This window comes from Bacteroides sp. M10 (genome assembly GCF_014334015.1).
Classification (GTDB): Bacteria; Bacteroidota; Bacteroidia; order Bacteroidales; family Bacteroidaceae; genus Bacteroides; species Bacteroides intestinigallinarum.
On sequence record NZ_CP060488.1, the window covers coordinates 1,913,600 to 1,971,270 of the forward strand.

Annotated in this window: 46 protein-coding genes and 2 pseudogenes (2 of these 48 running past the window's edge); 29 read left to right on the forward strand and 19 right to left on the reverse strand. The window is 37.4% G+C overall.

Going from position 1 to position 57,671, the window contains the following annotated elements; genetic code table 11:
• On the reverse strand, window positions 1-396 hold the beginning of the coding sequence (locus tag H8796_RS06830; RefSeq protein WP_117937641.1) for a DEAD/DEAH box helicase. Its footprint begins 2,445 nt before the window's first position; the window shows 396 of its 2,841 coding nt (coding positions 1-396); the start codon lies at window positions 394-396; its stop codon lies off the left edge, out of view.
• A gap of 53 nt (window positions 397-449) precedes the next feature.
• On the opposite strand from H8796_RS06830, the gene mnmA reads away from it, so the two are divergent.
• Window positions 450-1,607, forward strand: coding sequence for a tRNA 2-thiouridine(34) synthase MnmA (mnmA, locus tag H8796_RS06835; RefSeq protein WP_117937643.1), 1,158 nt, complete (start codon window positions 450-452; stop codon window positions 1,605-1,607).
• A gap of 253 nt (window positions 1,608-1,860) precedes the next feature.
• Here the strand turns inward: mnmA and H8796_RS06840 are convergent, their stop codons facing one another.
• Window positions 1,861-3,387: a GH3 auxin-responsive promoter family protein gene (locus H8796_RS06840; protein ID WP_117937645.1), complete on the reverse strand. Its 1,527-nt coding sequence runs from the start codon at window positions 3,385-3,387 to the stop codon at window positions 1,861-1,863.
• A gap of 137 nt (window positions 3,388-3,524) precedes the next feature.
• Between H8796_RS06840 and H8796_RS06845 the strand changes: the two genes are divergently transcribed.
• Window positions 3,525-4,535, forward strand: coding sequence for an ATP-dependent 6-phosphofructokinase (locus H8796_RS06845; protein ID WP_117937647.1), 1,011 nt, complete (start codon window positions 3,525-3,527; stop codon window positions 4,533-4,535).
• Here the strand turns inward: H8796_RS06845 and rnc are convergent.
• From rnc to H8796_RS06860, 3 genes are read right to left on the reverse strand one after another with little or no spacing between them, the layout of a single operon-like run.
• A complete protein-coding gene (rnc, locus tag H8796_RS06850; protein ID WP_117937649.1) occupies window positions 4,477-5,541 on the reverse strand; it encodes a ribonuclease III in 1,065 nt (354 codons plus the stop codon). The two genes, H8796_RS06845 and rnc, sit on opposite strands and share 59 nt — an antisense overlap.
• The gene (gene fabF / locus H8796_RS06855; RefSeq protein WP_117937651.1) at window positions 5,507-6,769 is read right to left on the reverse strand and encodes a beta-ketoacyl-ACP synthase II; all 1,263 of its coding nucleotides are present in this window, start codon (window positions 6,767-6,769) and stop codon (window positions 5,507-5,509) included. The genes rnc and fabF overlap by 35 nt, the downstream gene beginning before the upstream one ends.
• Window positions 6,770-6,784: 15 nt before the next feature.
• Window positions 6,785-7,021, reverse strand: coding sequence for an acyl carrier protein (locus tag H8796_RS06860; protein WP_002558672.1), 237 nt, complete (start codon window positions 7,019-7,021; stop codon window positions 6,785-6,787).
• 98 nt (window positions 7,022-7,119) lie between these two features.
• Between H8796_RS06860 and H8796_RS06865 the strand changes: the two genes are divergently transcribed.
• Complete coding sequence (locus tag H8796_RS06865; protein WP_117937653.1) at window positions 7,120-7,743, forward strand: phosphoribosylglycinamide formyltransferase; 624 nt, start codon at window positions 7,120-7,122, stop codon at window positions 7,741-7,743.
• Window positions 7,744-7,820: 77 nt separating this feature from the next.
• On the opposite strand, the gene pdxB is transcribed toward H8796_RS06865, so the two are convergent.
• Entirely contained in the window at window positions 7,821-8,861 is a 1,041-nt protein-coding gene (gene pdxB, locus H8796_RS06870) for a 4-phosphoerythronate dehydrogenase PdxB (protein WP_117937685.1), read from the reverse strand.
• A 117-nt stretch (window positions 8,862-8,978) separates the two neighbouring features.
• Here pdxB and H8796_RS06875 point away from each other — a divergent pair, with 117 nt between their 5' ends.
• The 3 genes from H8796_RS06875 to H8796_RS06885 are packed head-to-tail and all read left to right on the forward strand — an operon-like array spanning window position 8,979 to window position 11,753.
• Window positions 8,979-9,584 carry a DUF4254 domain-containing protein gene (locus H8796_RS06875; protein ID WP_004324325.1) on the forward strand — a complete coding sequence of 202 codons (606 nt, stop codon included), beginning with the start codon at window positions 8,979-8,981 and terminating at the stop codon, window positions 9,582-9,584.
• A gap of 3 nt (window positions 9,585-9,587) precedes the next feature.
• Entirely contained in the window at window positions 9,588-10,619 is a 1,032-nt protein-coding gene (locus tag H8796_RS06880; RefSeq protein WP_117937655.1) for a glycosyltransferase family 9 protein, read from the forward strand.
• Window positions 10,620-10,676: 57 nt separating this feature from the next.
• Window positions 10,677-11,753, forward strand: a complete 1,077-nt coding sequence (locus H8796_RS06885) for a glycosyltransferase family 1 protein (protein ID WP_117937657.1) — start codon at window positions 10,677-10,679, stop codon at window positions 11,751-11,753.
• On the opposite strand, the gene H8796_RS06890 is transcribed toward H8796_RS06885, so the two are convergent.
• Entirely contained in the window at window positions 11,736-12,794 is a 1,059-nt protein-coding gene (locus H8796_RS06890) for a glycosyltransferase family 9 protein (RefSeq protein ID WP_117937659.1), read from the reverse strand. The two genes, H8796_RS06885 and H8796_RS06890, sit on opposite strands and share 18 nt — an antisense overlap.
• A gap of 232 nt (window positions 12,795-13,026) precedes the next feature.
• Between H8796_RS06890 and H8796_RS06895 the strand changes: the two genes are divergently transcribed.
• Window positions 13,027-13,938, forward strand: coding sequence for a lipopolysaccharide kinase InaA family protein (locus H8796_RS06895; protein ID WP_004324329.1), 912 nt, complete (start codon window positions 13,027-13,029; stop codon window positions 13,936-13,938).
• Window positions 13,939-13,942: 4 nt separating this feature from the next.
• Here the strand turns inward: H8796_RS06895 and H8796_RS06900 are convergent, their stop codons facing one another.
• From H8796_RS06900 to H8796_RS06925, 6 genes are read right to left on the reverse strand one after another with little or no spacing between them, the layout of a single operon-like run.
• Window positions 13,943-14,755 carry an FkbM family methyltransferase gene (locus H8796_RS06900; RefSeq protein ID WP_117937661.1) on the reverse strand — a complete coding sequence of 271 codons (813 nt, stop codon included), beginning with the start codon at window positions 14,753-14,755 and terminating at the stop codon, window positions 13,943-13,945.
• A complete protein-coding gene (locus H8796_RS06905) occupies window positions 14,752-15,885 on the reverse strand; it encodes a glycosyltransferase family 1 protein (protein ID WP_117937663.1) in 1,134 nt (377 codons plus the stop codon). The genes H8796_RS06900 and H8796_RS06905 overlap by 4 nt, the downstream gene beginning before the upstream one ends.
• Window positions 15,886-15,914: 29 nt before the next feature.
• Window positions 15,915-16,727, reverse strand: a complete 813-nt coding sequence (locus H8796_RS06910) for a phosphorylcholine transferase LicD (RefSeq protein ID WP_004298296.1) — start codon at window positions 16,725-16,727, stop codon at window positions 15,915-15,917.
• Window positions 16,728-16,742: 15 nt separating this feature from the next.
• Window positions 16,743-17,474, reverse strand: a complete 732-nt coding sequence (locus tag H8796_RS06915; protein WP_117937665.1) for an NTP transferase domain-containing protein — start codon at window positions 17,472-17,474, stop codon at window positions 16,743-16,745.
• Window positions 17,471-18,520 carry a histidinol-phosphate transaminase gene (locus H8796_RS06920; RefSeq protein ID WP_004298294.1) on the reverse strand — a complete coding sequence of 350 codons (1,050 nt, stop codon included), beginning with the start codon at window positions 18,518-18,520 and terminating at the stop codon, window positions 17,471-17,473. Before H8796_RS06920 ends, H8796_RS06915 begins: the two co-directional genes overlap by 4 nt.
• 1 nt (window position 18,521) lies before the next feature.
• Window positions 18,522-19,331: a glycosyltransferase family 2 protein gene (locus tag H8796_RS06925; RefSeq protein WP_004324334.1), complete on the reverse strand. Its 810-nt coding sequence runs from the start codon at window positions 19,329-19,331 to the stop codon at window positions 18,522-18,524.
• A 197-nt stretch (window positions 19,332-19,528) separates the two neighbouring features.
• On the opposite strand from H8796_RS06925, the gene H8796_RS06930 reads away from it, so the two are divergent.
• Together H8796_RS06930 and H8796_RS06935 are read left to right on the forward strand one after the other, a co-directional pair.
• On the forward strand, window positions 19,529-20,512 hold the full coding sequence (locus tag H8796_RS06930; protein ID WP_004324335.1) for a glycosyltransferase: 984 nt from the start codon (window positions 19,529-19,531) through the stop codon (window positions 20,510-20,512).
• 28 nt (window positions 20,513-20,540) lie between these two features.
• Window positions 20,541-21,644, forward strand: a complete 1,104-nt coding sequence (locus H8796_RS06935; RefSeq protein WP_074559313.1) for a glycoside hydrolase family 99-like domain-containing protein — start codon at window positions 20,541-20,543, stop codon at window positions 21,642-21,644.
• A gap of 87 nt (window positions 21,645-21,731) precedes the next feature.
• Here the strand turns inward: H8796_RS06935 and H8796_RS06940 are convergent, their stop codons facing one another.
• Window positions 21,732-24,038 (reverse strand): glycosyltransferase, encoded by a 2,307-nt coding sequence (locus H8796_RS06940; protein WP_117937667.1) that lies wholly within the window; start codon window positions 24,036-24,038, stop codon window positions 21,732-21,734.
• Between the two features lie 352 nt (window positions 24,039-24,390).
• Here H8796_RS06940 and H8796_RS06945 point away from each other — a divergent pair, with 352 nt between their 5' ends.
• A complete protein-coding gene (locus H8796_RS06945; protein ID WP_117937669.1) occupies window positions 24,391-25,320 on the forward strand; it encodes a glycosyltransferase family A protein in 930 nt (309 codons plus the stop codon).
• A gap of 88 nt (window positions 25,321-25,408) precedes the next feature.
• Window positions 25,409-26,734 (forward strand): glycosyltransferase, encoded by a 1,326-nt coding sequence (locus tag H8796_RS06950; protein ID WP_117937671.1) that lies wholly within the window; start codon window positions 25,409-25,411, stop codon window positions 26,732-26,734.
• Window positions 26,735-26,806: 72 nt separating this feature from the next.
• On the opposite strand, the gene H8796_RS06955 is transcribed toward H8796_RS06950, so the two are convergent.
• The 4 genes from H8796_RS06955 to H8796_RS06970 all read right to left on the reverse strand — a co-directional run bounded on the left by H8796_RS06955 (window position 26,807) and on the right by H8796_RS06970 (window position 30,579).
• Entirely contained in the window at window positions 26,807-27,646 is an 840-nt protein-coding gene (locus H8796_RS06955; protein ID WP_117937673.1) for a glycosyltransferase family 2 protein, read from the reverse strand.
• Complete coding sequence (locus H8796_RS06960; RefSeq protein ID WP_117937675.1) at window positions 27,646-28,647, reverse strand: glycosyltransferase; 1,002 nt, start codon at window positions 28,645-28,647, stop codon at window positions 27,646-27,648. Before H8796_RS06960 ends, H8796_RS06955 begins: the two co-directional genes overlap by 1 nt.
• A 52-nt stretch (window positions 28,648-28,699) precedes the next feature.
• Window positions 28,700-29,515, reverse strand: a complete 816-nt coding sequence (locus H8796_RS06965; RefSeq protein WP_004324342.1) for a glycosyltransferase family A protein — start codon at window positions 29,513-29,515, stop codon at window positions 28,700-28,702.
• Window positions 29,516-29,706: 191 nt separating this feature from the next.
• Entirely contained in the window at window positions 29,707-30,579 is an 873-nt protein-coding gene (locus tag H8796_RS06970; RefSeq protein ID WP_117937677.1) for a glycosyltransferase family 2 protein, read from the reverse strand.
• A gap of 332 nt (window positions 30,580-30,911) precedes the next feature.
• On the opposite strand from H8796_RS06970, the gene H8796_RS06975 reads away from it, so the two are divergent.
• The 6 genes from H8796_RS06975 (at window position 30,912) to H8796_RS06995 (ending at window position 39,842) form a co-directional block, all read left to right on the forward strand.
• Complete coding sequence (locus H8796_RS06975; RefSeq protein ID WP_117971860.1) at window positions 30,912-32,633, forward strand: DUF5722 domain-containing protein; 1,722 nt, start codon at window positions 30,912-30,914, stop codon at window positions 32,631-32,633.
• A 37-nt stretch (window positions 32,634-32,670) separates the two neighbouring features.
• Window positions 32,671-34,863, forward strand: coding sequence for a DUF5722 domain-containing protein (locus tag H8796_RS06980; RefSeq protein WP_117937687.1), 2,193 nt, complete (start codon window positions 32,671-32,673; stop codon window positions 34,861-34,863).
• Window positions 34,864-35,349: 486 nt separating this feature from the next.
• Window positions 35,350-35,667: an AAA family ATPase gene (locus H8796_RS25365; RefSeq protein WP_255502181.1), complete on the forward strand. Its 318-nt coding sequence runs from the start codon at window positions 35,350-35,352 to the stop codon at window positions 35,665-35,667.
• Between the two features lie 5 nt (window positions 35,668-35,672).
• Window positions 35,673-36,299, forward strand: coding sequence for a hypothetical protein (locus H8796_RS25370; RefSeq protein ID WP_254009574.1), 627 nt, complete (start codon window positions 35,673-35,675; stop codon window positions 36,297-36,299).
• A gap of 425 nt (window positions 36,300-36,724) precedes the next feature.
• Window positions 36,725-37,924, forward strand: a complete 1,200-nt coding sequence (locus tag H8796_RS06990) for an ATP-binding protein (protein ID WP_117937681.1) — start codon at window positions 36,725-36,727, stop codon at window positions 37,922-37,924.
• A 364-nt stretch (window positions 37,925-38,288) separates the two neighbouring features.
• Entirely contained in the window at window positions 38,289-39,842 is a 1,554-nt protein-coding gene (locus tag H8796_RS06995) for an ATP-binding protein (protein ID WP_117937683.1), read from the forward strand.
• A 169-nt stretch (window positions 39,843-40,011) separates the two neighbouring features.
• On the opposite strand, the gene H8796_RS07000 is transcribed toward H8796_RS06995, so the two are convergent.
• Complete coding sequence (locus tag H8796_RS07000) at window positions 40,012-40,623, reverse strand: HU family DNA-binding protein (RefSeq protein WP_004324353.1); 612 nt, start codon at window positions 40,621-40,623, stop codon at window positions 40,012-40,014.
• 614 nt (window positions 40,624-41,237) lie between these two features.
• On the opposite strand from H8796_RS07000, the gene H8796_RS07005 reads away from it, so the two are divergent.
• The 12 genes and pseudogenes from H8796_RS07005 to H8796_RS07060 form a co-directional block, all read left to right on the forward strand.
• The gene (locus tag H8796_RS07005; protein ID WP_117938157.1) at window positions 41,238-42,905 is read left to right on the forward strand and encodes an ISL3 family transposase; all 1,668 of its coding nucleotides are present in this window, start codon (window positions 41,238-41,240) and stop codon (window positions 42,903-42,905) included.
• 156 nt (window positions 42,906-43,061) lie between these two features.
• A pseudogene (locus tag H8796_RS07010) lies at window positions 43,062-44,429 on the forward strand (BT4734/BF3469 family protein); the annotation flags it as partial.
• 29 nt (window positions 44,430-44,458) lie between these two features.
• Entirely contained in the window at window positions 44,459-46,222 is a 1,764-nt protein-coding gene (locus tag H8796_RS07015) for a recombinase family protein (RefSeq protein WP_117932452.1), read from the forward strand.
• Window positions 46,223-46,931: 709 nt separating this feature from the next.
• Window positions 46,932-47,837 (forward strand): hypothetical protein, encoded by a 906-nt coding sequence (locus H8796_RS07020; RefSeq protein WP_233530426.1) that lies wholly within the window; start codon window positions 46,932-46,934, stop codon window positions 47,835-47,837.
• A 671-nt stretch (window positions 47,838-48,508) separates the two neighbouring features.
• A complete protein-coding gene (locus tag H8796_RS07025) occupies window positions 48,509-49,534 on the forward strand; it encodes a DUF3871 family protein (protein WP_117932446.1) in 1,026 nt (341 codons plus the stop codon).
• Window positions 49,535-49,841: 307 nt separating this feature from the next.
• Window positions 49,842-50,429, forward strand: a complete 588-nt coding sequence (locus H8796_RS07030; RefSeq protein ID WP_117932444.1) for a tyrosine-type recombinase/integrase — start codon at window positions 49,842-49,844, stop codon at window positions 50,427-50,429.
• 464 nt (window positions 50,430-50,893) lie between these two features.
• The gene (locus H8796_RS07035) at window positions 50,894-51,685 is read left to right on the forward strand and encodes a DUF4595 domain-containing protein (protein ID WP_117932442.1); all 792 of its coding nucleotides are present in this window, start codon (window positions 50,894-50,896) and stop codon (window positions 51,683-51,685) included.
• Window positions 51,686-51,768: 83 nt separating this feature from the next.
• Window positions 51,769-52,596 carry a hypothetical protein gene (locus H8796_RS07040; protein ID WP_117932440.1) on the forward strand — a complete coding sequence of 276 codons (828 nt, stop codon included), beginning with the start codon at window positions 51,769-51,771 and terminating at the stop codon, window positions 52,594-52,596.
• A 184-nt stretch (window positions 52,597-52,780) separates the two neighbouring features.
• On the forward strand, window positions 52,781-53,791 hold the full coding sequence (locus H8796_RS07045; RefSeq protein WP_117932438.1) for a hypothetical protein: 1,011 nt from the start codon (window positions 52,781-52,783) through the stop codon (window positions 53,789-53,791).
• Between the two features lie 121 nt (window positions 53,792-53,912).
• Window positions 53,913-54,662, forward strand: a pseudogene (locus H8796_RS07050) (VapE domain-containing protein); the annotation flags it as partial.
• Window positions 54,663-54,740: 78 nt separating this feature from the next.
• Window positions 54,741-55,874 carry an ATP-binding protein gene (locus H8796_RS07055; RefSeq protein WP_117932436.1) on the forward strand — a complete coding sequence of 378 codons (1,134 nt, stop codon included), beginning with the start codon at window positions 54,741-54,743 and terminating at the stop codon, window positions 55,872-55,874.
• 120 nt (window positions 55,875-55,994) lie between these two features.
• On the forward strand, window positions 55,995-57,671 hold the 5' portion of the coding sequence (locus tag H8796_RS07060; protein ID WP_004324358.1) for an ABC transporter ATP-binding protein. It continues 159 nt past the right edge of the window; 1,677 of the gene's 1,836 nt are visible here — the first part of the coding sequence; it begins with the start codon at window positions 55,995-55,997; its stop codon lies off the right edge, out of view.

A 57,671-nucleotide genomic window follows, 5' to 3' on the forward strand; every position in this document is an offset into this window, starting at 1 on the left:
TATTTTACTGCCGGCTTGTTTCTGATAAAAAGGCAGTCCATTGTCGCGTATCAGTGCCAGCATCTCCAACAGCTTCTTTTCGATAGACGGGCGGATATCATTTTTAATTCGTTCCGGATCTTCGGATAACTTATGTAGAAAACGCGATACTGTTTTTTCGCGGGAGTAAACGCTCATAAGATGCTTCTCTGTATAATAAGAGGCGATATGAATAGCTTGTCTTTCTGCCTCACTCATCTTGCTCATAGCTTCGGGAGAGGCGTGAAATGCTTGTTCTACTAATTGCAAGGTACCATCATCCAGCCTTTCCGCAATATAGGGAATCAGCAATATGCCGAGTATCGGATGTTCTGTGAAAACGATTATGACTTGTCCGTTAGTTGGTCTCTCTTTCATTCTCTTTTAGGCTTTAACAGACAAAGATACGGGAAAATACTTAATTTTGCAGCATGATGGAGGAAAACAAACGAGTATTGCTTGGAATGAGCGGCGGTACAGACAGTTCTGTTGCTGCTATGCGATTGCTGGAAGCCGGTTATGAAGTAATCGGAGTAACCTTTCGTTTTTATGAATTGAATGGCTCGACAGAGTATCTGGAAGATGCCCGTAATCTGGCAGAACGTTTAGGAATACGGCATATAACATACGATGCCCGTGAAATATTCAATAAGCAGATTATTGACTATTTTGTGCAGGAGTATCTGGCAGGACGGACTCCGGTCCCTTGTACATTGTGTAATAATTACCTGAAATGGCCTCTGCTTGCTAAAATTGCCGATGAAATGGGTGTTTTCTATATCGCTACCGGACACTATGCACAGAATATACAACTAAATAACACCTTTTATATAACATACGCTGCCGACTCGGATAAGGATCAAACCTTCTTTCTATGGGGATTGAAACAAGATATTCTTTGCAGGATGCTGTTGCCGATGGGGGATATAACGAAAGTGGAGGCCCGTGCCTGGGCTGCGGAACATGGGTTCCGGAAGGTGGCAACTAAAAAGGACAGTATAGGCGTTTGTTTTTGCCCAATGGACTATCGGACTTTTCTGAGAAACTGGTTGGCTCAAAATAGTGCGGTATTGACAAGGGAAGAGCAGATGATGAAAGAGAATCAAGCATTGGATGGAGATTGGCAAACATTGGTTGGAAGCAATCAGACAGGAGTCTATAAAGTGAAACGAGGAAGATTCGTCGATGAAAAGGGAGATTTTATTGCCTGGCATGAGGGCTATCCTTTTTATACCATTGGACAGAGACGTGGCTTGGGCATTCATTTGAATCGTCCCGTATTTGTGAAAGAGATTAATCCTGAAAAGAACGAAGTAGTATTAGCTTCTCTTTCTGCTCTGGAGAAAACAGAAATGTGGTTGAAAGACTGGAATCTTGTCAATCAGGAGCGTACTTTAGGGCATTCTGACATCATTGTGAAAATACGGTATCGCAAACAGGAAAACCATGCTACGATTACCATTACACCAGATCATCTACTACATGTGCAACTTCATGAGCCTTTAACCGCCATTGCTCCGGGACAAGCTGCCGCATTCTATAAAGACGGCTTATTATTGGGAGGAGGGATAATACTCAATGCCCGGTAATCTTATATGAGGGACGGTGATCCGTCTGACAGGAGTGAGTCAAAACGAAATTTAGCTTATTGACCGACAAAGATTAGGCACGAATTACGCGGATTGCACGGATGAACATGGAAAGAGAATAAACTTGTCCGTGTAATCCGCGTAATCCGTGCCTAAAAGATGCTAGAATGGTGCTTCTGTTTCGAAATACCTTCCTTGTACAAGCAATCTCTGTAATAAAGATAACTTGTGTCGGTTATGTCTTGGTTTTTGGTTATTCTTCCGAAGGAATACTGTCATTCAGCGCTAACATTGTTTCTATATATTCGCGCGTATTGCTTAATCTGGGGACTTTGTGTTGTCCTCCCAGCTTTCCTTTCTGTGCCAGCCAATCATGGAATAATCCCTCACGGGCAACGATCACTTCCAATGGTTGCAAAGCTATGTCTTTCCATCGTTTCGCCTCATAATCGGAGTTAACCTCTTTCAGTGTGGCATCAAGTATCGCTGCAAATTGTTCTACTGAATCCGGCATCTTAGCGAACTCTATTAACCACTGGTGCCGGCATTTGGCATTCTCATCCATAAACACAGGTGCCGCGGTGTATTCACTAATCTGTGCACCAGTTTCAGCACAAGCCTTTGCCAATCCTTTTTCTGCATTATCAACAATCAGTTCCTCACCGAATGCATTGATGAAATGCTTTGTTCTTCCCGTGATGACAAACTTATAAGGATTCTTGCTGGTAAACTTCACTGTATCCCCAATCATATATCTCCATAAACCACAAGAAGTAGAAATAACCATTGCATAGTTCTTGTTGAGCTCGACTTCTTCAAGGCAATAAGCTCGTGGACTCTCTTTTCCTACTTCCTCCAGCGGAACAAATTCGTAGAAGATTCCGTAGTCGATCATTAATAACATGGCAGGATCGGAGAGGTCGTTTTGAGTTCCAAAATATCCTTCCGAAGCATTATAAGTCTCTACATAATGCATCTTCGGTGTTTGAATCACCTGCTTGTATTGCTCACGATAAGGAGTGAAAGCCACTCCACCGTGGAAGAAAACTTCCAGGTTGGGCCATACTTCTTCCAAAGCCTGTTTTCCTGTCTTTTCAAGAACACGTTTGATAAGTACCAGCATCCACGACGGTACGCCGGACAAGCTTGTCACATTTACCGGAATAGTGCTGTTGGCGATTGCTTCTATTTTGGTTTCCCATTCGCTCATCAATGCAATTTTCTTGCTAGGTACACGAATGAAATTGATAAGCGGATTTACATTCTGAATCAGAATAGCGGATAAATCTCCTACTAAACTATGGTTGGAGTTGAGGTTCGGACTATGGCTACCCCCGAGAATCAGTCCCTTGCCGGAGAAAAAATGGCTATCCGGATTGATGCGGAAATAAAGAGCTGCCGCATCTTTTCCTCCTCTGTAATGAATGTCTTCCAGTGCCTCTTTGCTGACGGGAAGGAATTTACTTTTATCATTAGTCGTTCCGGAGGATTTTGCAAACCAGCGTATCTCCGATGGCCAAAGCAGATTCTGTTCTCCGGCACGCAAACGTTCTACATAAGGTTTAATTTCTTCGTATGTTTGAATAGGAACGCGTTTTCGGAAATCTTCATAGTTACGGATAGAGGAGTAATCGTACTTTTTCCCCCATTCAGTTTGAGCGGCCTGATGTATTAAGCGACTTAACACACGATGCTGTATCTCGCTAGGCTGACTAGCATATAGGTCTATCTGTTTTAAACGGGAATCGAAAGTCTTACTAATAATTTTTGTAATATTCATTTCTGCTTTAACATAATAATGTTTAGTCGTGCAAAAGTAACTTATTTATCTTTTTTTTCTATCTTTACGACGGAAATAATCGTTAAAAATTGACGACTTTCATTGAATACCCGAGTTTTAGACTAAAAAATGCGACAATGAGAATTGGAATCTTAACATCCGGCGGGGACTGTCCCGGTATCAATGCCACCATTCGTGGCGTGTGCAAAACTGCCATCAATTATTATGGGATGGAAGTGATAGGCATTCACAGCGGTTTTCAGGGCTTGCTGACCAAAGATGTCGAATCTATTACAGACAAGTCGCTTTCCGGGCTACTGAATTTGGGTGGAACGATGTTAGGGACCTCTCGCGAGAAGCCTTTCAAAAAAGGAGGTGTTGTCTCAGATGTTGACAAACCGTCTTTAATTCTTCAGAATATCCATGAAATAGGATTGGATTGTGTCGTTTGTATCGGTGGAAATGGAACGCAGAAGACTGCAGCCAAGTTTGCTGCAATGGGAGTTAACATCGTATCTGTTCCTAAAACCATTGATAATGATATTTGGGGTACGGACATCTCTTTTGGCTTCGACTCGGCGGTAAGTATTGCTACCGATGCCATTGATCGTCTACATTCCACCGCAAGCTCTCATAAAAGGGTGATGGTGATTGAAGTGATGGGGCATAAAGCCGGCTGGATTGCTTTATATTCCGGTATGGCAGGAGGAGGGGATGTGATTCTCGTTCCTGAAATCGCTTATAACATTAAGAATATCGGCAATACGATTCTGGAAAGACTAAAGAAAGGCAAACCCTATTCTATTGTAGTGGTAGCGGAAGGTATTCAGACTGACGGGCGTAAACGTGCTGCTGAATATATCGCGCAGGAAATTGAATATGAAACCGGTATAGAAACTCGCGAAACAGTTTTGGGGTATATCCAGCGTGGTGGTTCGCCTACTCCTTTCGACCGCAATCTTTCTACCCGCATGGGCGGGCATGCAACAGAATTGATAGCCAATGGCCAATTCGGGCGTATGGTGACTTTACAAGGAGACGATATAACATCTATTCCTCTTGAAGAAGTTGCAGGAAAACTGAAATTGGTTACTGAAGATCACGATTTGGTGATTCAGGGTCGTCGCATGGGGATTTGCTTTGGCTAGTCGCCGGAGCTTCTGTGTCCTGCACTGTGGAAATCTCATCGACGAGGATGTTTTCTTCTGAAACATTCTCTATCTCGGGATTTGCATTCAGTTCGGTTTCGAGTTCATTCTCAAGCCCGTTTGCCAATTCAGTATCAGAACCTGTTACAAGTTCAACTTCCATTTCTGTTTCCGTTTCCGTTTCAGTAGCAGTTGCAGAATGTTGTGCTTTAATCTCCTCGACGGTTGACATAAATGTCGGTTCCTTTACCTTCTTTATGGCCATCTGGGCGGCATTCTGTTGAGATTCCTTCTTGGAATACCCCGTACCTGTTCCTGCCGGAAGTCCTTCAATGCGTACTTCAGTTTGGAATACAGGGTTGCTGTCATGGTCGAGAAACTGCTCGATTAATTCAAAGGAAACCTCCATTTTGTTCTTTTGGCTCCACTCGATAAGCTTGGATTTGAAGTTAACCTCTTTTCGGGATATTTTATCCAGATCGATATAACGGTTAATGATCCGTTGTTCCATAAACTGTTTGCAGCGTTCATATCCCTGATCCAGATAAATAGCTCCGATGAACGCCTCAAAAGCATTTCCATACATGTAGCTGTTGTGAGAAGAGGAACGGGTAGAATACTTGATGAGCTTATCCAGGCCGATTTCAACGGCCAACTTGTTCAACGTCTCTCGTTGTACAATCTTGGAACGTGTATTGGTCAGGAAACCTTCCCGTTTCCCTTCGAAACGTTTGTAGACAATATCTCCCACGATGGCGTCGAGGATGGCGTCACCTAAAAACTCCAGCCGTTCATTGTTGAGGGGACGTCCCTTGTCGGAGCGGACAGAAGTCGATTTGTGCAGGAGAGCCTGCTCATAAAGCTGGATATTGCGCGGGTAGAACCCGAGTATCCGGTAAAAACAAAGATAAGACTCTCTATCCTTGCGGAACAGGAGCCTTATCTTATCTATTTCGTTACGTAACACGATATTACTCTGCGTATTTCTTGAAGATAACGCACGCATTGTGACCGCCAAATCCGAATGTATTGGACAAGGCAACATTAACTTCGCGTTTCTGTGCTTTGTTGAACGTGAAATTAAGGTTATAGTCGATGTTCTCGTCGTTGTCACCTTCTTCGTGGTTGATAGTCGGAGGAACAATGCCGTTCTTGATGGCAAGGATGCTTGCAATAGATTCTACCGCACCGGCAGCTCCCAGCAAGTGACCTGTCATTGATTTGGTTGAACTGATGTTCAACTCGAACGCATGATTACCGAATACTTCCTTGATTGCTTTTGCTTCTGAAATATCACCAACCGGAGTAGATGTACCGTGTACATTGATATAATCTACTTCTTTCGGATCCATTTCCGCATCTTCCAGTGCATTCTTCATCACCAGTTTCGCTCCCAGACCTTCCGGATGAGAAGCTGTCAGGTGATGTGCATCTGCAGACATACCTACACCGGCAACTTCTGCATAGATTTTTGCACCACGAGCTTTAGCATGTTCCAGTTCTTCCAGGATCAAGCAACCGCCACCTTCGCCCATAACGAAACCATCGCGGCTTGCGCTAAACGGACGTGAAGCTTTAGAAGCTTCGTCGTTGCGTGTTGACAAGGCGTGCATAGCGTTGAAACCGCCTACACCTGCCGGGAAGATCGCTGCTTCCGAACCACCGGATACAATTACATTTGCTTTACCCAAACGAATCAGGTTGAAGGCATCTGCAATAGCGTTGGTTGAAGTAGCACATGCTGAACAAGTCGCGTAGTTAGGACCATGGAAACCATACATGATAGAAATCTGTCCGGCTGCAATATCCGAAATCATCTTTGGAATGAAGAACGGATTAAACTTCGGACCCATTTCCTGACGAGTGTAGTAGTTGCCTACCTCTTCTTCAAATGTATGTATACCACCAATACCGGCGCCGAAAATAACACCGATTTTGTTCAAGTCTTCTTTCTCGACGTCAAGACCGGAATCATCTACCGCTTCTTTAGCAACAGCGATGGCATATTGAGTATACAAGTCCATCTTTCTTGCTTCTTTGCGGTCTATGTATTTCGTTGCATCGAAGTCTTTCACTTCGCATGCGAATTGGGTCTTGAATAACGACGCATCAAAATGAGTAATAGGCCCTGCTCCACTAACCCCGTTCACAATGTTTTCCCAAAATTCGGGAACGCTATTGCCAACGGGAGTAATGGCGCCAAGGCCTGTTACTACCACTCTTTTTAATTCCATATTGATGAAATCGAATTACTTAGCGTGTTCTTCGATATAAGATACAGCATCACCTACAGTACCAATCTTTTCTGCTTGGTCATCAGGAATAGAGATACCGAATTCTTTTTCGAATTCCATGATAAGTTCTACAGTGTCAAGAGAATCTGCTCCCAGGTCGTTAGTGAAGCTTGCTTCGGTTGTAACTTCTGATTCTTCTACGCCTAATTTATCAACGATAATCGCTTTTACTCTTGATGCAATTTCAGACATAACTTTAAGTTTTTAATTAATAATTAGTTTTATTTCTTTAAATTTGCGGTGCAAAGGAATGAATATTTATCGTTTTGCGCAAATATTTGACTAAATAAATGCAATGTTTTGCACATTTTTCACTGTTTTGTGCATCGAATTTGAGAGTTATGAAGAAAAACATCGCAATTTTCGCTTCCGGTTCCGGCTCTAATGCTGAGAATATTATCCGGTATTTCCAAAAAAACGATTCCGTTCAGGTTTCGTTGGTGCTTTCTAATAAGAGTGATGCCTATGTTTTGGAACGTGCGCATCGCTTGGGAGTGCCTTCTAACGTGTTTCCAAAGGAGGATTGGATAGCCGGAGATGAAATTTTGGCTATTTTGCAGGAGTACCGCATTGATTTTGTCGTGTTGGCCGGCTTCTTAGTTCGCGTGCCGGATTTGCTTTTGCATGCTTATCCCGATAAAATTATAAATATACATCCTGCTCTTCTGCCGAAGTACGGAGGCAAAGGAATGTATGGTGACCGGGTACATGAAGCAGTGGTAGCTGCTGGTGAAAAAGAAAGCGGCATCACTATACATTATATAAATGAGCATTACGATGAAGGAAATACGATTTTTCAAGTTACTTGCCCTGTTCTCCCGACCGATTCTCCGGACGATGTAGCCAAGAAAGTACATGCTTTGGAATATGAACACTACCCGAAAATCATAAATCAAATATTAAGTATTAAGTAATAAGTATTAAGTATTACGTCGTGTGAATAATCGTTTGACAGAACTTTATTGACGTTTTCGGCCACTATGGTTATTACCTAATACTTAATAATGTATGCTTTCTCTTCCCGCCGTAAAGGATAATCTCCGCGTAGGGTTTCGAATAGCTCCGGTTGATTTTTTAGCCGGTTGCTGTCTTCGGTTGGATTATACATTTGGAGGACTGCTTCTTCGTGGTTTTTTGCATGAATAATGGGGGAGACAGGTGCGGGTGCATTAATTTCATAATCCCCTTTTATTTGGAAGAACTTGCAGATGGCATCCAATGACATACGTGTCGCGTTTGCTTTTCCATCTGCAGAGTAACCTGCAATATGAGGAGTTCCGATAAATGCCTTTTCCAGTAGATCACGGTTGATTTCTGGTTCATGTTCCCATACGTCGATGATGGCATCCGAAATCATCCGGTTGCTCAAGGCTTTTAAAAGAGCATCAGTCTGGATGACTTCTCCTCGTGAGGTATTGATGATAACAGGCTTCCGTTTGAGTGACTGAAAGAAAACGTCATCCGCCAAGTGGAACGTTTTATACTTTCCTTCCTTATATAAAGGTACGTGAAAAGTGATGATGTCACACTCTTCCGCTATTTTCTCCAGTGAAGAGAACTGTTTTGCACCTTCTTTTTCTTCCCGTGGCAAATCATTCAATAAAATACGCATGCCAAAATCCTGGGCAACTTTAGCTACCTTACTTCCGACATTTCCTACTCCTATGATTCCAATCGTCAGTTCATTCAGTCTTTTATTCCTGACGGACTTCCATACAAGAAGCGATGATTGTATATATTGGGCGACAGAAGCGGAGTTACATCCCGGTGCATTCGTCCATTCGATGCCGGCCTGTTTGCAATACTCCGTATCAATATGATCGAAGCCTATGGTTGCGGTCGCTATGAATCTCACTCGACTACCTTCCAATAAATCCCGGTTGCAATGTGTGCGGGTACGGACAATAAGAGCGTCCGCATCTCGTACGAGTTCCGGGGTGAAATCCTTTCCCGGTGCATAAACCACCTCGTCAGCTATTCTCTGAACCGCCTCTTTTATATAAGGTATTTTATTGTCGATAATAATTTTCATATACAATTCATCTTTTGTACCCACAAAGGTAACAAATAAAAAAGTAAGAAACGGTTGCTTGTCTGAAAAATATTACATAGATTTGCCCTATTATATATCTATTAGCTAGTTAAGATTATGACATTTAGTAACCTTTGCAACGAGATTTTCTGGAAATCGACAACCGATTACCATGTGACGGATAGTGTGGATGCTCCGATGAACAATCCTTACGAGTTGAAAACTATTGAGTATTATTTATATCTAAAGAACTGGATTGATGCCGTGCAATGGCATTTTGAGGATATTATCCGTGACCCCCAGATTGATCCGGTAGAAGCATTGGCCTTGAAAAGAAGAATTGATAAATCAAATCAGGACCGTACGGATCTGGTGGAATTAATTGATAGCTACTTTTTAGACAAATACAAAGAGGTAAAACCTCTCTCTGACGCAACGATCAATACGGAAAGCCCTGCATGGGCAATTGACCGCTTGTCAATTCTTGCATTGAAAATTTACCACATGCAGCAGGAGGTGGAACGTACGGACACTACTGAGGAACACCGTGCTCAATGCCAGACTAAGTTGAATATCCTGCTGGAACAACGCAAAGACCTTTCTACGGCTATTGAACAGCTGTTGGCTGATATCGAAGCCGGAAGAAAATATATGAAAGTATATAAACAGATGAAGATGTATAATGACCCGGCATTAAATCCGGTGCTTTATGCGAAAAAATAACGAATGGCGCGTATTCTCATTATTCGTTTTTCAGCTCTTGGCGATGTAGCCATGACAATCCCGGTAATACATTCGCTGGCTGTGCAATACCCGCAGCATGAAATAACAGTGTTAAGTCGTGCTGTATGGCAGCCGCTCTTTCAGGGGTTGCCTGCTAATGTGGGTTTTGTCGGAGCTGATTTAACAGGCAAACACAAGGGGCTTTGGGGCTTGAATAGCCTTTATTCGGAATTGAAAGCGATGCATTTTGATTACATTGCTGATTTTCATCATGTACTTCGTTCTAGGTATTTATGTTTGCGATTCCGTCTTGCCAATAAACCGGTGGCTTCCATTTGTAAAGGAAGGGCAGGCAAAAAGAAGCTGGTTCGCCGTCATGATAAGGTGATGGAGAATCAGAAGAGTTCTTTTCGTCGTTATGCCGATGTACTTGAGAAGCTGGGTTTACCGGTACTATTAAATTTCTCTTCTATTTATGGCGAAGGAAAAGGAAACTTTGCGGAAATAGAACCAGTCACAGGACCTAAAGAAGATCAAAAGTGGATTGGTATAGCTCCTTTTGCCAAACATGCAGGTAAGATTTATCCGTTAGAACTGCAGGAACAAGTGATAGCACATTTTGCTGCCAATCCCAAAGTAAAGGTTTTCCTCTTTGGAGGCGGTAAAAGCGAGCAGGACGTATTTGATGCATGGATTGCTAAATATCCTTCTGTTGTTTCAATGATTGGTAAACTGAATATGCGTACCGAACTGAATCTGATGAGCCATCTGGACGTGATGCTTTCAATGGATTCTGCCAATATGCATTTGGCATCTTTGGTCAATATTCCGGTTGTCTCTATTTGGGGAGCAACCCATCCCTACGCTGGTTTTATGGGCTGGAAACAATTGCCGGTCAATACCGTGCAACTCGATTTGTCATGCCGTCCCTGTTCTGTATATGGACAGAAACCTTGCTGGCGAGGTGATTATGCCTGTTTGAGGGATATAAAGCCGGAGCAGATTATTGCGAAAATAGAAGGGATTGTAGATTAATCCTTGCTAAAGTTCAAATTAGCAGTTTATTGAGCTGAAAGAGCATAGAATCAAATAATGATGAAAGAGATACAACGAAAGAAAAAGGTACTGATAGATCTTACGAATTATGGTAGTCTCACAGCCGGTTTCGGGCAGATTGCGGCCAACTATGCAACTGCCTTTTCGTCTATGCCGGTAGATGATCTTCATTTTGTATATTTATTGCGGCAGAAATATATGCAGGAATTTGGCCCGAATGTGACCTCTGTTCCGGTACGTCGTATCAATAAGTTTCTTCCTTTTACCCTTCCCAAGGTAGACGTATGGCATGCAGTGAATCAACAGCGCAAGTTGTTGCGTATTGCCGGCGGTACAAAGTTTATCTTTACTATACACGACTTTAATTTCTTAACAGAGAAAAAGCCCTGGAAGGCGAAAATGTATCTTCGCCGGATGCAGAATAAGGTCAATAAGGCAGCGGTCGTGACTACGATCTCTCATTATGTGGCAGACGTCATTCGGCAGCATGTAGATTTGAAAGGGAAGGAAATCCGGGTCATCTATAATGGAGTGGAGAGAATCGATACATTGGAAGGAACAAAGCCGTCGTTTGTTACAGGGCGTCCTTTCTTTTTTACAATTGGACAAATCCGTAGAAAAAAGAACTTCCATCTCTTGGTTGACGTAATGCGTCATTTCCCGGAATATGATCTATATATTTGTGGAGATGCTCATTTTGCTTATGCTGAAGAAGTGCGCAATCTGATTCGTGAGAATCAGCTCACTAATGTCTTTTTGACGGATGTTATCTCTCAAAGCGAGAAGATCTGGTTATATCGGAACTGTGAGGCATTCCTGTTTCCTAGTGAGGGAGAAGGTTTTGGATTGCCGGTGGTGGAAGCTATGCAATTTGGGAAGGCTGTATTTGCCGCTAATCGCACTAGTTTACCGGAAGTTTGTAATGGACACGCTATCATGTGGGAGCATTTGGATACAGAATCTATGGTGCAAAGTATCCGGGAGCATCTACCTGATTTTTATAAAGACAAGGAGCGCTTGGAAAAAATCAAGGAACATGCCGCTTCATTCAGTTACGAGAAGCATATACAAGCCTACCTTGATTTGTATCGGGAGTTAGCTCAATTGCCTTAGTATTGAAGTCAATTGTCCGTATACCTTTTCGGGAGTAATTAATGCAAAACGCTCTTCATAGGTTAATGTCGCTTGTTGTTCCGGCGAAAGAATGTCGTCAGGACTGATTCCTTCGGCAAGTACGGAATTGGCGGGTAACCACATTGATTTTGATGCACTTGGTGAATAAATGGCAAATGAAGGAACTCCAAGAGCTTGGGCGATGTGTCTGGCTCCTCCTTCGTTCCCGAAGTAAAACGAACAGTTGGCACAAAGTGCTGCCAGCTGTCGCAATGAAGAAGCTTGTATATCGATCTTGATACGTTCCGGACATCCTAATTCCTTGTAGATATTTCTGGCGTCTTCTTCTTCGTACCCCGGTGCGTAGTTGAAGATCATTTGTATGTCCTTGTGCTCCTCCAAAATTCTTTTCAGTGTGGCTATCATGAACTCCGTATTCCATTTCTTATGGATGAGTTTGGTTGTGACTCCTATTAGTAACACAGGGTGTGCAAAATTAATCCCTTCCTTTTCCATATAATATCGGAAATCTTCTTTTTCCCGGTCAGTCAGATATAACTTGAATTCTTTTGTGTATTGAATAGGTCTGATCTTTTCTAATGGTGCTGCAAGCAACAGGTTACGTTGTACCATATCAGTTGTCAGATTCTTGCTGTAAGTATCTGTCCGGTAGTTCAGTAGGAAACGTGTATATCCTTTGATGCGCCCTATCCGGAAAGGAGTTCTTAATGAAAAAAGAGAGAAAAAAAGAGTCCGTATGGTAGAGCGCATGTCGATGATTACGTCGTATTTGTTTTGGTGCATTACCTGCCATACTTTTTTTATATATGCAGTGAACGGCTTATTCTCATTCTTGTCAAATGTAATGACTCTGTCTATGTCCGGATGCCCCTCATAGAGTGGAGCAATATTTTTATTAAGCACGAAGTGTATCTCTGCGTCGGGAAAACTTTTTTTCAGCGTACTGCACAATGCAACAGCCAGAATTGAGTCCCCTATTTGTCTAAATCGAATAATCAGAATTCTTTTGATTGGTTTCATGCTTAAACTTCTTTATGCTTTTTACCGTGCAAACATAACTAAAAAAAAGCATTTATGTCTAAATATAAATGAAAAGAAAAAAGAAAAAACGATTAAAGTCACTGTGACGGTGCTTATATGTGAAGAGAGTTAGCCAATCTTTGTGAGAAAAGAGAAAAATATAGTCGGAATATGACCTAATTTCTTTATCTTTGCTCAATCTTTGTAATTAGTGATTATATAGGAGAGTGTAATGAGAGTGATTGTAAATCCCAAGTACGCACATTTGCAGAAGGAGATAGAAGAAGTTCCGAGGTCCTTCCAGAACGAAGGAGATGTGGTGTACGATGGTCGTAATGTTCTAAAACGGATTAGTTTGGGCAGCATTGATGTTGTGGTGAAGAGCTTTAAAAAGCCTCACATCATCAATCGTGTTGTATATTCGTTTTTCCGCCAGTCGAAGGCAGAACGTTCCTATATTTATTCTATGGAGATTCAACAGCATGGCTTTGACACTCCGGAGCCAGTGGCTATGATCGAACAATTTCAAGATGGTCTTCTCTCACATAGCTATTACATTTGTTGTTATGATGGCGGCGAAACTGTCCGTTCCCTGATGGATGGAAAAGTGGAGGGGAATGAAGACAAACTTTCAGCTTTTGCGCGCTACACTGCTGCTTTGCATCAGGCAGGTATCCTTCATTTGGACTATTCTCCCGGTAATATACTGATTCATCAGAATGAAACGAATGAATACAGTTTCTCTCTGGTCGACGTGAATCGTATGCAGTTGCTATCGGATATTGATTGTGATACGGTATGCCGTAATATGTGCCGTTTGTGTATTTCGCGTGAGGTACTGACTTACATCATGACAGAATATGCTTCTTTGCGTGGATGGGACGTCGAATCTACGGTCAGTCTGGCCCTTCGTTACAGCGATCAGTTCTTTACTCATTACATTTATCGTCGTGCGGCACGGAAAGAAAAAGAAAAGCATATTGTGTCCCTGATTTTATTCTTCCGTTTATACCGTTCCGTGCGTAAGTTCTTTTCTTGGGAACCGCATATCTCACGTTTCTTATTGAAAAAGGAAAAGCATATCTATGATACGTACCTGTGCAAGTATGATTATTGTGAATTGCTTTCTGCTGATTATCAATGATCGATTACTTCTTACTTCCGCGCATCACTACACTGCGGATTCTATGCCTGAAAAAACCTTTTTGATTAATATATGTACAGTTATGCTTGTTCAAAAATGCAGAGATAACTTCTTCGTCATCACGCAGGTGATATGTGCAAATGGCAAAATCTAGTTTCTGGCAATTCTGAAATAAGTTCTTGCATCCCGCCAATGCATGCCGTTCGGCTCCTTCTATATCCATTTTAAGAAACAGATGTTCATCCGTCTGATTATTGAAGAAATCGTCTAATGTTTGCTCTCTCGAAGAATTATGGTCACTTACATACTTTTGGACAATCGTCACTTTATCCTGCCATGGTTCGAAGGTAGCTCTGATAGCTTCTAACCATTGCTCGTCCTGTTCAAATAAATAGATATGTTTGGCTTCCTCCACAATTTCCAGTGAAGAATATCCTTCGGCACAACCGACATCTACAAAAACCTTTCCCGTGACATCTTTTACGCTATCGAAATAGTGATGCGGTGATCGCTTGTCCTGCTCCATACTCAAGGCTTTGTAGTACTTCTGAATCTTCTTGGGTGGAGTACTCTTCCTGAAATAGAGCCGTTTCTTCTCTTGTTGTACATAGTATAAGCCTTTTTTCTCATCCTTTTGTACATTGACAGGCATGTCTGTATATTCATCTTTGAATTCATACAAATGCCTTGAATATCCGTGCTCTTTAATATATTCATAATATTTCAGATAGGGTGAATCAGGTTTATACCCTTTCATAAAATAATATGGAAGAGTGCCATATATAAATTTCTTTATTGTATGTTTAAGTGCGTTCATTTCATTAGTTGCTTGTAGATGTTTAAGATCTCCTCCGCTTGCTTTTCTTCTGCGAATCTTTTAGCAAAAATTTGCCCCTTTTCAATCATATTCTTTTTTCTCTCAGGATCTGCGTATATCTGTTTGAAGGCATCGGCCATTCCTTTGATATCGTCAGGATCTACATAGATAGAGTCGGGACCTCCGGCTTCTTCCAGGCAAGATCCTGTAGCGGCCACTACCGGAATGCCGGAGTATAGAGCTTCTATAATGGGAATACCAAAACCTTCGAAACGGGAAGGGTATACAAAAATTTCTGCTAACTGATAAAAAGCCGGTAGATCATCAAAAGGAACATTGCTGATGATATGTACCCTTTCTTCCAGCTTATTCTCCTTAATGAAACGTTCAATCTTATCAGTATATTCCGTATGACGTCCTACAATGACGAGATGAATCTGTTCAGGAAGCATCATTAGTGCCTGCACCGCTGAAAGGGCGTTTTTGCGTTCTTCAATACTTCCTACGTTAAGGATATAGTGATCCGGTAGCTGATATTTAGCCCGGACTTCTCTTTTCTTCTCTTCTGCTACAGGATGCATGAATGAAGGATCACATCCCTGATAAACAACTTCTATCTTGTCGGCGGGAATCCTGAAATACTCAATAATATCACGCTTGGTACATTCGCTGATAGCAATGATTTTATCGGCATTTTCACAGGCTTTGCGGAATTTGTATGTGTATATTTTCCTGTCGATCGAATGGTAATACTGCGGATAGCGCAGAAAGATCAGATCGTGAATCGTTACAATACTTTTTACCCCGCTTTGATGTATATTCAGGGGCAACTCATTACTAAGTCCGTGGAATATATCGATTTTTTCTTTTTCCAGTTGTTGAGTAACGCCCCATATTCGCCACAATGAACTTAACTTTTTCCAGGAAGAAGTAGTGGGATAAGAAAGCTGTAGTTGCTGATACTGCTTCGTTAATTTGTCCAGCCTCTTGTTTTCCCGTTTCTTAGGGGCATACAGCACATATTTATTCTCCGGAAAGAATTGGCATAGAATATCCACTATATAGCGGCTATAATTACCCAAACCGGTGAAATTCTGTACTGCACGTTTTCCGTCAAAACCTATTCTCATTTCTACTTCTTACCTTTATGTGATTATAATTAGACTTCAAAATTCCGATAAGGTTTATTCAAGTCTAAATAATGGAAATTATGTTGTCTTTGTCCACTTTGTTTAGGTATGGTCATGTAATCTCCATATTTCTGTGACAGATAAGCGTCGTATTTCTGTACTCCCCATACTTCTTCATCTTCAAACCGAATGGGAGTAGGAGTGCCCAGGATATCCTTCGACATAATTCCTTTCATGCCGTCATCATAATCGCAGACTAATGCGCATTGGTCGAAATCGTATTTCTTCATCACCTTCCTGATGCTTTCCTGCGCTCCGGTAAGGGTAAAAAACTTTCTGCATAATAGCGGTATCCATGAACTGGGACCTTTTCCATGTTTGTATGGATCGCGATGAATAAGATAAAGTACTCGTTTGTAGAACTCATACTTCGCAAAATGCATTCTTTGCGCCATACGGCTTTCCGGAACTCCATCTAGTGGAAATATATCAATATATACACCTCCCAGGTATTTGAGATGCATACGCTCGATTAAAGTTGTGTTGGCATCCTGCACCTTTGCGAATGGAAGAGGATATTCCTTATCATTCTCAGCGCATACCGCTTCGTAAGGTTCCGGTAACCATTCTTTGGCATTAGCCATTAGTAAGTCATAATCAGCTCTTGGCATTCCGATATCCAAGTCATCATCCCAGGGGATGAATCCTTTGTGGCGCACAGCTCCCAACATGGTGCCTGCCATGATGTAATATCGCAGATTATGTTCTTTGCAAACTTTGTCAACAGCTAATAAGTTCTTTAATATGCGAAGCTGTAGAGGGCGGATGTCGTAATTAGCCATTCTATCTGATTTTAATTAATAAAGACTGGCTGGAATCAGCTTCTGTGCCTGTTGAAAGTCTTCTACTGTGTCCAGCTCGGCCGAGAAGAACTCGGTGGTGTCCATAACGTAAAAACTATATCCTTGCGGAATCAGTCTCTCAAAAGCCCGTTCGTAGAATATATTATCCAGTCCTTCGGTAGTAATCATAATTTCCAGTTCCCGGAATAGCGCTTTGGTATATTCAACTGACATCTTTTCAATGCCGATAGATTCTCCGATAGCATCGGATATCGAACAAACTTTGCTGATTTCAACAACCTTTTGTGCGTCGTCCACGATGACTTTTATTTCTTCTGCTCCGAGCTCATGGCGATTCAATGCCAATATGTCGTCCTTATCCGAATGAAGCAGCTTCTCTACAATCTGCGGATCGAATACAATGTCGCTGTCTAATAACAAAATTTCTTCCCCATCCGTATATGGACGGGTGAGCCATAATGAATAGATATTGTTGGTTGATTCATACCTGTCATTATAGATGAAAGTAATATCTTGGGTTGGATAATGTGCCTGTAGAAAATCTACGATTTGCTGCTGGCGATACCCGGTGACAATGATGAATTCATCAAATCCGTTTTGTATCAGGGCATCAAAAGCCCTTTCCAAAAGGCATCGTTCTCCTATCCTGAGAAGACATTTGGGCGTCGTATCGGTCAGCGGGCGTAAGCGTGAAGCTATTCCTGCGGCTAATATTACTGCTTTCATTTGGATGCTATTTCTTTGATTGTATCTATAACGATCCGGTTCTGCTCTGGGCGTCCCAATGTGATACGCAAATGAGTATTGATATCCGGTTCATTCATAAATTTCACTTTATAACTCTGTTCAGCAAAAGCTTTTTGTAAAGCCTCTTTCAGTTCTATCGGGTATTTGATTAAAATAAAGTTGGCAACCGATTCATATACTTTGAATCCGGGTAATACACCGATTTCCTTTTCGTAACGCTCACGGTCTTCATTCATTAGTTTGGCGATGTTTCGGTAGTGTGCGTCCGATTTGAGAGCCGCAATAGCGATATCTTCGGATATCCGGTTGTATCCCAGATATTTATTGCTGTATCTGCTGAATTTTTCCAGTTCCTTACTCATAAATCCGAATCCCATACGTAAACCGGGTAATCCATAAAACTTGGATAAAGTACGGGAAATAATCAAATTCGGATATTTATTGACCAGCTTTTTGATGTAACTGGTATCAGTTGAAACAAAAGAAGCGTATGCTTCGTCTATCAGTACCACTGTTTGGCTGGGCACTTCTGCAAGCAGTTCATCCAATTCTTTCGGAGTTAAACCATTGCCGGTAGGATTATTGGGAGAAGCTAGTAAAAGAATCTTCGGATTCTCTTTCTGAATCATATCTTTTAGCGTCTCAAAGTCATATTTAAAAGTATTTCCGTCTTCGTAGAGAGGATATTGCAAAGTATGGCCATTCACCTCATCTGCAATTGATTTATAATACCACCATGAGAACTTGGGAATCAACATCGTTTTATTTCCATCTTCTTGAGTCAGGAAGTAGTGTACAGCTTGTTTCAGAATATCTTCTCCGCCGTATCCTAATAAGACTTGTGTTTCATCTATATCGTAAAGTTCGGATAAGAAAACAGATAATATACTTTTCTTTCCTTCATCATAAATGCGGGTATAAAAACAAAGTTTATTTATATCGAAGTTTTTTAAAGCTTCTACTACTTCTTTTGATGGACTGTAGTTAAATTCGTTTCGATCTAAAAAGTTCAAATTCTTTTCCATATTAGTTTTGTATGATTCCTTTATCGCACCAGGTTAGTTTCCTGACTTTCGTTTCGTTCAAAATACTGCGGTTGTTGCTCAAATTATCCGTTCCATGTAATTCGTGATGAAGGTGGAACACAATTCCCGCAAATTTGATGGTACGCTTGCGTACACCGCTATTGATGAGGCGGCACACTAATTCATGATCTTCGCTTCCCCATCCGGTAATAGCTTCATTGTACCCATTGACTTTTAATAAATCCTCTTTCCAGAAAGCCATATTGCACCCTCTGGAATATGAGATATCCCATTGGCGATAATGCTGAAGTAGTGGGCTTAGCCAAGGCAAATGTACTCCGTTGATTGTGTTTTTAGTACCTTTGTCGTGAATAGAGATAATGCAGTTCCTTTCTGCTAGCATCTTTTTGGTTAAACCTTCCCGGATTAATACACGGCTACCGGTTACGAAACTGCCTTTTTTAGCAAAATGTACATGATCTTTGACGAAATCTTTGTGTAAGACGATATCTCCGTCAATTTGTATAATATATTCTTTAGATGCTTTCGCAATAGCTTTGTTGCGGATGGAGGCCAGTCTGAAGCCTAGATCCTCATGCCAAACATGAATAATAGGGACTTCGGAGGAGGCTGCTAATTGATGAATTAGTTCTCTTGTATCTTCTTTAGAACCATCATCGGCAATGATAATTTCATCTGGAAGGAGAGATTGACGTAGCACGCTTTTAACGCATAATTCTAATGCGTCGCTTCTATTATAGGTGGATATAATTAGCGATGTACTTATGTTGCTCGCCATGGGTTTATTCATATAATTATTACTAAGTTAGTTAAATAGTTAAGGGGGCTTGCACTAAAATTCTACAAATGTATACATTTTATTTGGTTGTGACAAGCGTTAAAGGCTTTTTTGCTAAACATTAGAGGGTTAGCATTCTTTTTTAAGAATAATATCCGTATCTTTGCTATCAGTTTGTTATAATAACTAAGATAAATAGTGTGTTTGTAATGGAAAATTATCCGATAGAAGTTAGTATAATCATCCCTAATTATAACTATGCTCGTTTTTTACAGCAACGTATCGAGTCAGTATTGGCACAAACATATACAGACTATGAAATAATATTATTGGATGATGCTTCAACCGATGATAGTGTGTCTATTTTAAACCATTATAAAACAAATTCTCGTGTCGCTCATTTGGAGATTAATTCAGTCAATACAGGGAGTCCTTTTATACAGTGGCAAAAAGGAATAAGTTTGTCTCGTGGAAAATATATATGGATTGCCGAGAGTGATGATGTGGCTGATTCTTCTTTTTTGGAAAAAGCTGTTTCTATCTTAAATCAATATCCTCATGCTTCTTTCTGTTTTTTAGGTTCACATTGTATAGACGAGAAAGGGAATAAACTATCTACAGATTTTGACCGTTGGACTTCAAAGCAATTACGCCGCCCTTACAATATAGGTGTTTTTGATAGTGAAGATTATATAAAACAGAATCTTTATTGGCGCAATTATATTTACAATGCTAGTGGTGTTGTCTTTCGTAAACAATGTTTTGAACAGATAAAGGATTTGTCTTGTTTCTCAATGCGCTATAGTGGTGATTGGCTTTTTTGGATAGAGATGGCGAGGCAAGGGAGTGTTATTGAGTTATATGAAAAGCTAAACTTTTTTCGATTGCATTCAACAAGTACAACTGTTGAGGGTAACGCTTCAGGTAATGCGATTCTTGAAGATATTCAAGTAGTACATTATGTTGAATCATTTTCTTATCCAATAGGGCGTTATAAGCGTTTGATGCGACATGGAATGCTTTATAAAAATATAAAGCGTGCAAAAGTTGATCCGAAAATGAGATTGTTGTTGTTTGAAAAACTGAAAGGATGTTTTGGCACAAGTGTGTGGACATATAGATGGGAACGAGTTAATAAATACATGAGTTTTTTGAATCCATGGCAACCTACAAGAGATAGAGATAGGTTGTAATGAATTGTGAAGTGCAATAAAGAAAGATATGGTTGACAAAAGAATTATAGCATTTTATTTGCCGCAATATCATCCATTTCCTGAAAATGATGAATGGTGGGGTAAGGGATTTACTGAATGGAGAAATGTGGTTAAGGCTAGGCCTCTTTATCGTGGCCATTATCAGCCACATTTACCGGCAGATTTAGGTTTCTATGATCTGCGTGTCCCGGAAGTTCGCCAGCAGCAAGCTGATATGGCTCGAATGTACGGGATTAATGGCTTTTGTTATTATCATTATTGGTTTAATGGTCATCAATTGATGGAAAGACCGCTAGAAGAAGTATTATCTTCTGGCAACCCTGATTTTCCATTTATGCTTTGTTGGGCTAATGAAAATTGGACACGGGCATGGGATGGTGGAAGTCGTCATATTTTGATTGCTCAAAATTATTCGGAAGAGGATGATCGTGCGCATATCCGTTATCTGCTAGATAATGTATTTAGTGATTCTCGATATATAAGAGTAGACGGTAAACCTGTATTTTTAATTTATCGTTCTATGCTTTTCCCGAATATGAAAGAGACTATTCGAGTTTGGAGGGAAGAAGCTTTTAGTAAAGGAGTGGAGTTGTATTTATGCCGCGTCGAAACTATGGATTGTTATGGAGAAGAATACCTTCAGGATGGTTTTGATGCTGCTGTGGAGTTTCAACCTTTCACTCATCAAATGAATGAATTTCAAAAAAAGAGAAATCCATTACGAAAGTTTGCTTATAATATAAATCGTCACCTTTTTAATACATGTAAGAAGAAGAAGATTGATTACTCGGAATATGTAGATTATATCTGTAAAACTCATTTTCCTGACTATAAAATGTATCCGGGGGTTACTCCAATGTGGGATAATACTTCTCGTCGAAAGCAAAAGATGTTTATTTTAGACAAGAGTACTCCCGAAAAATACGGTGAATGGTTATATTCGGTTATGAATAAATTTGTGCCTTATAGCAAAGATGAGAATTTTGTTTTTGTCAATGCTTGGAATGAATGGGCAGAAGGTAATCATTTGGAACCTGATTTAAAATGGGGATTCCGTTATTTAGAAGAAACAGAAAAGGTGGTAAAAAGTATGCAAGAAGATGGCTTTTAGATATAGGGAGGTGATTGTTTTTTTCTAGAATATATAATGTTGCTCGTGTTCGAGCCAGAGCTAGAGAAATCTTACAAAAAGATTTCTCTAGATATTAATTCGTAGAATTCTGTACCATATAAATTTGAAAAAGATTTTGTTTCTGCATTTACTATTGGTATAGGTGTGGCGAAAATTTTGCACTTCATTAAAAGCTTGTTTGAGAGGAACTGAACTTTTAATAATATGCTTTACTCGTTTATACTCTTTTTTTTCTTCTTTAAGGTCTAATGTCGGGATCTCTTTTCCTTTTCTATAAAATTCATTCCTTGATTGTATATAGTATATGTCATGATTTTTAACAGGAAATGCGTTGATCGTTTTATTATATATTTCTGTATATTCGTTGCCCATATCTTTTAAGGACTTCATATTTTTTAAAAGATGTCTGATTCTTTCCACTTTCTGTTTATACTCTTGTGGGGCTGATTTTATAGTTGAAATGAGTTTAAAGATATCGTCTAATGTACTATTTATAGGTAAAATCCAGCCGACATCAGCTCTTTTTACTCGTTCGGCAATTGCTCCTAGATCAAATGAGATTACGGGGATCTCTGAAATTAAACTTTCTGATAAGGTATAAGAATATGTTTCGGGCCACATAGATAATAAGCAGATTAATTTTATGTCATTCTCTAGTAATAAGTTGGGAAGATCTTGTTGTATATACTTGCCGTGATAAACATAATTTGTCTTATTCTTATTGCATTTTTTGTTTGTTGTTTGTCCGAAAAGATGAATGTTTGTGTCTGTGCCTTTTACTTTCTCTGTTAATTCCTCTAAATATTTTAGTCCTTTTTCTTCTGTTATATATCCAATAAAGGCGATATTAAACTTTTTATTCTTCTTTTTATCTGGATTGTCATTATTAGGCTTTCTGTTTATTTTGTCATAACCATGTTCTACCACTTCGATTGTTAAATCCTTATATGTGTTCAGGAATATATTTTTTGTACTGTACGATGGAACAATGATCTTTTTTACGGTTTTAAGATTTTCATAAAACTCTTTTCTCCAAAGTGGAATGAAGTTGATATTCAGGTTGAATGTTTTTGCTATGCATGAACCACATCCTGCTGCGTTAGCATAGTTGCATAGAAAAGTTTCTTTGTTAAAGAGCTTCACAGAAGGACATATTGAATAAAAGTCATGTAAAGTATATATGACAGGGATGCTTCTTTCTTTTGCTACTTTGAATATATCCAAATACATGTGTTTTAAATGATGGATATGTATTAAGTCTATTTTTAAAGTGTCTATTAGTATTTTAATGTCTCTATTAAATGTATCATTATAGAGGTTTAATGTCGTATATTGTGAATATGGACCTAGGGTGGAGGTAATCTTGTCAAATGGTAAAAAAGAAGTTACATGATATTTAAAATCATCATCGGAATAATAAAGAACATGAAAATTAAATTCTTCTTTCATGTTTGTTATTAAATCATGTACATGTAAAGTTGTTCCTCCTATATTTTTCTTTTCGGCTTCTTTGAAATCATGTATTACAATTAATACATTTTTCTTAGAATGTGAATTAATGGCATAGCGGATATTTAACTGTATATCTGAAATTGGATTTTGTTGTACAAAGGACTCTGTGTTCTCGACGCATGAAGGATATCTACTTTTTAATATTTGTAGGTGAGAATTTATTAGCTCTGTTTTTTCTTGAGAAAATGACTGGGTTCCTTTATGGTAGATGTATGTGTTGTCACATAGTAGATGCCTATATCCAGCTTGTAGACATCTGTATGAAAAATCATTTTCTTCACCGTAGCCTTTTCCAAAAGTTTTTTCATCGAAGAGACCAATATTGTTTATGGCTTCTCGTTTAATATACATACAAAATCCATTTGCAGTAGGAATTTCAGGGAATAGGTTCATGCTGCATCTTTCAACAATTTCTGCATATTCCTCTATCGTAAAATCTGATGGTATCGTATTTTCTGACATAAAATCAGGTACGGATGCTAATGTCGCATTGTTAGATAGTGGAGTAACAGTTGCTATTGCAGCTTTGCTATATGCGCACTTTTGTATTTTAGGGAGCCAATTTTTCGTGACCTCTGTGTCGCTATTTAATAAAACAACATCGCGTGACGAGTGTTGCATCCCGATATTAACCGTTCGTACAAATCCTTGATTGCTCTCATTGTTGATTATTGTAATATTTAAAGATGGATATTCTGTTGTAAACAGGTTTAGCAAAGGAAGGATTTGCTGGTCTGTACTTTTATCATTGATAAGTAGTAAGGTATGTTTAGTAAGGTCTGTATGCTCAATCACAGTCTCTATACACTTCTTGGTAAAATCAAAAGCATTATAGATTGGTATTATAATATCAGTATCCATGGTGAATTAAAATAGATTGAGGTGAAGTACCACTTTATAGAAGTACAGATTGTTTTTATACATAATGACACAAAGGTATAAAGAAAAAATAAGAGTGGCAAGTTATTAATCTCAGAGGTATAGATTTTAAGGCAATATGTTTTTCATCTAACTTAATACTCTGCTATGGCTTTTGATGTTATTTGGGTATAGGGAGCTTCCAAAATATAAAGTCAATTGTTCTTGTATAATTGATTGTTAGGTTTGTCTCTATTAGAATCGAGAATATCAGAAATTAAAGTGATCTTATTAATGCAAATCTTTCATCTCATTTACTTATCTTTGCAAATGAAACTATTGAATAGTTAGAAAAATGAAAAATAAACTGGCAATCATTATACCTGCTTATAAAGCTTGTTTTTTTCGGGAGGTTTTAGATTCTATTGTAAGGCAGAGTAACCGTGATTTTACGGTCTATATCGGTGATGATGCCAGTCCTGATGATTTAGAATCAATAGTATCTGATTATAAGGATAAATTAGATATATTCTATTTTCGTTTTGAACAAAATTGGGGTGGGAGAGATTTGGTTGCTCATTGGGAGCGCTGTATTGAATTATCTGATGAGCCGCTGGTATGGCTTTTTTCAGATGATGATTTAATGCCACCAGATGCTGTAGAGCGGGTAATAAAGGTTTGGAAGAAGTCTGGAGAATGCGATGCTGTATTTCGCTTTCCTTTGGCTATAGTAGATGCGTATGGTGAACTGAAATATACTAATCCACCTTTTGAGACAGAAAGGATTTCTGGTTATGATTTCTTATTAGACAAGTTAAGTGGTAAAATATCCTCTGCTGCGTGTGAGTATGTATTTACACGTGATGTTTGGAAGAAAACAGGAGGGTTTGTTAGGTTTCCTTTGGCATGGTGTTCAGATGATGCAACATGGGCAAAGTTTGCGGATTATGCATCTGGTATTATTTCATTACCGGGAACTCCTGTTTATTGGCGGAATGCTGAAGATAAGAATATAAGTAATTCTACACGTTTTGATGGGGAGAAGCTTAAAGCTACCGGACTTTTTCTAAAATGGATTGGAATGAATTATAGATTAAATCTCCGGGAGTCTAGATTTCAAGATGCGTTGGTGGCTTATGTGAATGTAATACTAGAGTGTTCTGTAAGAGGGAATTATAGTCTAAAAGATTTGGTTTGTTTATATGCTATTTTGAGAAAACTCTCTCCTACTGTGGCTTTACGTGTCCTACGTTCCCATATTTTGAAAGCCAAACTTTTTATTTGAGATAATTTCTTTTGATGAAATGTTCAGTCTATAATTTATCTCCTAGTTAGAAAGAGATGGTTGAATATTAATTTTATTGAAATACAAAATGAAGAAAATACTTTTTATTATACCTTGCGTTCCTTATCCTTTGAATTCTGGGGGAAATCAGGCTTTCTTTCAAATGGTAGACTATATCCGTCATAAAATGTCAGTTTCTGTGTTGTTTTATGCTTGGACGATTGATGAGGCAAAAAGGGTAGAAAAGTTAGAAGATTTGTGGGAAGATGTGGATTTTTATACTTTTGTTAAAGAGACAAAAGAAGAACCGGACTCTCCTTTAGTGCGAAATCCTTTTTATTATAAGTGGCTGAAAAAGCTCAAGATGTCTATTGAGCGTAAAATGCGGAGGCAGTTATTATCTACGTCAAACGGTACCGTTGATTTGTTGAAAGATAAAGATTTTGTACGTGAAAAGTCTGTTTTACCTAATTCTGTATATAAAGAATTTGATACACAATATATAGATTATGTTACAAAAGTAGCACATACAGGGTTTGATATCATTCAGGTAGAGTTTTATGAATTGATAGCATTGGGATATGTGTTACCTCAGAATGTACAGACGATTTTCGTTCATCATGAATTGCGATATATACGTAACGAGAATGAGATGAACCTTTTTCAGGTAATACGGCCTAGTGATCGGATGAATTTTCTTGTTGCAAAAGACTTCGAATGGAATGCGTTGCAGAAGTATAAGCATATAATTGCTTTAACGGAAGTCGATAGATTGTTGTTAACTAGCTATTTAGGTCGTGAAGATCATATTTATGCTTCTCCTGCAGTGGTAAAATTTGAATCGAATTCAGAGACGGAGTTTATCCCTTGTGTTCATCGACGTTTTACTTTTGTGGGATATGGAGAACATTTTCCAAATCTAGATGCTGTTGTATGGCTTTGTAAGGAAATTGTTCCTTATTTACGTAAATGCAATTTTGAGTTCACTTTGCAAGTGGTTGGAATGGGATATGAACGCTATTCTGCTGAATTACGAACAGCTTGTCCTGAGATGGAATTAGTTGGATTCGTTGAGAATTTGACCTCTTTCTTGCAGGGGAGCATTGCTCTTGTTCCTATTCGTATCGGAAGTGGTATGAGAATGAAAATACTTGATATGGTTTCTTCAAATGTTCCTTTTATTACAACTTCAAAAGGATTGGAAGGTATTCATTTTAGCGACGGCGTAGATTGCTTGATAGCCGATGATACTGTTGATTTCGCAGATGCTATGATTAAATTATCCAATGATTTGGAGTTACAAAAAATGTTGGTTCATCAGGCTAATGACAAAATGAAGAATATGTATAATCCACAAGAAATGTTGGATCGGAGATTATCGGTTTATACTTCTATTCTTAAAGATGAATTTTAATGTTTTTATTGAGCCTTTGATTCTATATTGTCATCTTGAAAACGTTTTAGATTCTTTACGCATTAGCTGCTGCTATTCATTCTTGAATGATATGAAGTGGCAAAAAGATTTAATAAATTGTTTGAGAGACTTTTTATCTTTGGGAATATTGGCATTGGCTATTATCTGGGATAAACTGTATTGAGATACTAGATATTGGTCTGAGCTTTTTATAAAGCCGTTGAAATCTTTATTATCAGAGACTGCATCATAACTTTCATTGTGTTTTCTCCATAAAGTTAATTCCTGGGGAATGTAATAGACTTTATTGAACACACATATTTGTCTCCAAAGCCAGAAATCCAACCATGCGGGGTAAGGGGTGCTAAAATTAATATTTTGAATTACTTCTTTTTTTACACAAACGGCGGAGAATGTGGGGATATAGTTTGAATCAAGGTAGGGAAATATGTTACTGCCTGAATGTTTTTTGAGGAATGAGGAACTAAATTCTATATATGAATCATATTCAGGGTTATTTGATAGGTTTATAACTTTGATACCATTGACTATGAAATTTGCTAAAGGATTCTGTTGAATTGTATCTTGTAAATATTCAATATGGTTATTGGTCCAATAATCATCACTCTCACAGAATGCGATGTACTCTCCATTAGACTTTTCAATTCCTAATATTACAGTCGCAGCTAATCCCCTGTTCTGGTTACCGGGATGTGTGTATAGTTTTATGTTTTTAAAACGGTTGGCATATTCTTCTATTATAGGAAGGCTTTGATCTTTGCTTCCATCATCTACAACAATAACTTCAAATGATTTATTGGTTTGTCTGATTAAAGAATCTAAAGTCTCTTTTATATATTTAGCATAGTTGTACGAAGCAACGATAACTGATATCAATGGTTGTTTCTTCATTATTGTTGTAGAATAAGGGTTAAACATAACAGTATCAGTAAGACACAGGATATTCCTAAAGTAACTAAATAGTATTTCTTATATTTCTGGTATTTAAGCTTATACTTGTTATATTTAGAAAAGAAAAAAGATGGATCTTTATATAAATTGAAAACTTCTTGTAGGTGATTGTATAACCATTTGTCGTCTTTTCTTCCCAGATAATCATAGAATTGAGTAAAATAATATACATATCCTGCATAGCCGCCAGGATTTGCATCAAAAACGATACGGAAAAAAGAATTATCAGTAATAAAACCAGCCTCATTGAGATTGCTACTAGGCTTCATACCATGGAAATGGATAAGTTTAGCTTTGTCATTGATACCCCAATAAGGTTTCCAATTATATTCTATTGGTAGTAGTTCCATGTCTTTGAAGCATAATTCGTTTAAATATCCTTGGTCAAAAAGTCCGGATATGTTTCTTTCTCTATTTTTCATTTTAAGAATAAATTCCTCATATTTCTCTTTCATGCCTTGGATGTTCATAACTAATACTCCTGCATTAAAATATTCCATATCTTCCACATTACGCTCATATTCTGGGGCAGCTGCTAGATAAGTGGGATGTGGAAGTTCCTCAAGTAAAATGTCAGCATTGAAAATCACGTCTATATCAGAATAAAGAACATACTTTTCTTCTTTTTCCACAACAGGGATTTCCATTCTCATAAATGTTCCGAAAATTCGGTTATATTCGATTTCTTTCCCTAAATTCTGCAACATCCATTCACGCGGATATATCTCCATCAACTCTAGCTTATAGGGCAATTGATGGAGGATTATTTCTACATTGAATTCCTTTAATAAGTTATAAACAGGGTCATTGGTGTTGCCATCATATAGGCAAACTAAATGGAGAGATGTGTTTTTCCTAGCACTGATTAACATGACTTTTAGTAAATCAAGATAGTCTTTTCGAGTGACTATGGAGTCTGTCAGACAAATGTAACATTTCATAATCTGATATTTTTATTGCGTTATTTAATAGAGAACATTATAGATATATTTTTCACTCTTTTTTAGCCGAGTTTGTATTTGTCTGATTTTGTTTTGACCAATGGGTTAGCGTTTTAATATGCCCCAAATAATATAATTCTTCTTCAGTTGGTTTTGCGCTATTCATATACCAAGGTAAATGCCTGACGGAATAAGGGTAGCCGGTTCGAATACAGAAACAGTCTGGATCAATAGGTTCCCCGATAAAATAGGGCTTATATACAGCAAAGGTTGTATCTATTAAAGCTTTGAATATGTTAGGCTCTATTTCTTCTTTCCAGAAAACGCTTTCCCACTCTATAACTTTTTCTTTTAATTTATAATGATCTGGTAGGTCGTCTATGCAGATTGAGAAGCCAGCCTTCAATGCTTTTGGATATTTCTGTAGTAATAAAATAAATTTCTCAATAAAATCGTCAGGACAATTAGGGAGGATCTCTAAATCAGAATCGGTATAGGCATAATAAGAATCCTTGAATTGCTTAAATATCCCTGTTTCCCACAATGATAGATGCCCGACATTCTTATTTAACATATATACAGGGTATGGTAATCTTGTATAGTATTCTAATAGTGGAGGGTATGTTGATTGGTTATCAATAATATATAAATTATGGTATCCTTTACTTTCTAAGCTATGGATTAGCTTTGTTAGCATTTCCAAACGGTTGTAGTTGTTAATAATGATAGGGATGTCTTTATAGTTGATTTTCTTTACTCCAAAAAACCTTTTTTTGATTTCGGGAATAAACCATTTAAGAAATAGCTCTTTAGACCTTTGAAAGTCTTGATTGAATGCTTTATATTTTCGAATCAACTTTCTTCTCATTTTTTATTTCTGTTAACAATGATGTTATACATTAGTTTTTTCTGGTTTATAGATTGCAAAGCTACTATTTTTTTTTGATTAATATTCGTCATTTCTAATATTGTATATTCAATGTTATTATTGTATGATGTTTGGATAGAGGTCGGCATTAGATTCTTTTAGATATTCAGAGTGACGACTTGAGGTGTTTATTATCTTTTTCTTTTAAGAAATCTTTCTATTAAAAATAAGAATTTAATATACTGTCGTGCTTTTCTTTGGATCCAAACAGTGTCTATGAGTTGTTGAACTCGGTGCTTTGATAATATGTCTAATGCCTGCTCTTGAGTTCTTACCTTCTCTTGAAGGGTAGTATGATTCTGATAAAACTCGCTAATCAAATAGGGAAAATTATTTTTAAAAAAATCGGAACGTTCTTGCATGATTAAGTTGCCACTTTTAGGGTCAGAACTTATTCCATAAACATTAAAGTATGAGACTGCAAAATTTAGATGTTTTGTTGTGCGATTAAACAAAAGGATCTGTTTTATAAAAAAAGCCCAATCTGATATAATCCGGTATTTTTCTTCATATAGCATATTTTTAAAGAGTTCTCTTTTAATAAAAGTCGACGGATGTCCTAAAGAATAATTATATATAAAAGGTAGGGTCAATTTATCGGGATAAGGGCTGATTTGTATATCATCAGCATTGCGATACTGATATAAATCAGCATAGACAATATCTTCTGTGAAATTTTCTTTAAATACTCGTGCTAGAATGTCATTTTCTAACCAATCACCGGAATTTAAAAACAAAAGATAGTTGCCTTTAGCTTTAATAATTCCTTTGTTCATAGCATTATAGATTCCTTTATCAGGTTCTGATACCCAATAAGATAAATGTGATGCATACTTTTTTATAATGTTAATACTATTATCGGTTGAGGCTCCATCAATAATAATATGTTCAAAATCCTTAAAGGATTGTTTTTTCCATATACTTTCTAGAGTTTTCTCTAAGCCCTGAGCGTCATTTCTGTTAATTGTGATTATGGATAGTTGTGGCGTATTGTTTAGGTTCATTTCTATTGTTTTGGTTTATGATGATTGTTGTTGGTTGATTGTATATTAGTGTGCTATAATCATGTGGAAATTCTGTTTTTGTGCTTATAGGAGTCTCTAAGGATTTTCTCTATGATAATTATTCCTGCATTTTTTTTGCAAAAATAGTGATTTATGCGTAATAATATATGTTCAGTGATTAGAAAAATGAATAAAGTTTGGATAATTTTTGTGATATCTATATATGTTTAAAACAAAAAAGATAAACAAAAAAAGAGAAACAAAATCTTTTTTTCAATCGTATAGTCTATCTTTGTACGAAAGAATCCTAAACCTGTTATTTTTATTTACTTATGGGCATATTTGAAAATCGATCACTCGTAAGCAGTGATAGACTGAAGCGATTGTTGCTTTTTGTATTGTTTTTGTTATCTGGACTAATGTTGTTAGTTGGATGTCATGAAGATCAAGAGGAAGAAGTTATATCTTCAATTTATAATGAAGATGATCTGAAATATGAAGATAGCCTGAAACAATATTTGCGAAATACTTATCCCTCTGTTATAAATAAAGTATCTGTAACAGAATCCTCTATTGAAATTGTGGGTAACTGTGTGGGTGAAGGGCATTTTTATTTGGGTGAGATCCCTCCTTATTTGGATGTTACAAAGATAGACAAGGCCCCATATAAGGTAGAGCTGACTGAAGCATCGTTTAGTATCGTATTAGATCGTTTTATTGAAAGAGAAGGTGTTTTATATGATCGGTTATTGTCAAAATGGGCTATTTTTCAAATGACAGATCTAGCAGACCAATTGGTGTCTCATGCACGACATGCAGATGAAATTTGGGCATATCAACATTTATCTCCTATTACATTGACTTCTAAGAAAGGACTGGGAGGTCTTACTGCAAATTCGTTTATATCAGATTTAAGTTTATTGGGTATTAGTAGTGCTACAATTAATGTTTGTATTACTCATTTTATGCATCTTACTCCCAAAGCAGGAGATATAGAACATCTATATGGAGGAAAAACGTATTATATGGATGAAGAGTATCTCAATAATACTTTAGACAAAGTTTTATTAGAAGCAACAAAAAAAAGGAATATCTCCGTTGCGGCAATTATTTTAATTGATCCGGCTTCACGAAGTGTAGATACGGGAATTGGAGAATTATTACAGCATCCGGATTATAGTGAAGGAACTTATACGATGCCTAATATGACAACCTTGGAGTCGGTAAATTGCTATGCTGCGGCACTTGATTTTTTAGCTAGAAGGTATTGTAGATCAGATAATCGCTATGGACGTATCTCTCATTGGATTATACATAATGAGGTTGATGGTGGGCTCTCATGGACAAATATGGGAGTGAAGCCTGTTACTATCTTTTCGGATACTTATATAAAGTCTATGCGTATGTGTTATAATATTGTGCGTCAGTATGATGAACATGCAGAGGTGTTCGCTTCTTTTTCACATTCGTGGACTGATATTTCTAATGTGGGATGGTATACTAGTAAAGACATTGTTGATTTGTTGAATACTTATAGTCGGGTTGAGGGAGATTTCCAATGGGCTATGGCATATCATAGTTATGCGCAATCATTATTTAATCCTTGTACATGGCTTGACCCGGATGCAACTTACTCTATGGATACAAAGTATATAACATTCAAGAATTTAGAGGTGTTGAATAAATGGGCTTTGTCTAAAGAAAATAAGTATAAAGGGACTGTTAAGCGTTCTGTATGGCTTTCAGAGGCAGGTGTAAATTCTCCTACATATTCAGATGAGGATTTTCAGAAACAGGCGGCAGGTTTTGCTTACGCATGGAAAAAGATAAACGCATTAGAAGGCATAGACGGAATACAATGGCACAATTGGTTTGATCATCCAGGTGATGGGGCTTGCTTGGGGTTGCGTAAGTATCTGGATGCAACTTATAATGGAGAAGCAAAGCCGGTTTGGTATGTCTATCAAAAAGCAAACACAGAAGAAGATGAATATTTTGAACAGTTTCTATCCGTAATTGGAATTTCTGATTGGAATATTATTGAAAAATTTTAATTTATCTGCATTATTAACTAAAACTGAAATTATGAAAATGTTAAGTATTATTTGTACCAAAAAGCTGGTATATGTTGTAAGGCGTTGTGTTATGCCGTTGTTAATACCGTTTTTAATTGTGAATGTGATTTCTTGTGGTGATGATTTTGTGGAAGACACTGGAGGAGGTTCTATACCTCCTGAAGAGATCATAACTCCTCCTGTTTATATGCTATTAGATGGTCCATATAAATCAGGGGTAGTTTTAACTCGAAATGAGGATGATAGTTATATTATAGAAACTATTGATGGAGATCCGTGGGTTACGGGTGGCCGATTTAAGGAAGACATTCCAGAGGAATGTAATGTGCTTGAGTTTGAATACCAGACAATGATGGGTATAAGCAATCTGGAACTTTTTTTCGCAGATGCTGAAACCAATATTGATGCTTCTCATAGCATGAGTGCAGGGGAAGTTCCGGGTACTGAAACATGGAAATCTTTTAGCGTGCGTTTAAAACAATATCGTAAAGATTTTGATTGGGGAAAAAAGGGCGATTATTTGCGGATAGATTTTGGTAATGTTCCTGATAATACGATACAAATACGTAATATATGTCTGCGTGTAATGAATGAGGAGGAAAGGAAGGAAGAGGAGGAAGAAGATAATGAAATTCTCAATAAGGAAAAATATGAGCAAAATATAAAAGACTATCTAAATAAGGGTTATAATTGCCATGTGACTGATATCACCGTCGGGAAGGACATAATTAGTGTCCAGGGAAACTATCAGGGGGATGGAATTTTCTTTTTAGGAGAAATACCGCCTTTTGTTGATATGTTTAAAGCAAAAAAGATAGAATCTATATATAAAACAGTTTTGTCACAGAATTCTTTTGAAATCCATTTGAATCGTTATGCGGCTATTGGTGGTTATCAGTATGATCGTTTGTTATCTAAGTGGGCAATATTTAAGGAAGGAGTAGAAAAAGATGAGCAAGTATCTCATGCTCGTTATGTGGGGGCAGATGGAATTTATGTAAAACAAAATGTTGGAGCTATTCCATTAAAGTCTAAAAAAGGATTGGGGGGACTTATAAATCATGAGTTTCTTGCATCAGATTTAGATGAATTAGGAATCAGCAGTGCTACAATAAATATTCCTATTACAAATTTTATGCATCTTTCTCAACAGTCGGGAGATATTCCGTATGTGTATGGGGGAGTAACTTATTATTTTAATGAGGAGTATCTTAGAAGTGCATTTGATGTGGTATTGGAACAAACTAGCCAGCGCAATATTTCTGTTGCTGGTATTTTGTTGGTTTCTCCTGAAGGAGATGCTGGAGAACTTCTGAAACATCCGGATTTTAATGGCATAGCTCCTTATACCATGCCTAATATGACTACTATAGAGTCTACGCAATGTTATGCTGCTGCGCTTGATTTTCTGGCACAAAGATATAGTAAACCTGGTATGCGTATTGCGCATTGGATTATTCATAATGAGGTGGATGGAGGTAGTCATTGGACAAATATGGGAGATAAACCAATTGCTACATTTATGGATACGTATCTTCGTTCAATGCGTATGTGTTATAATATTGTACATCAATATGACCAGAATTCAGAGGTTTTTATTTCTTTCTCTCATGGATGGAATATTGCTGCTGGGGGCGGTTGGTATAAGGTCAGAGATATGCTTGACTTTATGAATCTGTTTTGTAAAGCAGAGGGAGACTTCTTTTGGTCATTGGCATGCCATAGTTACCCGGCTCAATTGGGGAATCCTTGTACTTGGGATGATGCTCAGGCTACTTTTTCTATGGATACAGAATATGTGACATTGAAGAACCTTGAAGTATTGGATAAATGGGTTAGTATCCCGCAAAACCAATATAAGGGAGGCATCAGGCGTTCTGTGTGGCTTTCTGAGGCTGGAACATGCTCTCCAAGTTATGCGGATAAGGATTTGCAGAATCAAGCTGCTGGGTTTGCTTTTGGGTGGAAGAAGATCAATGCTTTGGAAGGGATTAATGGAATCCAATGGCATAGTTGGTTCGATCATCTGGGTGATGGTGCTCGTTTAGGATTACGTAAATACAATGATGCGGAATATCAGGGGGAAGCTAAACCGGTATGGATGACTTATCAAAAAGCTGGTACTGATGCAGAAAATGAGTACTTTGAACAATACTTGCAGCGGATTGGTATTGATAGCTGGGAAGGTATCATTCAGAAGATTCCATAATGTTTATTATTTAGGACTATATTGCTAGATATTGTAGTGTAAGTAGTTGGCTATTTCTGTTCTTATTTTTTGATGCCTCTGATGTTCTCTTATAAATTATGTGGTTTATATGGGAGCAAGGATATGATTGGCACTATAATTTTGATGTGCGTCTATTATTCAATAAAAGAATATATTATATCAAACAGATCTTGGATATAAGATGGGGTCTTTAAAATAAGTGGAATCTGTTATTTGTTGGTTATCATAATTATGTTTCTTAGTTAAATGTTTTTTGATACTATCTTTGGCTTAAAGGTTATTCGTATATGCATTTTGACTATGAAATTATCCGCTATATATTAAAGAATGAGTATTCTTTTTCTGTGAGGATTATGATAGATATAGAGTAAATTGCCGAATAAAACTAGCATTTTCTAGAAAAACTGTAGCTTTCATTCGGCAATTTACTCTATATTTTTCTGTATAACCCCAAAACAAGAAATGATGGATACGCTTTATAGGTCATACCGGATGTTGCTTAGCGACATATCCACTGAATTTATCCGTTATCTCCATGATGAGATAGAGTGGAGTAGTAGGCTTATTGCTATTTTAGGTCCACGCGGTGTTGGTAAAACAACTATGCTTTTGCAACATATCAAGCTATATGATAATATCGACGAGACCTTGTTTGTGACAGCTGATGATTTGTATTTTGCAGAACATAAACTGATTGATCTGGCGATGGACTTCTATCAGCATAGAGGAAAAAACTCTATATTGACGAAATACATAAGTATGCTGGTTGGGCTCGGGAGATAAAGAATATATACGATCTGATTCCCAAACTGCAAGTCGTGTATACTGGTTGCTCTATATTGGATTTGGAAGTCGGAGAGGTTGATTTGAGTCGTAGGAAGTTGGAATATCGTATGGCGGGGTCGTCTTTCCGCGAATACCTTGCCATTTCGTATGGTTATCATTTACCTGTTTATTCTTTAGAAAATATACTAGAACATAAAGTAGATTTTCCTTATGCCGAGGCGCGTCCTATTTTGTTGTTTAAGGAGTATCTGCAGCATGGCTATTACCCTTTCTTTCAGGAAAAGGGATATTTGCTTCGTTTACAAAGTATCATTAAGCAGACTTTGGAAAATGATATACCGACTTTTGCGAATATGAATATAGCGACAGCATTGAAATTGAAAAGACTGTTGTATATTATAGCGAAAAGTGTTCCGTTTAAACCAACTTTTACCAAGTTGGCGACTTTGCTTGATATGAATAGAAATACGGTTTCTGATTTGATGTGTTATCAGGAAAAGGCTGGAACAATTAATCAGCTTCGGGCAGAGACGGAAGGTGTCAGACTTTTAGGCAAAGTGGACAAGGTGTATCTGAATATTACGAATTTGTCTTATGTACTTTCTGACAATACACCAGATGTTTATTGAGGTCGCTTTCTGCCATTTTGTATGCAATCATTCTTTTTATATAATCACTTGATCCCTTACTGGCAATTCTTTTCTGCTTATATAAATGTTCAATGTTAAATAATCGCTACTATTTCTTTTTTGCATATGTTATTCCAATTCTGATAAGAAATGTTTCCTTTCTTGATCCTTTAACGATTTGAGAGTGCATCGTTGACTGTAAGACTCTTACATCCCCATTCCATTGTGGAACGAAAGGTTTCAGGAATTCTCCGTGAGTATTGTATCAGCAGGTGGAATATTATATGGTAGATATAGGCTTGAGACACCTTTTGTTGAGAACGTGTTCATTTGCTGTTTGCAAACAGCAAAAAGTACGAGAAAATGCTGTTTGCAAACAGCAAATGATTATCTTTGTATCTCATAATACTAAGATATAGGAATGTATGGAAACTCTTTTTGCGAAACAAGACCGTTTGTTGTCATTGACATCGACTGAGATTATAAGGACATTGATGCATCGAATCAATTGGGATGCTCAGTTGGTGGCTATTAGAGGACCTCGAGGAGTGGGGAAAACAACTTTAATGTTACAGTATATGAAACTGCATTATGAGGTTTATAGTAGGGACGTGCTCTATTGTACATTGGATTCTGTTTATTTCTCTAATCATACTTTGCTGGAATTGGCGGATGTATTCGTAAAGAATGGTGGAAAGCATCTCTTTCTGGATGAGGTACATAAATATCCGACTTGGAGTAAGGAGATAAAAGAAGTATATGACATGTATCCCGATTTGAAGGTTGTGTTCAGTGCGTCCTCTTTACTCAATATATTAAATGCTGATGCCGACTTATCCAGACGTTGTATTCCTTATGAGATGCAGGGGCTCTCTTTCCGAGAATTTCTATTGTTTTACAAACAAATGAGCTTTCCCGTATGTACGCTGGAAGAAGTCTTGACCTCGCCCGAAAAGATTTGTTCGGAAGTGAATAAAGTGTGTCGCCCTTTACCTCTTTTTAAAGAATATCTGCAATATGGATATTATCCGTTTTATTTGAAAAATCAGATAGATTATTATACAAGTATAGAACAGGTTGTTAATTTTATTGTAGAAACGGAATTGCCCCAGTTGTGTGGAATTGATGTGGGTAATGTGCGTAAGATAAAGGCCTTGTTGGGCATTCTTGCAACTTCTGTTCCTTTTGAGGTGGATATTTCCAAATTGTCAACAACTATAGGTATTCATCGTAATACTGTCATCGAATATCTGAATAGCTTGGAAAAGGCGAAACTGCTCCATTTGCTATACGCGGATCTATTGTCTGTTAAGAAGATGCAAAAGCCGGATAAGATTTTTCTGGATAATCCTAATCTGCTATATGCTTTAGCTTCCCATCCTGTGAAAACAGGAACGGCACGTGAAACGTTTGTGGTCAATCAACTTTCGTGTGACAATGAAGTGGAGTACGGGAAGAAAACCGGAGATTTTAGGGTCAATGGAAGATATATTTTGGAAGTTGGTGGTGAAGGTAAAACGTATGATCAGATTGCAGATGTGCCTGATTCTTATATTTTAGCTGATGGAATAGAAACGCCTTACAGGTGTAAATTGCCGATTTGGATTGTCGGCTTCCTGTATTGACGGGGAACCTGCAGGAAATATTCTTTCTTATAATGTCTGGGGCGTAAATAAGCGTGCATAAGCGGTTGATGATAAGGTTAGAGTAGAGTTGCCGAATGAAACCTGCAGTTTTTCTAAAAAATGCTGGTTTTATTCGGCAATTTACTTTATGTTTGTCTGTATAACCCAAAAATGAGAAATGATGGATACACTTTATAGATCATATCGAATACTACTTAGTAACATATCCACTGATTTTATCCAAATTCTATAGTCTGCCTTTGCTATTATATCTTGATTCTCGTAATTCTTTCCTTGTGCGATTTGCTGCAATACAGATATTTCTATGTATATTTGTACGATGTGAACTTAAACAGATTGAAATATGAGTGGCAAGATTTACCCTATTGGCATACAGAATTTTGAAAAAATTCGTAAAGGTGGCTATTTCTATATTGATAAAACTGCATTGATTTATCAATTGGTGAAAACCGGGAGTTACTATTTCCTGAGTCGTCCGCGCCGTTTTGGCAAAAGTCTGCTTATTTCTACGCTTGAAGCCTACTTCCAAGGAAAACGGGAACTTTTTGAAGGGCTGGCTATGGAGAAGCTGGAAAAAGAGTGGATAACGTATCCCGTATTACATCTTGATCTGAATACCGAAAAATATGATACTCCGGAAAGTTTGGAGAATAAACTGAATGGTGCGTTGGTGGAATGGGAAAAGATGTATGGTGCAGAGCCTTCGGAGAAATCCTTAGCGATGCGTTTTGAGGGGATTATTAAGCGTGCCTGTCAGCAAGAGGGACAAAGTGTGGTGATCCTAGTGGACGAGTATGATAAACCAATGTTACAGGCTATTGGTGATGATGTTTTGCAAAAGAGTTTCCGCAGTACATTGAAAGCTTTTTATGGCGCATTGAAAAGTCAGGATGGCTGTATTAAGTTTGCTCTGTTGACGGGAGTGACCAAGTTCGGTAAAGTCAGCGTGTTCAGTGATTTGAATAACCTGAATGACATTTCAATGTGGAATAAGTATATAGGCATTTGTGGTGTGAGCGAACAGGAACTATACGATAATCTGGATGCCGAACTTCATGAATTTGCCAATGTGCAGGGAGTGACGTATGAAGAGATATGTGGCAGGTTGAAAGAAATGTATGATGGTTATCATTTCACGCACAATTCCAAAGGAATGTATAATCCCTTCAGTCTGCTTCTAGCTTTTGATAGGAATGAGTTTAAAAGCTACTGGTTTGAAACAGGTACTCCCACTTATTTGGTGGAATTGCTGAAGAAACACCATTACGACCTTCATCGGATGGCCCATGAAGAAACCGATGAACAGGTACTGAACAGTATAGATTCTGAATCTACCAATCCTATTCCGGTGATTTATCAGAGCGGATACCTCACCATTAAGGGATATGATGAGCGTTTTGGAATATATCGTTTAGGTTTTCCTAATCGTGAAGTGGAGGAAGGATTTATCCGTTTTCTCCTTCCTTATTATGCGAACGTCAATAAGGTGGAGTCCCCTTTTGAAATTCTGAAATTTGTTCGTGAAGTGGAGGCTGGTGATTATGAATCTTTTTTCCGTCGCTTGCAAAGTTTCTTTTCGGATATTCCCTATGAGCTTGCACGCGAACTGGAGTTACATTATCAGAATGTACTTTATATCGTGTGTAAACTGGTTGGTTTTTATGTAAAAGCGGAATACCATACGAGTGAAGGTCGTGTGGATATGGTACTGCAGACCAATAAATTCATCTACATCATGGAATTTAAATTGAATGGTACAGCGGAAGAAGCTTTGCAGCAGATAGAGGATAAACATTATGCTCGTCCGTTTGCAACGGATTCACGAAAGCTTTTCAAGATTGGTGTGAACTTTAGTGCTGAAACAAGAAATATAGAAAAGTGGTTGGTGGAGAATTGATGCCTCTGAAATGGATATAAAATATTTGTTTCTCATATTCTCATAAATATGACCTAAGTGCAAGATAACTAATAGAATAAACTATGAGAAATGCTTTGAAAATCGGCATTTCTCATAGTTTTATTCACGAATTAGCCTTCATTTGGCTTATTTCTCATACCCGTTGAACTCATTTCTCATAATGCCCCGGGGTTGGTATATAAATAGGCTGTGTGGGCTTGCCTATATTCTGTAAGTAGCCCTGTGCCTTTAAGCGGCGGATTTGTCTGCTGGCCATACTTTGAGTGAAACAGCAGAGTGACTGCATATTGGAACGGGTCAATACGGGGTGATTGGCAAAATATCCAGTGAGCTTCTTGTCGATCTCTTCTTCAGAAAGAGAAGCGGAATGTGGTTTGTATTTCGAACGTCGTAAATGAGTACTCATGCACAAACTTTTTAAATCTCTGTCAGCTTGGAAGTTAATGGACTTTAATCTTACTTTGTCTGCACGGGTGGTAAGTGAGTGCACGGGTTCGGTAGCCTGTAATGTAACCTGGAAATAGCCGATCCCATCCAGGTGTACTCGTTCTCCCTCGCACAGATGGTTGCCCATGCATCTGCTCAATTCCATTAGCATGGCTTCTACTTCCGCTTTCCCGAAAGTAGTTGCCATGTGGATTTCTCTTGCCAGCTTTTGAGTGGTTACATGTTGAAAATTAACCACCCGTGGGTGATAACTAGGTTCTTCCCCTTCTTTTTCCGGTTGGGGATTCTTATAAAACTCGAATTGTATTGCCATCTTTGTTTTAATTTAATGGTTATTTATATGTTATGTATTGATGCTCTTGGTGTATCTCGCTTTTATTCTTTTATTATTCAACCGCTATCCTGATTGTTCCACTACAGTGAACGGTCCTTTTCACTCTAGTAGACAGAACTTTTTACTGTAGTGAACAGGCCTGTGCACTGTAGTGGAACGATTGGGATGCTCTTTCAAAGATACGACATTATTAGGTGAAAAACAAGTAATTAACTAGTTGTTTACATGAAAGAAATAGCTAGATGTTTTGTAAGATAAGCTTGGTGGATAAATAGGAGAATAGCTGTATCTGACTATGAGAAATAACCTGAAAGAGTATGAGAAATAGCGTTTTTTTGAAGGAAATTGATGAGGAAAGTATGAGAAATACCTGTTTTAAAAATGTTTCTCATAATGTAATTCTTTGATTACACGTGCTTTATCTGGAATCTATGAGAATATGAGAAATGAAATTGAAAAATCTGGTTCTTCGTCAAATTTGGTGGTAATCTCTTTTTTATTTCACCGGTCTTCTTCTTTCTTAATCCTATTAAAAGTTGTAGATATGTTTGCTTTTTAGTAACTTTAAAGACACCACATCATTAAGAGTTACAATGCAACAAGTCATATCTACAACGTACAAATATACATCAAAAAAAGAAAATACTCCTACAAATAGGGGATTATTCCATGATTTCAGATTCAGTCTTGGCTACGATAATCTGCAACAAGATGGTATCTCTGAAGCTGTTAGCTCATTGACGGTCTTTCTACATACGGCTGGCAAGGGGGCTTCCTGTCCTTATTGCGGACATTTCAGTCACCGATTGCACAGTTACTACTCCCGTCATATTCAGGATCTTGAAGTTTACGGTCATACTTTGGAGTTAGTCATAAAGGTTGGCAAATATTATTGTGATAATGTTTCTTGTCCACAAAAAATATTCTGCGAACCGTTGTCTTTTCTGGCTCGTCGGTATGGTAGACGGAGCTATCTTGTTGAGGAACGCATCAGATCGATAAGCTTGGAACTTACTTCCCGAAAGGCCTCTTCTCTTTTACAACTGTTCCATATAACGGCCAGTAGTTCTTCCTGCTTACGCATCCTACAACAGTGCGGACAACATAATCCTATGCATAATAAAAGTATTTATGTAGGTATTGATGATTTTGCCTATAAAAAAGGTAAGGATTATATGAGTGTGGTCGTAGACCAGATGACACACATACCTATTGCTTTGTTAGAGGATAGAAACGGAGAAGCACTTGATAACTGGCTCATCCGGAATCCTCAAATACAATATATAACGAGAGACCGTGGAAGATGTTTCACAGAAGCTATAAACAGAATAATCCCTGGTGTTACACAAATCTGCGACCGGTTCCATCTAATCAAGAATATGACGGACACGATGATACCGGAAATAGAGAAAATGATTCGTCAGACCAAGAAAAAGCTCAAATACGAATATCCTGACAGAGACACGGCTTCTTCGTTAATTCTTCAGGACATATTTAACATGGGAGATGTCCGACACAGAGAAAAATTAAAGATATACAGGGAAAGCTTGAACTTAAAAATGCAGGGGATGACCATTGAGCAGACAGCCACACATTTGGGTAAGAAAAGTCGCTACATTTATAAGATCATTCACAACAGAAGAATAGGGGCATACTTGAATGAGCAACAGAAGACAGCTCTTAAATATGTATCCGAACTGGCTACAATCATTAGTGCGGGCTGTATTACTCGAAAAATATTGGCGCAAAAAATGGGGAGTAAAATCAGTGGCGCACTTATTGGAAGGATAACATCCAGCTTGCGAAAAAGGTATCAACAAAAGAGGAAGGAAATCAAGGAGCATAATGAGAGCATTGAAAACGGAAGTAAAATACAGAGAGTTTCACAGAATCAGATACGCAAATACATTCTAAAGGGAGAATCGGATAATCCTAAACTAGCGGAACTGTATAAGTCCTCACCACAGATAAAAGAACTCTTAAGCGTGTGTCAAAATTTCAGAGACATGATTAATGGGAACACTTATGATAAGGATATTAGAAAGTGGATTGAAAAAGCGAAGGCAACACGGAATATGCCACTAACGAACTTTGCATATGGTATTGAAAAAGACTGGGAGGCAGTACAGGCAGCTATTGATATCCCCTTCAGTAACGGATTACTGGAGGGGACAGTGAATAAAATTAAAGCGGTAAAAAGACAGATGTACAATAGGGCAGGAATTAAACTACTGAGAGCGAAGATTATTTATTCACAATAGAAGAAGTACCACCAAATTTGACGAAGAACCAAAAATCTTTTCTAGTAGAGAGATTGAATAAGTATTCCCGGAAAAGTTGTTTGTCTGTAATATTTACAGTATATTTGTATCGTAATAATCGCCCTACAAACACATGCAGGACAAATAAATGAAGTAATGAGAATAACACTGGTAAGAGACGATGGCAAGGTGAACACTATGCGTACGTTGAGAATTGAACAGCTCGTGGAGCAAATGAAAGTGGAAACCAAAACACAGCCCGTCTCAAAAATGAGAGAAGTCCTGCCTTTTATGCTTCCGGGTGATAAAAATGACTATGTACAGAAAGTACCGAAGCTGATACCTGCAGCCGCCTTTTTTCGCAAAGGTGGTATCACGACGATGAGTGAATACAACGGAATTGTGATGATTCAGGTCAACAACTTGTCCGGGCACATGGAGGCGGATGAAGTGAAAGAACGGGTAAAGGAACTTCCGCAGACTTACTTAGCTTTCACCGGTTCTTCCGGAAAGTCCGTGAAAGTATGGGTGCGTTTTACTTATCCCAATGATCTTTTGCCGACAACTAGTGAGGAGGCGGAGCTTTTTCATGCGCATGCCTATCGGTTGGCAGTGAAATTTTATCAGCCACAACTCCCTTATGATATTGAACTGAAAGTACCTTCGTTGGAACAATATTGTCGTTTAACTTTTGACCCGAACTTGTATTTTAATCCCGAAGCAATGCCTATTTATATGAAGCAGCCTGCGGCTATGCCGGGTGAGGTGACTTATCGCGAACGGGTGCAAACGGAAACTTCGCCGTTGCAACGGCTTGCGCCGGGATATGAAAAATGTAATGCGCTTTCTGTACTTTTCGAAGCTGCTTTTGCACGCGCGCTGGATGAAGAGACTGATTATCAACCGGAAGGAGACAAACAATCGCTGTTGATTAACCTTGCAGGACATTGTTTTCGTGCCGGTATTCCTGAAGAAGATACAGTACGATGGTCGCGTGCCCATTATCGTTTGCCGAAGGACGATACATTGGTTCGGGAAACCGTACGAAATGTATACCGTACTTGTGAGGGATTTGCAAGTAAGAGTAGTCTGTTGCCAGAACAATTATTTGTCATGCAGATGGACGAGTTTATGAAGCGGCGTTATGATTTTCGTTTCAACCAGTTGACGTCACAAGTGGAATGTCGCGAACGGAATAGCTTTAATTTTTATTTTCATCCGGTGGACAAACGGTTGATGGCAAGTATTGCAATGAACGCGCATTATGAAGGGCTTAAGCTTTGGGATAAAGACGTAGTACGCTATCTGAATTCGGATCATGTGCCGGTTTATCAGCCTATCGAAGAATTCCTTTATGATCTTCCTCATTGGGATGGTAAGGATCACATCGGTGATCTTGCCAAGCGAGTTCCTTGTGATCATCCTCATTGGGCAAAATTGTTTCGTCGTTGGTTTCTCAGTATGATAGCGCATTGGCGTGGAATGGATAAAAAACATTTGCACATAATACTACCATTTATTATCTTTGTACTATATTAAAACAGCAAAGATTTATGAGAGGTGCAATTTACAGTAGAGTATCTACAGAAATACAAGATTATGGTAAACAAACGGATGAATTAAAAGACTATGCTGCCCGTAATGATATTGAAGTGAAATATATCTTTGAAGAGAAAGTTTCTGGTTTTAAAGATGATAGAACAGAATTTCAGAAACTAGAGAAATTGACTAAAAATGATATTGATATTATTTTAGTGTGGGAATTATCTAGGCTTTCTCGAAGGTCTATCTTCATTCAGCAAACAGTAAAGAATTTCGCTAATAAGGGAATCTGTATCTTTACTAAAAAAGAAGGTCTCTATACTTTGAATGATGACGGCACGGAAAACAAGAACGCAATGTTTACCATTGGAGTAATATCAATGATAGCAGAGCAAGAAATAGAGACCTTAAAAGAACGAACAATTTCCAGTAAAAGAAGATATATTCTAAAGGAAGGTCATAGTTATACTCCTATAGCTCCCTATGGCTATAATTATAATTCGACAACAAAACAATTAACAATAAATGAAGATGAAGCAAAAGTTATTAGAAGAATGTATCAACTATCTATAGACGGAGTATCAACCAATAGGATTAGTAAGATTTTAACTAGTGAGGGAATAAAAACAAAGAAGGGCAATCCTAATTGGAGTTTAGCAACAGTAAGAGATATATTGCATAATCCTGTATACAAAGGAGTGCCGAAATATACAATGACTATTAGAAATAAAAAAGTTGTTGAGTTAGTTTCAGCACCACAAATAGTAAGTGAAGAAGTATTTGAGCAATCTGAAAATGAATTGATTGAAAGAAGGAATAGAAGCAAATCTGAAATGGTTAATAAGCCATTGTTAAGAGCCTTGATATTTTGTACAGATTGTGGAAGAAGGTATATATGCAACAGTGGTAGAAGTATATATGCCTGCCAAACGAGGTTTGATAACATTAGAGCTAATTATGTTGCAGATTGTCATAGTGCAGGTATTAGCGCAACCAATATTGAACCTATAATTTGGAATTTAGTTGAGAGACTATTTAAGAGTACTATTGCATCTAACAAGGCACAAGAACGGATTGAACCCTATCAAGAACAACTATCTAAATTGTCAGAGTCAAAAAATAACTTTGAGATGCAAAGAGATAAAATTAATAAAGATGCAGCTAAGCTATTTGATACCCTTCTTTTAATTAGAAACACTAACCCTACAGTGTTTACTAGCAAAATGGAGGATTTTAACAAAATGAGTACGGAAGCTAATGATTATCAAAAAGAAATAGACATTATTGAAAGTAAAAAACAGGCAATTCAAAGAAGGATTAAAGCCATTGAGGAAATTAAGGATATAGATATTACAGATGAATCGGAAAAATATGACATACTTCATAAAGTAATTGAAACTATTAAGATTTATTCCGTAAAAACGAATCAAAAGGTATTTACAATATTATTTGCCAGTGGACTTGAATATAATGTTCTTTATAATGTGAACAAGCCCAAGTTTAGAATAGAATACGCTTTTGCCAGTGACGAAACTATTACTTTTAATAAGAAAGATAAATTGTTGATAAACAAGGTTTATTCTTCTGTAAGGGATATATTGCCTGATTTTTCTATAACTGCTGGAAATAATGATATGTTTGATAATGATGTATGTGGTGACTATAGTTTTCAAGAAGTGTGGGATTTACTAGAAAAATACAATAAAACAGAAGTCCTTAGAGAGTGGAAACCAGACTACACAAAGAGAGTAATCAATAGGAGAAGCAAAAAGTAACAATCTTTTAAGGTACATGCTTTTTATCGGTATTGATATTTAGTAATCACATGTTATAAATACTTCTAGTCGATTTTTTCAGTTTGTGGTACAGGTATTAGGTCACTCCCCTAAAACTTAGTACCTTTGTATCAATACATTACAAATAGTATATAAGATAAAACAGACACAAAAGATACACTATTTTATCACCATTTTTTATTTTAAACAGTACTATGCAAACATTCACCTATGAAGAAATCAGAGAAAAAGCACTAAAACAAGGAGTTACAGATAACAGGCTTAGAGTTGGCTTATGGGCTAGCTTAAATGGCTATATTAAAAGCAAAAGAAAGATACAGGGAAAGGTTATCACAGTTTATTCGATACCCCAAATACAATCTAACTAAGATTTTTATAAAGTGTCAGATTCTCGTTTTTCAAAGTGTCAGATTCTCAAGGATAATATATTAATATAAAACATACTAATATCCATAGGGGTACACCCCATTTTTCATATTTTCATATATGATACTACACAAACCAACAGGAAATATTTTTAAAAACAGAAAGGAAGCCAAAAAGTTTTTTGGTACTTCACGATATAGGAAGATAGAAAAAGAAAAGCAGGAGATTATTTTGATCGATAATCAAGACTTCATAGCTACTGATGAAATATATAACGGTAAACAAAGACTTGATACTTACTCCTCAAAGTAAAAGTGCCAATATGGAAGCATTACTACTTTATTATATACGGACTAAATGCAATAAAGAATGTGCTTCTGTTATTGGTGAGAAAAAGATGCAGGAAGATTTGAATTTATCAGAAAGTACAGTTGAGGGTTATATTAGTAAATTGAAAGAGTATAAATCCATATTATCCATAAAAACTTTGAATCCCAATAATGAGGAGGATAAAAAAGAAATTGATAAAGTTCTTGGTGTACCTTATGAGGGAGATAAAAGGAAGAAAAATTTATATTATTTCCATGAACTACAAAGATTCTACTTTTTAAATCCACAGTTTATATACAGGACGGATATTGAGAACGAAATAAAAGGCTTTTTAATCCGTTTGGCTTGTTTATGTGAGCCAGGCACTACTAAGATTTATACAGCTAATTGCAGAAAAGAGAAAGCAAATATATCATCGATAGCAGATGATTTAAAGATGAGCAGGGATAAAGTTAAGCGACAACTAAATGAATGTGAAGAACTAAAATTAATAAAGCCTATACCACGTGGATATATGATCTTAGAAGATTCATTCTTACTCAATCGAACTAATACCCTCGAAGATAAAGTATATAATACTCTATACAGGTATTGTATAGATAAGGGAGTAGTACCACCAGATAGATACGAGTTTAATAGAAAAGGGAAATCTGTGCAATGCGATGGACTTACTATGTGTACCCCCAATATGCAGACTTGGTGGAGTATGTATAATTCAGAACTTATTAAAGATAAGAAATATTCACCTATGGAATTTGAAGCCTATATGGAAGATATTCTTTTCCCTGAAAGATTTCCAACGCTTCCATTAGAACCACATTGGGAATATTTTAAAAAAGCTCTTTTAAATATAGAACCAAAGAAGCAAGAATTTGTGGAAATGCCTATGTATTTATAAAGAGATATAGCATGGGAAATGTCTCCTATAAGACAAAATAAGACCGATATGGGAAGCATAATAAGTAAAGTGTATTACTAGTCATCTGAATACAAAAATAGCCGCAAGCGACTGTACGCCTAAAAACAGTCAAATGCGGCTTTTTTTGTTGAGCTACTAAAATCTTCATAAGTACGGAGAATATAGCGGTTCGCAATTTTAAAAATGGGAGTTAATTTTCCCAATGGAAGTGTGGGAAAATGCAAATATAGCCTGTTTGGTTTATCCAAAATTCAAGGAGTAGAATACTTGGCAAACAGACTGTTCTTGATTTTTAAGAATACCCAAAGTTACTCATTATAAATGAAGTAAAAAAATAAACAATTCTCTATTTCTGATATTACTACTTAGCATATCTTTATATAGCAGCATAATACCCTGCTTTCTATTATGGTACATAGTAATACGTGGGCACGCAATATAGTATTAGGTACTTTATATATAATACCCCCATCCATTAAAAACATGAGCTTAAATATATATCAGCTTATTTCTCCTATGATTTACTGAATTGAAAGTTACATAAGACCGTGCAGAGTACGTCTAACGTCCCCCTAGGGTAGTTGGAGAGAAAACAAGATATATTTCAATCTACGTAATCAATTTATAAATCATTTAAAATCTTATTCGTTATGAGAAATCTACAAATTATTGGCAATGTGCCACAGGTAAGAAGAGAAAGTAACTTTGGTTTGTATGCAGAAGAAGCGGTAATAATCGAAGATCAGCCACAGGTAAAGAAAAAGAATCCTCATTTCTTGGAAGCCAATACACTAGAGGTAACAATGCAACATTTAAAAGATGATTGTATTACACCCGTATTCGCCAAAGATAATGAGCTTACAATTCCTCACCCTGCATTTATAGAGACTGTTTATGATGCTGCAAATACTTTTTTTAGTGGTGAAAGTATTGATAAGCCCGCTATTCGTGTAAGCCACATTATTAAGGGAAGAATACCCGAAGCAGTTCATAAACCTGCAAATCAATTATTGGAAACGGATAAAACAATCTACTACGAAAGATGTGCTTTTATTATTCAAGTTCCTACGATTTACGAAACGGTGAACGGGAATAAGCTAACTCTTACTATTGGTGGTGTGAGAGCTTATAATCATACCAATTTGTATTCAAAGAAAGGAGCAGAAAGGTTTAAGGTATTTGTTGGCTTTACTTGTAAAGTATGTACTAATTTGTGTGTATCAACAGACGGTTTTCTTAGTTGTTTAGAGGTCACTAATACAAGGGATTTATATCAAGCTGTATTAGAGATGTTTCAGAGTTACCAACCTGCCAAACATTTACACCTATTACAGTCATTAGGCAATACCAGTATGACAGAACATCAATTTTGCCAATTACTTGGGAGAATGAGACTTTATCAATCATTACCACAAGGCTATCAAAAAGATATTCCTAAAATGCTTATCACTGATTCGCAAATAAATGCAGTTGCAAAAGCATATATCAATGATGAAAATTTTGGGAGCTTGGGGAATGATATAAGTATGTGGAAATTGTACAATTTATTGACAGGAGCAAACAAGAGCAGTTATATAGATAGCTTCTTGGATAGAGCGGTAAATGCTACTGAAATAGCAACAGGAATAAATGCCGCTTTGCATGGAGACACTAAATATAAGTGGTTTATTGATTGATTAAACAGGGGGAATATTCAGTAATGGGTATTCTCCTATTTTATTAACTGCGTAAAACAATGAATTATGTTCTATTATAAAATACTTGTTTGGCTCTTTTGGGTGGTATTGACTTTTATTACAGGTTGTGTTCCATTAATCTTGCTTATCCTTTGTGTTGGTTTGTGGAATGTCGAAGACGCAAATAATCGTCACTAATATACAAAGTGAATGTTTCATTATAAATCAGCAAGTTAGCTTTATAGGCTTCTTGGTGGTAATGATGGAATATTCACTTTTATTCATTCACCTATAAAATTGAATATTTATGAGCTTGAAATATAGTAATACAACAGCCGATTATCTACAATGGGGAGAAGCTATGAATCTAGTTCGTTCTCTTTATAAAGATGGAGATTATAAGATGTCCCTACTTATTGCAATAGGTTGTTTTTGGGGATTACGAATAAGTGATATGCTTGCCTTACATTGGAAACAGATTTTAAATGTTGATGAATTTGCGATAATAGAGAAGAAAACAGGAAAGCAGCGTACTATCAGAATTAATCAGCAGTTAAAACGACATATTGCAGACTGTTATAAACAGATACAACCGATTGGAATAAATGCACCTATTTTGATAAGTCAGAAAGGAACGGTTTACAGGGTACAAAGTATTGATGTATTATTGAAAAAGATGCAAACTAAATACAAGCTATCAGTTAAAAACTTTTCATGTCATTCATTAAGGAAAACATTTGGTAGACAGGTGTATAATATGAATAGTGATAATTCAGAGCTAGCACTCGTTAAACTGATGGAGCTATTTAATCATTCTAGTGTATCCATTACTAAGAGATATTTAGGATTGAGACAAGAAGAGCTATTAAATACTTATGATTGTCTTACTTTTTAATAAACAATAGTTCTTGCTATTACAAACGCTTTTCGTAACTTTGCGCCAATTTCAGATACCTAATGTGTTAGGGCTGAAAGGACATATTAGTTAACGAAGAGCGTTTAAGATATTATCTCATATTGGAATCTGGACAATTTCGAAGGTTGAAGATAATGGGCAAGAACGCTCACGTCAATGTTATATACCTATCTTGTTAAGATAGTCTATATATCGTTTGGCGTGGGCTATTGTTTATTATTCAACCTTGGGCAGTCCAGAGCCTCAATATGATAATATTCAATAGTTTCCACGCCTTTCAATTTTTAATAGTATCTGAAGGAAACAGGGTACATAAAACGATATATAACTACGAATCAGACATTAGAAAACAACTTTTGCTACTATCTTTCAAGTAGCCAACTCATTTTTTGAGCAGCTTATACTACAAATTAAATTATTAACAAAAAGATTATTTACAGAATATGAAAACATTTAGATTTTTTGCGACTTTATTAATTATTACTTTATGTGCTGGTTTTACTTCTTGTAGTGACGACGATGATGATAATAATGGGGGAAATACCATATCAAAGGGGGTGCCAGTCGTTTCTATCACAAGAACAGGTAATGTACCAGAAGAAATGAATTGGATTTTTGCTTATTCAAATGATAAGTTGACATCGGCTCAAGGGCAACTTATTTATTTTGGACAATCAGATGAAAAGGAAAATTATGGAATTAGTTATCAGGGAGGGATTCAATTTACTGGTGATGGTGCAGATGAAATCAGCAAAATTGAAACAAATAAAAATGGATATATTACATTTATAAAGACAACTGATGATGCTGAAATAAGCTATGAATATACTGCTGATGGTTATCTAAAATCTGTAACAGAGGTTGGTACTGATAAAGGAAGGGATTATGTACATAAAACTATTATTACTTATACGAATGGTTGCTATGATAAAATAGTAGTGACAGATAGTGATGGGGAAACTACATATACTTTCACTGCTACTACTGATGAAAATAAGAATGGAGTACTGCCTGAACTTATTTCTGAATCACTGGGATGTTTTGGTTGCGAGTTTATTTACTATGCAGGATTATTGGGAAAGCCAGTTCAAAAATTAGTTAAGTCTATGTCTGAATCCAATAATAACAATACTAAATCATATAATTTTTCATACTCTTTTGATGAGTTGGGAAATGTGGTATTATGCCAATATTTGTATGACAATAAAAACGTGACAGTTAAATACGGGTATTGAGAATAGTTGTTGTATAAAGAAGAAAACAGCATTTGAAGAAATTCATTTGCTGTTTTTTTATTATCATTGCAAACAAAAACACTATGAAGCCAGTAGATAAGTTCTCAATACAGTATAGCGAGTTACTAGAGTATATATATCCAGTAACACAAGAATATTTTCCTGATTTTGATTATGATGAAGAAACTGGACAGACATATATGTTACCGTCACAAACGCCAGATACTTTTAAAGGAAGGTATAACAGAGGAATATTGAAAGGTAAATTCTCGTTTGATCCATACATAAAGAATCGTGAATTGCAAGATTTGCTTATGGCATTGGATTTAGATGCTGAAAAGTTCTGGTATCTGCTACTATTCTGCTATGATTGTAGTTGGGGTAAGTGTATGGAAGGTATAGAGGTCAAAGAATCACCTAAAGAACAGATCGAAAAGTTCATAGATGCTATTAGTGAGGATTACAAGAGAGACACTCCGTTTGGAGCAGTTTTTAAAAGTCCTATTTGTATTACATTGAAAATAGGAAGGAAGAATATTGTGGTGGATAACAAAACTGCTATTGCCTGTATGGCGAAGTTTTGTGCTAATGGATTAAAGACTATTGATTCAAACCAAATGGATACCAGTCATATTGATTTGAGTAATCCACATACTGAATCATTCTCTGTATTGGCTTATTATTTCTCACAAATGATTATCACAGCGCTGAATTATCAAGAACAGGTAAAGGAGAAAAGGAAGAAGGGAGCTAATATGTCTGACAAGGAAAAGATGCTAATCTCTCATCTCCTATATTTCACTGGTATCGTGAGCAATGAGAGTGTGATAACTGATAATGACTATCTGAAATCTTTGTTGAAACAATATAAGGATAAAGACATAAGGAGTATGAACGCATTCTATTATTGATTCTGATTTATTTTTTATTCATTTCTGCTTTCTCATTCTCTAAATACTTCATTCTGCAGCTTGTGAAGTAGGGGAATAAGAAAGCAGTGTTTTTTTATCCCTGTTAGTGTTCTTAATAAAGCATCATCTTTGCAGTATAACAAATAAAGCTGGAGCGCACCAGTCTAAAAACTGCAAAGATATTATGAATGCAAAAGAAAGTATGAAGAATGAAGTTTTTGCTCTGGAATCAAGAGAAGTAAACGAAGGAAAGAAAGTAGCTTTTATTGCTGGTGGTATCAATCGAGATATTAGCAAGGCTAATTTGAATGGCAAAGTCAAATCTATTGGAGAACATACGCATTATATCCCGCTTGTTGTGGTTGATGGCGAAGATGTTATAAAAGCAGGGTTAAGTTTGAAAGACCCTATATCTGGACTGCCAATAGATTCTTCTAAGGCTAAGGATTATTTGGTTATTATTGAAGGACAGCACAGGTATATGGCTATAATGGAGCTTCGAGAGAAAGATGCAAAGGCTAAGAAAAATTATGAAACTGCAATGAAGAAATGGCAGAAGGACGGTAGCAAATCGGAAGATAAACCAGAAGAATATACTCCTAAAGCCCCTACACTTATAAAGGCTATATACCCATTGGTTGAAGATGAAGATATACGAATTATGATTTCAGTAATGAATAATACGTCAGTAAAGTGGAATAAAGGAGATTTTGCTAAACAGGCTTATGCTGCGTATCCCGATAATGAGGTTTTAAAGTTCATCGTTAAATATATGGATATGAAACATCAAAAAGCAAAGAGGGGTGGAAATGATGATATGTTACCGAATGGTGGATTTTCACTGACAACGCTTAGCAAGTATTTGATTTATTCTTCTAAGATAAATGAATCGGTACTGGCAGATACGTGTAAATATGGAGAGGATGTTTTGGAGAATAAAATGGGGGATGAACCAAATAAGCTGGTTAAAAGAGCAGAAGCCATAATAAAAGCAGGTTTGGATGCAGGATTTACCTATCGTTTTTTGGCTAAAGGATTCTTCATTGATTGGATTGTAGAGAAGAACAATTTAGGTACTGATTATACAAAACTGATTGAAGTGTTAAGGAATATAAAAAAAGAAGATGCGAACAGTATTATGAAAGAAGCACAGAAGCACAACTTTATGGAAATATTAAATGAGAAAATAAAATAGTGAATCTTTAGTTATTGATATTAGTTGCCAGCTAGCGTAATGTTAGCTGGCTTTTTTATTAGTTTTATTGTAAATGAGTATTGGCGTTTACTATGATAGTATTATGTGCAAGTGAAAATATGGAAAGAATCATGCAAATAGTACTTCTCCTATATTAATAGGTCCACAGGCTTATCGTAAGTCTACATTTTGCCGGTTGATTTTGCCTCCATGTTTGCAGGCTTATTATACAGATAGTATTGACTTTAGCCGGAAGCGGGATGCCGAGCTATATTTGAATCGCTTTTTATTGATAAACATGGATGAGTTCGATCAGATTGGTATCAATCAGCAGTCTTTTCTCAAGCATATTCTGCAAAAGCCTGTTGTCAATACGCGACGCCCGAATGCTTCAGCAGTAGAAGAGCTCCGTCGGTATGCTTCTTTTATAGGCACGAGTAATCATAAAGATTTGCTGACGGATACTTCCGGCAGTCGTCGTTTTATCGGTGTTGAGGTGACGGGAGTGATCGATGTGGTCCGCCCTATTGATTATGAACAATTGTATGCGCAGGCAATGGCATTGCTGCGTAGTAATGAACGCTACTGGTTTGATGAGAAGGAAGAGGCTATCATGACGGAAGCTAATCGGGAATTTGAACAGTCTCCGGTGATTGAACAATTGTTTCAGGTATATTACCGGGTAGCGGAAGAGGAAGAAGAGGGAGAATGGTTGCTTGCTGCAGATATATTGCAGCGGATACAAAAAGCAAGTAAAATGAAATTTTCTTCCGGGCAAGTTAATTATTTCGGGCGTATCTTGCAGAGATTGGGAGTAAAGTCGTTCAGGAAAACGCGCGGGGTTTATTATCATGTGGTGCCTGTTGAGTAAGGATGATGATGAAATAATGTATAGTAGATGGCTTTTATTATTTTATAATAATTATCTTTGCGTAATAACGTGAGATGTATGAAGACTATGATAAGAAATCCTTTTATAACAAGCGGATATGTCTCTGCTGATTATTTTTGCGATCGCCGTTTTGAGAGCGAACAGTTGGTGCGCGAGGTGATGAATGGGAATAATTTGGCTCTTGTCTCTACCCGGCGAATGGGAAAGACAGGGCTGATCCGTCATTGCTTTCAGTTTCCTGAAATTAAACAGGGTTACTATACCTTTTTTATTGATATATATGATAGCCGTTCATTGCGTGATTTGGTCTTTGCACTTAGTAAGGAGATTCTGGAAGTGCTGAAACCTGTGGGGAAGAAAGCTTTGCAGAGCTTTTGGGAATGTGTGAAATCTTTGCAAGCCAGTATCTCTTTTGATGTGAATGGTATGCCTTCTTTGAATTTGGGGCTAGGGGATATACAAGCTCCGGCTACTACACTCGATGAAATCTTCCGGTATTTGGAACAGGCGGATAAACCTTGTCTGGTTGCAATTGATGAATTCCAGCAGATTTCCGGATATGTAGAGAAAAATGTGGAAGCTACTCTTCGGACCTATGTGCAACATTGTAATAATGCACGTTTCATTTTTGCAGGGAGTCAGCGGCATGTGATGGGAAATATGTTTTTAACGCCTTCCCGGCCTTTTTATCAAAGTGTATCAATGATGCATTTGGAAAGTATTCCTTTAGAAGAATATATTCGTTTTGCAGGTACTCATTTCAAGCGTGCGGGCAAAGAAATAGAAGAAAACGCTATTATTGCGATTTATCAACAGTTTGAGGGAATCACATGGTATATACAAAAAGTGTTGAATACGCTTTATGACATGACTCCGGAACAGGGAGTCTGTAGAGTTGAAATGGTGCCAGGCGCTATTCGGCAGATTATTGATTCATTCAGATATACTTATTCGGAGATTCTTTTTCGTTTGCCGGAAAAACAAAAGGAGTTACTGATTGCTATCACTAAAGAGGGAAAGGCTAAAGCTGTCACTTCCGGTGCTTTCATTAGAAAATACAGACTGGCTTCTGCTAGTTCAGTCCAAGCAGCACTAAAAGGGTTACTGGAAAAGGATTTCGTGACTCAGGAAATGGGAATCTGTCAGATATATGATCGTTTTTTGGGAATTTGGCTGAAAGAGAATTATTAAGTCATTTTTCATTTATTGAAGAACGCTTTTCGATAAATCGCGTTAATAATTAGCTGAAACTGCTGTCTGTTAATCAGTTTTATTGTATCTTTGCGGTCTTAACTTTTTTAATGGTAAATAATGAAGGAATTTCTACAACTAATGCGACGTTTTGTGTCGCCTTATAAGAAGTATATCGGCTGGGCTATTGTGCTGAATATTTTGTCTGCAGTATTCAATGTCTTTTCTTTTACTTTTTTGATTCCTATTTTAAGTATTCTGTTTAAAACAGAAGGAGCGGATAAGGTGTATCATTTTATGGAATGGGGCAGTGGAGATTTAGCAGATGTTGCCAAGAATAACTTCTATTATTACATATCTCAGATGATTGTGGATAATGGTCCCACTGTGGCTCTTATTTTCTTGGGACTATTCCTGATGGTAATGACGTTGTTTAAAACAGGTTGTTACTTTGCTTCTTCAGCCGTGATGATCCCATTGCGTACAGGAGTGGTACGTGATATTCGTATTATGGTGTATGCTAAGGTAATGCGCCTGCCGATGTCTTTCTTTTCGGAAGAAAGAAAGGGAGATATTATAGCTCGTATGAGTGGTGATGTGGGGGAAGTGGAAAATTCTATCACTAGCTCATTGGATATGTTGATGAAAAGCCCGATTCTGATTATTATATATTTTGTGACATTGGTTACGGTTAGTTGGCAGTTGACTCTTTTTACTATCATTGTATTACCGGGAATGGGTTGGTTGATGGGAGTCGTCGGAAGAAAACTGAAACGTCAATCACTGGAAGCACAGGCTAAGTGGAGTGATACGATGTCGCAATTGGAAGAAACACTGGGAGGCTTGCGCATCATCAAGGCTTTTATTGCGGAAGATAAAATGATTAACCGCTTCACCAAATGTAGCAACGAGCTCCGGGATGCGACAAACAAGGTTGCTATACGTCAGGCTATGGCTCATCCGATGAGTGAGTTCTTAGGAACGATTCTGATTGTAGCTGTATTGTGGTTTGGCGGTACATTGATTTTGGGACAGAATGCAACCATCGATGCTCCTACATTCATCTTCTATATGGTTATCTTATATAGTGTAATCAATCCATTGAAAGACTTTGCTAAAGCGGGATACAACATCCCGAAAGGTTTGGCTTCCATGGAACGTGTTGATAAAATCCTGAAGGCAGAGAATAAGATTAAGGAAATTCCGAATCCGAAACCGTTGAAAGGTTTGAATGATAAAATAGAATTTAAAGATATTTCTTTCAGCTATGATGGTAAGAGAGAGGTGTTGAAGCATGTAAATCTGACAGTTCCCAAAGGGCAGACGATCGCACTGGTTGGACAATCGGGATCCGGTAAATCTACATTAGTCGATTTGTTGCCGCGTTATCACGATGTACAGGAAGGTGATATTACCATTGACGGAACAAGTATTCGTGATGTACGTATTGCGGATTTGCGTAGTTTGATTGGTAATGTAAACCAGGAGGCTATTCTGTTTAATGATACATTCTTCAATAACATTGCTTTTGGTGTGGAGAATGCGACAATGGAACAAGTTATAGAGGCGGCAAAGATTGCCAATGCGCATGATTTCATTATGGAGAAACCGGAAGGATATAATATGAATATCGGCGACCGTGGTGGAAAATTATCCGGTGGTCAGCGCCAGCGTATCAGTATCGCCCGTGCTATTCTGAAGAATCCTCCGATTCTGATTCTTGATGAGGCTACTTCTGCTTTGGATACCGAATCAGAACGTCTTGTGCAGGAAGCGTTGGAACGTTTGATGAAAACA

Coding starts and splice junctions, on each gene's coding strand:
- mnmA (WP_117937643.1), top strand. CDS start 450: ATGATGGAGGAAAACAAACGAGTATTGCTTGGAATGAGCGGCGGTACA.
- H8796_RS06840 (WP_117937645.1), bottom strand. CDS start 3,387: ATGAATATTACAAAAATTATTAGTAAGACTTTCGATTCCCGTTTAAAA.
- H8796_RS06845 (WP_117937647.1), top strand. CDS start 3,525: ATGAGAATTGGAATCTTAACATCCGGCGGGGACTGTCCCGGTATCAAT.
- rnc (WP_117937649.1), bottom strand. CDS start 5,541: ATGCGTGCGTTATCTTCAAGAAATACGCAGAGTAATATCGTGTTACGT.
- fabF (WP_117937651.1), bottom strand. CDS start 6,769: ATGGAATTAAAAAGAGTGGTAGTAACAGGCCTTGGCGCCATTACTCCC.
- H8796_RS06860 (WP_002558672.1), bottom strand. CDS start 7,021: ATGTCTGAAATTGCATCAAGAGTAAAAGCGATTATCGTTGATAAATTA.
- H8796_RS06865 (WP_117937653.1), top strand. CDS start 7,120: ATGCAATGTTTTGCACATTTTTCACTGTTTTGTGCATCGAATTTGAGA.
- pdxB (WP_117937685.1), bottom strand. CDS start 8,861: ATGAAAATTATTATCGACAATAAAATACCTTATATAAAAGAGGCGGTT.
- H8796_RS06875 (WP_004324325.1), top strand. CDS start 8,979: ATGACATTTAGTAACCTTTGCAACGAGATTTTCTGGAAATCGACAACC.
- H8796_RS06880 (WP_117937655.1), top strand. CDS start 9,588: ATGGCGCGTATTCTCATTATTCGTTTTTCAGCTCTTGGCGATGTAGCC.
- H8796_RS06885 (WP_117937657.1), top strand. CDS start 10,677: ATGATGAAAGAGATACAACGAAAGAAAAAGGTACTGATAGATCTTACG.
- H8796_RS06890 (WP_117937659.1), bottom strand. CDS start 12,794: ATGAAACCAATCAAAAGAATTCTGATTATTCGATTTAGACAAATAGGG.
- H8796_RS06895 (WP_004324329.1), top strand. CDS start 13,027: ATGAGAGTGATTGTAAATCCCAAGTACGCACATTTGCAGAAGGAGATA.
- H8796_RS06900 (WP_117937661.1), bottom strand. CDS start 14,755: ATGAACGCACTTAAACATACAATAAAGAAATTTATATATGGCACTCTT.
- H8796_RS06905 (WP_117937663.1), bottom strand. CDS start 15,885: ATGAGAATAGGTTTTGACGGAAAACGTGCAGTACAGAATTTCACCGGT.
- H8796_RS06910 (WP_004298296.1), bottom strand. CDS start 16,727: ATGGCTAATTACGACATCCGCCCTCTACAGCTTCGCATATTAAAGAAC.
- H8796_RS06915 (WP_117937665.1), bottom strand. CDS start 17,474: ATGAAAGCAGTAATATTAGCCGCAGGAATAGCTTCACGCTTACGCCCG.
- H8796_RS06920 (WP_004298294.1), bottom strand. CDS start 18,520: ATGGAAAAGAATTTGAACTTTTTAGATCGAAACGAATTTAACTACAGT.
- H8796_RS06925 (WP_004324334.1), bottom strand. CDS start 19,331: ATGAATAAACCCATGGCGAGCAACATAAGTACATCGCTAATTATATCC.
- H8796_RS06930 (WP_004324335.1), top strand. CDS start 19,529: ATGGAAAATTATCCGATAGAAGTTAGTATAATCATCCCTAATTATAAC.
- H8796_RS06935 (WP_074559313.1), top strand. CDS start 20,541: ATGGTTGACAAAAGAATTATAGCATTTTATTTGCCGCAATATCATCCA.
- H8796_RS06940 (WP_117937667.1), bottom strand. CDS start 24,038: ATGGATACTGATATTATAATACCAATCTATAATGCTTTTGATTTTACC.
- H8796_RS06945 (WP_117937669.1), top strand. CDS start 24,391: ATGAAAAATAAACTGGCAATCATTATACCTGCTTATAAAGCTTGTTTT.
- H8796_RS06950 (WP_117937671.1), top strand. CDS start 25,409: ATGAAGAAAATACTTTTTATTATACCTTGCGTTCCTTATCCTTTGAAT.
- H8796_RS06955 (WP_117937673.1), bottom strand. CDS start 27,646: ATGAAGAAACAACCATTGATATCAGTTATCGTTGCTTCGTACAACTAT.
- H8796_RS06960 (WP_117937675.1), bottom strand. CDS start 28,647: ATGAAATGTTACATTTGTCTGACAGACTCCATAGTCACTCGAAAAGAC.
- H8796_RS06965 (WP_004324342.1), bottom strand. CDS start 29,515: ATGAGAAGAAAGTTGATTCGAAAATATAAAGCATTCAATCAAGACTTT.
- H8796_RS06970 (WP_117937677.1), bottom strand. CDS start 30,579: ATGAACCTAAACAATACGCCACAACTATCCATAATCACAATTAACAGA.
- H8796_RS06975 (WP_117971860.1), top strand. CDS start 30,912: ATGGGCATATTTGAAAATCGATCACTCGTAAGCAGTGATAGACTGAAG.
- H8796_RS06980 (WP_117937687.1), top strand. CDS start 32,671: ATGTTAAGTATTATTTGTACCAAAAAGCTGGTATATGTTGTAAGGCGT.
- H8796_RS25365 (WP_255502181.1), top strand. CDS start 35,350: ATGGATACGCTTTATAGGTCATACCGGATGTTGCTTAGCGACATATCC.
- H8796_RS06990 (WP_117937681.1), top strand. CDS start 36,725: ATGGAAACTCTTTTTGCGAAACAAGACCGTTTGTTGTCATTGACATCG.
- H8796_RS06995 (WP_117937683.1), top strand. CDS start 38,289: ATGAGTGGCAAGATTTACCCTATTGGCATACAGAATTTTGAAAAAATT.
- H8796_RS07000 (WP_004324353.1), bottom strand. CDS start 40,623: ATGGCAATACAATTCGAGTTTTATAAGAATCCCCAACCGGAAAAAGAA.
- H8796_RS07005 (WP_117938157.1), top strand. CDS start 41,238: ATGCAACAAGTCATATCTACAACGTACAAATATACATCAAAAAAAGAA.
- H8796_RS07015 (WP_117932452.1), top strand. CDS start 44,459: ATGAGAGGTGCAATTTACAGTAGAGTATCTACAGAAATACAAGATTAT.
- H8796_RS07020 (WP_233530426.1), top strand. CDS start 46,932: ATGGAAGCATTACTACTTTATTATATACGGACTAAATGCAATAAAGAA.
- H8796_RS07025 (WP_117932446.1), top strand. CDS start 48,509: ATGAGAAATCTACAAATTATTGGCAATGTGCCACAGGTAAGAAGAGAA.
- H8796_RS07030 (WP_117932444.1), top strand. CDS start 49,842: ATGAGCTTGAAATATAGTAATACAACAGCCGATTATCTACAATGGGGA.
- H8796_RS07035 (WP_117932442.1), top strand. CDS start 50,894: ATGAAAACATTTAGATTTTTTGCGACTTTATTAATTATTACTTTATGT.
- H8796_RS07040 (WP_117932440.1), top strand. CDS start 51,769: ATGAAGCCAGTAGATAAGTTCTCAATACAGTATAGCGAGTTACTAGAG.
- H8796_RS07045 (WP_117932438.1), top strand. CDS start 52,781: ATGAATGCAAAAGAAAGTATGAAGAATGAAGTTTTTGCTCTGGAATCA.
- H8796_RS07055 (WP_117932436.1), top strand. CDS start 54,741: ATGAAGACTATGATAAGAAATCCTTTTATAACAAGCGGATATGTCTCT.